Source organism: Bacteroides oleiciplenus YIT 12058, from assembly GCF_000315485.1.
Lineage (GTDB): Bacteria > Bacteroidota > Bacteroidia > Bacteroidales > Bacteroidaceae > Bacteroides > Bacteroides oleiciplenus.
Map to the genome: position 1 here is coordinate 682485 of NZ_JH992944.1, position 57671 is coordinate 740155.

The 57671-nt window shown below is 46.2% G+C and carries 40 protein-coding genes (1 of these 40 only partly in view); 15 read left to right on the plus strand and 25 right to left on the minus strand.

Translation table 11 applies throughout. The features are described 5' to 3' along the window. Positions 1-1799 (plus strand): family 43 glycosylhydrolase (locus HMPREF9447_RS22170; protein WP_009132029.1); only part of this gene is annotated, 1799 nt, incomplete at its 5' end. 164 nt (positions 1800-1963) lie between these two features. Continuing rightward, complete coding sequence (locus HMPREF9447_RS22175) at positions 1964-3577, plus strand: alpha-galactosidase D (RefSeq protein WP_009132030.1); 1614 nt, start codon at positions 1964-1966, stop codon at positions 3575-3577. A gap of 63 nt (positions 3578-3640) precedes the next feature. Here HMPREF9447_RS22175 and HMPREF9447_RS22180 read toward each other — a convergent pair whose 3' ends face one another. The 5 genes from HMPREF9447_RS22180 to lpdA form a co-directional block, all read right to left on the minus strand. Beyond that, the gene (locus HMPREF9447_RS22180; RefSeq protein WP_009132031.1) at positions 3641-4144 is read right to left on the minus strand and encodes a flavodoxin; all 504 of its coding nucleotides are present in this window, start codon (positions 4142-4144) and stop codon (positions 3641-3643) included. Positions 4145-4161: 17 nt separating this feature from the next. Beyond that, a complete protein-coding gene (locus HMPREF9447_RS22185; RefSeq protein WP_009132032.1) occupies positions 4162-6198 on the minus strand; it encodes an alpha-ketoacid dehydrogenase subunit alpha/beta in 2037 nt (678 codons plus the stop codon). Positions 6199-6216: 18 nt separating this feature from the next. Next, positions 6217-7593: a dihydrolipoamide acetyltransferase family protein gene (locus HMPREF9447_RS22190; protein WP_009132033.1), complete on the minus strand. Its 1377-nt coding sequence runs from the start codon at positions 7591-7593 to the stop codon at positions 6217-6219. A 69-nt stretch (positions 7594-7662) separates the two neighbouring features. Next, entirely contained in the window at positions 7663-8412 is a 750-nt protein-coding gene (locus tag HMPREF9447_RS22195) for a lipoate--protein ligase family protein (protein ID WP_009132034.1), read from the minus strand. Continuing rightward, positions 8412-9761: a dihydrolipoyl dehydrogenase gene (gene lpdA / locus HMPREF9447_RS22200; RefSeq protein ID WP_009132035.1), complete on the minus strand. Its 1350-nt coding sequence runs from the start codon at positions 9759-9761 to the stop codon at positions 8412-8414. Before lpdA ends, HMPREF9447_RS22195 begins: the two co-directional genes overlap by 1 nt. A 151-nt stretch (positions 9762-9912) precedes the next feature. Here lpdA and HMPREF9447_RS22205 point away from each other — a divergent pair, with 151 nt between their 5' ends. Continuing rightward, positions 9913-10536, plus strand: coding sequence for a helix-turn-helix transcriptional regulator (locus HMPREF9447_RS22205; RefSeq protein ID WP_009132036.1), 624 nt, complete (start codon positions 9913-9915; stop codon positions 10534-10536). Between the two features lie 125 nt (positions 10537-10661). Here the strand turns inward: HMPREF9447_RS22205 and HMPREF9447_RS29295 are convergent, their stop codons facing one another. Next, positions 10662-10790, minus strand: coding sequence for a hypothetical protein (locus HMPREF9447_RS29295; RefSeq protein WP_262482459.1), 129 nt, complete (start codon positions 10788-10790; stop codon positions 10662-10664). Between the two features lie 141 nt (positions 10791-10931). Here HMPREF9447_RS29295 and HMPREF9447_RS22210 point away from each other — a divergent pair, with 141 nt between their 5' ends. Then, complete coding sequence (locus HMPREF9447_RS22210; protein WP_009132037.1) at positions 10932-13316, plus strand: TonB-dependent receptor; 2385 nt, start codon at positions 10932-10934, stop codon at positions 13314-13316. A 102-nt stretch (positions 13317-13418) separates the two neighbouring features. Here the strand turns inward: HMPREF9447_RS22210 and HMPREF9447_RS22215 are convergent, their stop codons facing one another. Genes HMPREF9447_RS22215 through metA form a run of 3 tightly spaced genes read right to left on the minus strand, consistent with a single transcriptional unit; the run spans position 13419 to position 17273 of the window. Continuing rightward, positions 13419-14432, minus strand: a complete 1014-nt coding sequence (locus HMPREF9447_RS22215; RefSeq protein ID WP_085938362.1) for a hypothetical protein — start codon at positions 14430-14432, stop codon at positions 13419-13421. Between the two features lie 22 nt (positions 14433-14454). Beyond that, a complete protein-coding gene (locus HMPREF9447_RS22220) occupies positions 14455-16359 on the minus strand; it encodes a peptidase U32 family protein (protein WP_009132039.1) in 1905 nt (634 codons plus the stop codon). Next, complete coding sequence (metA, locus tag HMPREF9447_RS22225) at positions 16356-17273, minus strand: homoserine O-acetyltransferase MetA (protein WP_009132040.1); 918 nt, start codon at positions 17271-17273, stop codon at positions 16356-16358. Before metA ends, HMPREF9447_RS22220 begins: the two co-directional genes overlap by 4 nt. 399 nt (positions 17274-17672) lie before the next feature. Between metA and HMPREF9447_RS22230 the strand changes: the two genes are divergently transcribed. The 5 genes from HMPREF9447_RS22230 to HMPREF9447_RS22250 all read left to right on the plus strand — a co-directional run bounded on the left by HMPREF9447_RS22230 (position 17673) and on the right by HMPREF9447_RS22250 (position 23750). Beyond that, a complete protein-coding gene (locus tag HMPREF9447_RS22230; RefSeq protein WP_009132041.1) occupies positions 17673-19571 on the plus strand; it encodes a fimbrillin family protein in 1899 nt (632 codons plus the stop codon). A 93-nt stretch (positions 19572-19664) separates the two neighbouring features. Continuing rightward, positions 19665-20618: a methylenetetrahydrofolate reductase [NAD(P)H] gene (gene metF / locus HMPREF9447_RS22235; protein WP_009132042.1), complete on the plus strand. Its 954-nt coding sequence runs from the start codon at positions 19665-19667 to the stop codon at positions 20616-20618. A 75-nt stretch (positions 20619-20693) separates the two neighbouring features. Continuing rightward, a complete protein-coding gene (locus HMPREF9447_RS22240; RefSeq protein WP_009132043.1) occupies positions 20694-21812 on the plus strand; it encodes a DNA polymerase III subunit in 1119 nt (372 codons plus the stop codon). A 44-nt stretch (positions 21813-21856) separates the two neighbouring features. Continuing rightward, a complete protein-coding gene (ricT, locus tag HMPREF9447_RS22245; protein ID WP_009132044.1) occupies positions 21857-23287 on the plus strand; it encodes a regulatory iron-sulfur-containing complex subunit RicT in 1431 nt (476 codons plus the stop codon). Continuing rightward, on the plus strand, positions 23265-23750 hold the full coding sequence (locus HMPREF9447_RS22250) for a gliding motility lipoprotein GldH (RefSeq protein ID WP_009132045.1): 486 nt from the start codon (positions 23265-23267) through the stop codon (positions 23748-23750). The genes ricT and HMPREF9447_RS22250 overlap by 23 nt, the downstream gene beginning before the upstream one ends. Here HMPREF9447_RS22250 and rodA read toward each other — a convergent pair. The 8 genes from rodA to abc-f all read right to left on the minus strand — a co-directional run bounded on the left by rodA (position 23739) and on the right by abc-f (position 35455). Beyond that, the gene (gene rodA / locus HMPREF9447_RS22255; protein ID WP_009132046.1) at positions 23739-25205 is read right to left on the minus strand and encodes a rod shape-determining protein RodA; all 1467 of its coding nucleotides are present in this window, start codon (positions 25203-25205) and stop codon (positions 23739-23741) included. The two genes, HMPREF9447_RS22250 and rodA, sit on opposite strands and share 12 nt — an antisense overlap. Next, on the minus strand, positions 25186-27051 hold the full coding sequence (mrdA, locus tag HMPREF9447_RS22260; RefSeq protein WP_009132047.1) for a penicillin-binding protein 2: 1866 nt from the start codon (positions 27049-27051) through the stop codon (positions 25186-25188). The genes rodA and mrdA overlap by 20 nt, the downstream gene beginning before the upstream one ends. 1 nt (position 27052) lies before the next feature. Beyond that, positions 27053-27553 (minus strand): rod shape-determining protein MreD, encoded by a 501-nt coding sequence (gene mreD, locus HMPREF9447_RS22265; protein WP_009132048.1) that lies wholly within the window; start codon positions 27551-27553, stop codon positions 27053-27055. A 102-nt stretch (positions 27554-27655) separates the two neighbouring features. Next, on the minus strand, positions 27656-28498 hold the full coding sequence (gene mreC / locus HMPREF9447_RS22270) for a rod shape-determining protein MreC (protein WP_009132049.1): 843 nt from the start codon (positions 28496-28498) through the stop codon (positions 27656-27658). Between the two features lie 9 nt (positions 28499-28507). Continuing rightward, on the minus strand, positions 28508-29530 hold the full coding sequence (locus HMPREF9447_RS22275) for a rod shape-determining protein (RefSeq protein ID WP_009132050.1): 1023 nt from the start codon (positions 29528-29530) through the stop codon (positions 28508-28510). Between the two features lie 105 nt (positions 29531-29635). After that, positions 29636-31159: a bifunctional phosphoribosylaminoimidazolecarboxamide formyltransferase/IMP cyclohydrolase gene (gene purH / locus HMPREF9447_RS22280; protein WP_009132051.1), complete on the minus strand. Its 1524-nt coding sequence runs from the start codon at positions 31157-31159 to the stop codon at positions 29636-29638. A gap of 268 nt (positions 31160-31427) precedes the next feature. Continuing rightward, entirely contained in the window at positions 31428-33464 is a 2037-nt protein-coding gene (locus HMPREF9447_RS22285) for a M13 family metallopeptidase (protein ID WP_009132052.1), read from the minus strand. A 29-nt stretch (positions 33465-33493) separates the two neighbouring features. Continuing rightward, a complete protein-coding gene (gene abc-f / locus HMPREF9447_RS22290) occupies positions 33494-35455 on the minus strand; it encodes a ribosomal protection-like ABC-F family protein (RefSeq protein ID WP_009132053.1) in 1962 nt (653 codons plus the stop codon). A gap of 191 nt (positions 35456-35646) precedes the next feature. Between abc-f and HMPREF9447_RS22295 the strand changes: the two genes are divergently transcribed. The 5 genes from HMPREF9447_RS22295 (at position 35647) to HMPREF9447_RS22315 (ending at position 40703) form a co-directional block, all read left to right on the plus strand. After that, positions 35647-37125: a DUF3943 domain-containing protein gene (locus tag HMPREF9447_RS22295; protein ID WP_009132054.1), complete on the plus strand. Its 1479-nt coding sequence runs from the start codon at positions 35647-35649 to the stop codon at positions 37123-37125. A gap of 175 nt (positions 37126-37300) precedes the next feature. Continuing rightward, complete coding sequence (locus HMPREF9447_RS22300) at positions 37301-38221, plus strand: hypothetical protein (RefSeq protein ID WP_009132055.1); 921 nt, start codon at positions 37301-37303, stop codon at positions 38219-38221. A 4-nt stretch (positions 38222-38225) separates the two neighbouring features. After that, a complete protein-coding gene (locus HMPREF9447_RS22305; protein WP_009132056.1) occupies positions 38226-38681 on the plus strand; it encodes a S24/S26 family peptidase in 456 nt (151 codons plus the stop codon). 20 nt (positions 38682-38701) lie between these two features. Further along, positions 38702-38968 carry a PqqD family protein gene (locus tag HMPREF9447_RS22310; RefSeq protein WP_009132057.1) on the plus strand — a complete coding sequence of 89 codons (267 nt, stop codon included), beginning with the start codon at positions 38702-38704 and terminating at the stop codon, positions 38966-38968. Positions 38969-39020: 52 nt separating this feature from the next. Continuing rightward, positions 39021-40703 carry an ABC transporter ATP-binding protein gene (locus HMPREF9447_RS22315; RefSeq protein WP_009132058.1) on the plus strand — a complete coding sequence of 561 codons (1683 nt, stop codon included), beginning with the start codon at positions 39021-39023 and terminating at the stop codon, positions 40701-40703. 70 nt (positions 40704-40773) lie between these two features. On the opposite strand, the gene HMPREF9447_RS22320 is transcribed toward HMPREF9447_RS22315, so the two are convergent. The 8 genes from HMPREF9447_RS22320 to HMPREF9447_RS22355 form a co-directional block, all read right to left on the minus strand. Next, on the minus strand, positions 40774-41685 hold the full coding sequence (locus tag HMPREF9447_RS22320) for a glycosyltransferase family protein (RefSeq protein WP_009132059.1): 912 nt from the start codon (positions 41683-41685) through the stop codon (positions 40774-40776). A 124-nt stretch (positions 41686-41809) separates the two neighbouring features. After that, positions 41810-44158: a translocation and assembly module lipoprotein TamL gene (tamL, locus tag HMPREF9447_RS22325; RefSeq protein ID WP_009132060.1), complete on the minus strand. Its 2349-nt coding sequence runs from the start codon at positions 44156-44158 to the stop codon at positions 41810-41812. A 57-nt stretch (positions 44159-44215) separates the two neighbouring features. Further along, a complete protein-coding gene (locus tag HMPREF9447_RS22330; RefSeq protein ID WP_044138530.1) occupies positions 44216-48853 on the minus strand; it encodes a translocation/assembly module TamB domain-containing protein in 4638 nt (1545 codons plus the stop codon). A 90-nt stretch (positions 48854-48943) separates the two neighbouring features. Further along, positions 48944-50494: an ATP-binding protein gene (locus HMPREF9447_RS22335; protein WP_009132062.1), complete on the minus strand. Its 1551-nt coding sequence runs from the start codon at positions 50492-50494 to the stop codon at positions 48944-48946. A 114-nt stretch (positions 50495-50608) separates the two neighbouring features. Continuing rightward, positions 50609-52972 (minus strand): hybrid sensor histidine kinase/response regulator, encoded by a 2364-nt coding sequence (locus HMPREF9447_RS22340; RefSeq protein ID WP_009132063.1) that lies wholly within the window; start codon positions 52970-52972, stop codon positions 50609-50611. A 6-nt stretch (positions 52973-52978) separates the two neighbouring features. Beyond that, the gene (locus HMPREF9447_RS22345) at positions 52979-54313 is read right to left on the minus strand and encodes an MATE family efflux transporter (RefSeq protein WP_009132064.1); all 1335 of its coding nucleotides are present in this window, start codon (positions 54311-54313) and stop codon (positions 52979-52981) included. A gap of 41 nt (positions 54314-54354) precedes the next feature. Further along, positions 54355-55587, minus strand: coding sequence for a M16 family metallopeptidase (locus tag HMPREF9447_RS22350; RefSeq protein ID WP_009132065.1), 1233 nt, complete (start codon positions 55585-55587; stop codon positions 54355-54357). Positions 55588-55688: 101 nt separating this feature from the next. Beyond that, positions 55689-56528, minus strand: a complete 840-nt coding sequence (locus HMPREF9447_RS22355; protein ID WP_009132066.1) for a peptidylprolyl isomerase — start codon at positions 56526-56528, stop codon at positions 55689-55691. Positions 56529-56619: 91 nt separating this feature from the next. Here HMPREF9447_RS22355 and HMPREF9447_RS22360 point away from each other — a divergent pair, with 91 nt between their 5' ends. Next, positions 56620-57671, plus strand: the 5' portion of a protein-coding gene (locus HMPREF9447_RS22360; RefSeq protein ID WP_009132067.1) for a sigma-54-dependent transcriptional regulator. The gene runs 307 nt beyond the window's last position; the window shows 1052 of its 1359 coding nt (coding positions 1-1052); the start codon lies at positions 56620-56622; its stop codon lies beyond the right edge, outside the window.

The window sequence follows — 57671 nt, forward strand, 5'->3', positions numbered from 1 at the left end:
TGGGCAATGCACTTCATTTGGGCTATAGCGAAGATGGACGGCATTACGTGGCGTTGAATAACGATGCCTGCGTAATGGCCCTCCGCAAGGTCGATAATGAGCCAGGACTTACGGAGGAACAAAAGATACCAGGAGTGATGAAAACCCTTACAGCCCCCTATTTATTCCGGATGAAAGAGGGCGGATTCGGTGTGGTGGCACTTCGTACTGATCAAAACGGTATATCAGATGTTTCAGCTACCGGCTCTTTCCTTTTCATCAAGAGCCGCGACTTGGTGCATTATGAACCGGAGCAGTTGTGCCGCTTGCCGGTCAGCGAAATGTTGGAGGCGGTCTCTTGCGAATATGATGAGGCAGTGGGAAAATATCGCGTGCGGTGGATGATAAAAGGGAAAGTCTTTCAGAGCCATACGGCAGACTTTCTCCGGTTCTCTCCGGTAAAAGCAGTTCCTAAGCTGGACGGAGTACAGGAAAAGATTACCGGGAATCAGCGCAATTTCCTCAATGCCTGTTTCGGCAATTCGCTCGCACTGACCGTAGAAGAAGGCAAGTATCTGAAAAACAAACTGGGACGGATTGTCAATGTGGGTGTCTTACCGTTGGAGATGTCCGTTCCGGTCTCACCGTCCGTCATTTCTGATATCCGGAAGAAGCGGGCAACCTTGCTCTATAGTGACGGAAGCCGGGCGGAGAAACGGGTGATATGGAATGAAGAGGATCTGAAAAGTCTTACTTCGGCCACTTCCGGCACCTATGCTGTCCGTGGAAAGATATTCCAATATTCATTCAACTATCCGGTATCAATGTCGAATTGCGCTGACCCCAATATCTTGTACTATCAAGGTAAATACTACATGGTATCTACTTACGAGGTAGAGTGGAACCGCATCCCCATCCGCTGCTCGGACACTCTGGATGGTCTGACTGATGCTAACCATCGTTGGAAAGAGGCTGTTCTGATTCAAGGAGAAGGGCCTCATTGGGCACCGGAACTGCACGTCATCGGCTCGCGTCTCTATATGTTGCTTGCCATCATTAAGGGAGACAAAGGTGTTCAGGCCTATATGATGCAGCTAAAGGAGAATGGTGACCCTATGAAACCGGAGGACTGGAGTACCCCCATCCGTGTGGTGAAATCCGACGGAAGTCCTATCTATACGGATGGAAAGACAGAAGGATTATCACTGGACATGACCTACATTGAAGATGGCGGAAAGTCTTATGTCTGCTGGTCGGACCGGAAGAAGTGCTTCGTGAACGGAAAGGACGTAGACCCGGGCCCTGTGCTACGCATCGCCACGGTTGACCCGAAAGAGCCCTGGAAGTTGACAAGCACTCCGTCTGTCATCGGTTCTGAAGCCTATAGCTGGTCGTTCTGCATCAGACCCTTGCAACTAGCTGAAGGTCCTTTTGTGCTGGAAAGTAAAGACGACAATATCTACATGGTATATTCCGGTGGAGGCGTTACCGGAGGCAATTACGAGGTAGGCATGCTCACAGCCCGCAAAGGCAGCAACCTGCTGGATCCAGCATCCTGGAGCAACTCGCCACGTCCCTGGATGAACAACGGTTCACCGGTTTCCCAAGTTGGTCCCGGACATAATTCATTTGTCAGGGATGAGTATGGAGATTTGTACAATGTCTATCACAGTGGGCATCGACCACGTCATACCAGTGTATGTCCCGTTCACTTCCGTTTCGATGGTTCACCTGTCATCGACATGGCACCCTACGAAGAAGTGAATCCTAATCTCCAGCAAGTGGAGATGCGCGTTCGTTTGATTTCACCTTCAAAATGAAATAATAATAGTTTGTTAAGAGCCTGTTTCAAATTGAGTGCCGAAAAAGTGGAAACATTGTTAAGTTAATCACAAAAAGTAATCGTCAACCATTGACTTTAAAAGAGAAAGATAGCTATAAATTCAAAATAACTAATTAACTTTCGGAAAAAATAAGACTATCCATGAAAAGACATCTAATGACAGGAGTGCTTTTGGCTCTTATACTTGTTGCAAGTTCTTGCACACCGACCAATGAAAAGACCGCACTGGAAGCCTTTCCGCCTCCTTTGATGGGATGGAGCTCCTGGAACACCTATCATGTGAATATCAATGAAGAGTTGATAAAGAAACAAGCGGATGCTTTAGTAACCCATGGACTGAAAGACGTTGGTTATCTATATATAAACGTAGATGACGGATTTTTCGGCTGGCGTGATGAAACAGGAAAGATGCATGCACATCCCGAACGCTTTCCTAAGGGAATGAGACCTATATCCGACTACATCCATTCATTAGGTCTGAAAGCCGGTATCTATTCGGATGCAGGCGACAATACCTGTGGTTCTATTTACGACGATGATGCCAATGGAGTTGGCTCCGGTCTCTACGGACACGAGCAACAGGACATGGATCTTTATCTGAAAGAATGGAACTATGACTTCATCAAGATAGACTATTGCGGTGGCAGAGAATTAGGGCTCGATGAAGAAAAGCGCTATACAACCATTTGCGAAGCAATCAAGAATACAGGACGTACTGATGTTTCCATAAATATCTGCCGTTGGGCGTTTCCCGGCACCTGGGCCAAAAGTATGGCACGCTCCTGGCGTATCAGCTCGGACATACGTCCACGCTGGGAATCTGTAAAGTATATCATCCGGAAGAACCTTTATTTATCAGCCTATGCCGGTGAAGGGCATTATAATGACATGGATATGCTGGAAGTCGGTCGCGGATTGCAACAGGAAGAGGAAGAAGTACACTTCGGAATGTGGTGTATTATGAGCTCGCCCCTGCTTATCGGCTGCGATATGACAACCATTCCCGAAACTTCATTGGCGTTACTGAAGAATAAGGAGTTGATAGCACTGAATCAGGATCCTTTAGGATTGCAGGCTTATGTGGTGCAGCATGAGGCTGAAGAATATGTATTGGTGAAGGACCTTGAACAAAAACGGGGACTTGTGCGTGCTGTTGCTTTATATAATCCATCGGATACGGTATGCAACTTCAATGTTCCTTTCGAAAAACTGGAAATGGGTGGAACGGTAAAAGTCCGCGATGTGATAGAATGCAAGGATTTGGGAGATATGACAGACACCATCCGGTTATCAGTTCCTCCACATAGCGTTGCAATATGGAGATTGGAAGCAGAAAAGCGCCTGGAACCGACTTTCTATGAGGCAGAATGGGCCTATTTACCTTGTTATGATGACTTGGGCAAGAACCCTAAACAAATATTCTATGCTGCATCTCCGACTTGTTCCGGCAAGATGAAAGTATCAAATATCGGAGGCAGTGAAGAGAATATTGCCGAATGGAAAGAAGTGTACAGTGAAAAAGGGGGCGAATATGATATGACTATCTATTATAGCTGCGACAAGAACAGAAAACTGGAAGTATCTGTAAACGGAATCAAGACAGAAATAAAAGACCTAAATAGCGGTGACAAAGAAAAAGTTGAATCCGTACCTATTCCTGTAACTTTAGTAGCCGGTAACAACGTAATCCGTATGGGAAACAACTTTGGATGGGCACCGGATATTGATTGCTTTAAGTTAAGTAAACGACAGTAATCGTATGATAAGGCGCACTATTTTCAGGATATTAAGGGGCTCATCAAAGAGCCCCTTATCTTATTAGAATTCTTCTTTCAACTGATTACACCAATCAGCAATCCGCTTATCCGTCAGCTTCGACTGATTCTCTATATCAATCACTAGCCCACACCATTTACCATTGCGCAAGGCTTTGGAATGAGCAAACGAATATCCCTCTGACGAGGTGAACCCTACAAGCGTAGCCCCTGCTTTCTCAAAAGCCTCAGCCAGAATACCCAGTCCGTCCACAAAGTTATCGGGATAACCTATCTGGTCGCCAAGTCCGAAGAGGGCCACTTTCTTACCTTTCAAGTCAAGGCTTTCTATTTCCGGCACCATTTCATCCCAATAAGTGGGCAGTTCACCGTCGAACCAGGTAGAGGCACCCACTATCAGGTTATCATAAGCCTGGAAATCATTTTGCCAAGCCTTTTCTATCAATATCATTTCTACTTCTTTATGTCCAAGTTTCTCACGTATCTTTTCAGCTATATGAGAAGTCTTAGCGGCATTCATTGCATAAAATAATCCTATCTCTTTCATAATTACTTCGTTTTTAATTAATATTCCAATAGTTTTCTGGCTACTTCATAAATCTTATTTGCATCCGGCAGAATAGCGCGCTCCAGTATCGGATTAAAGCCAACCGGGGTAAAAGTAGAACCTACCCGCTGCACCGGCGCATCCAGATAACGGAATAAATCAGTGCCGATGCTGGCAGCTATTTCACCACCGAAACCGGCAAATACTTTATCTTCGTGCACAATTAATGCTTTACTTGTTTTTTTCACCGATTCATAGATGGTTTCCTTATCCAACGGAATAAGAGAACGGATGTCAATGACTTCCACACTCCAACCACCTTCTTTTTCCAAACGTTCGGCCACATTCAGACAAAGGTGTGTGGTGTTGCCATAAGTAATGATACTCAAATCAGAGCCTTCACGGCGGATACGCGCTTTGCCAAACGGAACTTCAAAATCATCGGGAACGATGGTTGAAGCTTCCACCGAGTTATATAAAGCCTTGGGTTCAAGGAATAAAGTGAAACCTCTGGAACGCATACTTGTGCGGAGCAATCCGGCAGCATCATCGGCAAAAGAAGGACAGACAATCCGGGCACCGGGCAACGTTGCCAAAGCTCCTTCAATATTCTGCGAATGATACAGTCCGCCACCGATATATCCACCGGAAGCCAGGCGCAAAGTCACATTAGGCACAAACTTTCCGTTGCTGCGCCAATATTCATGTGTGCACTCCACGTATTGCTCCACGGCAGGCCAGAAGTAATCGGCAAACTCAGCACCTTCTATCACCACACGAATTTTAGGGTCAAAGCGGCTCATGCCGTTTGCCGTGCCCACAATGTAGTCTTCAGCAATGGGCGCATTGAACACACGGGGCTCGCCGAATTCCTGTTGCATACCTTTAGTCACATTGAAGACACCACCTTTATCCCTGTTCGCCACATCCTGCCCCCAGATAAAGGTATCGGGATTATAGCGGAACTCCGCTTTCAACGTTTCATTGATGGCAGTTACCATAAATTTCTTCTCTCCTTCCGTCTCACGATGTGTTCCATCCTTATATTTTTGCGGTTCATAAGGTTCCGGCAACACATAGTCGAAAATAGTTTTCGGATCAGGATCAGGAGCCGTGAGTGCTTTACGATTAGCTGAGACAAGCTCTTTCTTCGCCTGTTCTTCTATCTCCTTCAGTTCTTCTTCGGTGAGACGTTTGTAACGCAACAGCATCCGACGGAACTTCATCAGCGGGTCAGCCTCCTTCACATAAGCCAGTTCATTCTCATCCCTGTATAACGTTTGTTTGTCGGAATTGGAGTGTGAACCGATGCGGACACAATTGGCATGCACGATAACCGGAGTCCGGTTCAGTAAGGCATGTTCACGCGCTTCGGTCATGGCGTTCATAGAGTCGAACACATCTTTTCCGTTGCAATGGATAATCTTCAGGTTCTTGAAACCTGAAAAATTATCCGCCACTTTACGGGCTGCGGTCTGGTCTTTCTTCGGAACGGATATGCCATATCCATTATCCTGCCATACAAAAATAACAGGCAAACGTTCGAGACTGGCACCGTTGACAGCCTCGTACACAAATCCTTCGGAAGAAGCAGACTCACCATGCGAGGTGATGACCACCCCTTTATGATTGTAGTACACCATGGCACGGGCCACACCGGCGGCATGAAGGTCGTGCGTACCCGTTGCCGAAGAGATGTTCTCTATGTGCCACTCTGGTTTGGCAAAATGATTGGACATGTGGCGTCCGCCGCTACCGGGGTCGGTAGCTTTGGAAATGCCATTTAATATCAGTTCTTCCGCCGTCATCCCGGCAGAAAGGGCGGTAAGCATATCGCGGTAGTAAGGGAAAAGAAAATCTTCCCCTTTGGTGAACACCTGTCCGATGGCTAATTGTATTCCGTCATGTCCCGTATACGGTGCATGGAAGGACCAGCCAAGAGATTGCAACAGATAGGCTGGCGCTTTTTCATCGAGTGCACGCCCCAATGTCATCAGGTAATACCACTTCTTCAGAAGCTCCACATCTGTGGTTTTTATATCATACTTTTTCATATTCGTCAAGGTGTTAGTTTATTCTTTCCAGTTTTCCAGATACTCCTTTATATAATAGAGGAAATTGCCACCCAATGAACCGTCCACTACCCTATGGTCATAGGAAAGAGACAGGTACATCTTATGTCGTATGGCAATCACATCACCTTCCGGTGTTTCTATTACAGCAGGTTTCTTCTCGATATAGCCCACGCCCAGAATGGCTACCTGGGGTTGGTTAATGATAGGTGTACCGAACAGGGACTTAAATGTACCGAAGTTAGTAATCGTGAAAGTACCACCGGAAATATCATCGGGCATCAGTTTGTTGTCACGGGCTTTGAGGGCCAGAGAGTCTATGGCTACGGCAAGTCCGTTCAGGTTCAACCGGTCGGCATCGCGGACAACGGGAACAATCAGGTTGCCGTCATTCAGAGAAACGGCAATGCCGATATTGATATGCTTCTTGAACAGGATATTGTACCCTTCCACCGAAACATTCACTTGCGGATAGGCAACCAATGCTTTTGCCACAGCCTCGGTAATGGCAGGCATATAGGTGAGTTTCACGCCTTCTTTCCGGAAAAAAGCGTCTTTATTCTTATCACGCCACTTCACAAGCTTGGTTACATCCACTTCCACCACATTGGTTACGTGGGGAGAAGTACGCTTCGACATTATCATGTGGTCTGCTATCACCTTGCGCACGCGGTCCATTTCTTTCACTTCCACGCCCTCTGTTGACGGAACATTGGGGACAGGGGTATTGTGATGCACTTCGGAAGTAGCCACAGAAGCCGGTTTTGCGGTTGGTTGCACAGATGCAGTAACCATCGGCCTTGATATCGCCGCAGTTGATTGCCGAACCGGCTTCACTGCAGACTGTATAGTAGCAGCCGCATTGCCTCTTTGCTTCCTTACGATATAATTCCTGATATCCTTTTTGCTTACCCGCCCCTGGTATCCGGTACCCGGCACAGTATCCAATTCTTCCCGCTGAATACCGAACTCGCGAGCCAGCAGAAGAACGACAGGAGAATACCAACGCTCTTCTTCCGATTGAACAGCTTTCGCCTGGGGAAGTTGTTGTGACGAGGCAGTTTCCGGAGGAGCAACCTCAGTTTTTTCATTTATAGTTTCCGGGGTGCTTTGAAGCGGTTCTTCATCACCTTCATCGCCCATATTAACGATGGCAACCACCGTACCCACAGCTACGGTATCTCCTTCTTTAAATAAAATCTCGACAATTTTACCTGCCACCGGAGAGGGTATTTCCGCACTGACTTTAGCGGTATTCACTTCAAACAAGACATCATCTTCTTTAACGATGTCACCTACTTGTACCGACCACGAAACGATGGTACCTTCGGTTATACTTTCGCCTAATTTAGGCATCTTTATTTCAAATTTCGACATATAGTTAAGTTTTAGGTTTGGGGGTTATTATGTATATACAACAAGTAACTGAATAGTAAGTTTTTTAACTTAGGCAGAAGTTAATGCGGATTTATGATATATCCACTCCTGCGAAGCGTATTTTTCCTCCTTGAGTTGTTGGATAGCTTCCAAATCTCCGGCAGAGAAGCGATAGATACGGTTATCGTCATCGTCTATAAATGAATGGAAAAGCAGATGCATAAAGCGTTTGACATCCATAGGCTCGGACAAAAACTCTTTTACGTTAGCCACCTCGCTCCGCACAGAAGGTACGGCACGTAAGGTGCGAGAACCCGGTAAACAATTCTCTGCATCCGGCTGACCGTTCAATGCAGCATTCAGCACATCCAAATCGGTGGAGAACAACAGAGTACAGTGATACATCACTCGGTCTTTGTGTATGCACTGCGCACTGCCCGATATTTTCCGCTCGTCCACATAAATGCCCAGACGCTGGTCGGCATATGCCGCGATGCCCACCTTCTCGAGGAAGTCGACCACCAATTGCAGGTAATATTCAAAATCCGGTTGCTTCCTGGTTTCGATAAAGCTCAGATTGATGTTTCCCCGGTCGTGATATACAGCACCTCCACCGGAAAAACGTCGTGCCAAGGCTATTCCTTTTTCATGCAGGAATGCCTCATCCACTTCCGCCGCCACACTCTGATGTTTCCCTATCACAACGGAAGGTTCCGACTGCCAAAGCATAAAGAAGTTGCCTCGCTTTTGCTTCAACAAATATTCTTCTGCTGCCAGATTAAAATAAATATCCGTACAGCGATTATCAATGCAGAACATTATGCAAAGAGTGTTTCATGGAAGATTTCACCGACTGTCGGGTGTGGGAAGACGGTCTTCTGAAATTCTTCTACCGTATATCCGTGCTGCACGGCAATTCCGGCAAGTACAATCAACTCGGAAGCCGGATTGCCCAACATGTGGCAGCCTATTATCCGGTCATCATCATCCAGTATCAGCTTGCAAAGCCCGTTTCCCTGCTCGTTCTCAGCAACGAAACGGCCGGAATAGGCCATCGGCAATTTCTGTACATGGTAGCTGATGCCGACGGTTTTCAGTTCTTCTTCGGTCTTACCTACGCCGGCCACTTCGGGATTGGTATACACTACACCGGGTACGCAATCGTAATTCATCCGGTCTTCCACCTCCAGAATATGATTGATGGCAACCTCACTTTCGCGAATGGCAGTATGTGCCAGCATAGAATGTCCGGTGATGTCTCCACAAGCATACACACGCGGATGGGAAGTTTGCATATGTTCATCCACTTTCACGCCGTTGCGCAGCAGTTCTATGTTCAGTTTATCCAGCCCCACCTGCAGCAGGTTGGCTTTCCGACCGACACTGACTAATATCTTTTCAGTCTCAATGAGTGAAGTTTTACCATCCTTCTCGATGGTGACTCCTTCGGGGCTGACTTCAACCACTTTTGTATTCAGATGGAATTTAACTCCGCGTTTCTGATATTCCGCACGCAGCATGCCACTGGTTTCTTTATCCATAGCGCCCAGCACTTCGGGCATCATTTCGACCACATACACCTGCACGCCCATACTATTGAAAAAAGAAGCGAACTCCATCCCGATGACGCCGCCACCGATGATAACCAACGAAGAAGGCAGCATAGTGTTCTCCAATGCTTCTTTTGACGTCCAGTAATCAATCTCGGACAGACCTTTGACAGGTGGGATAACCGTATCGGAACCGGTACACACCAACAGATAGGTTACTTCGTACGTCTCTCCGGCAGCCGAAATCCGGAAGCGTCCGTCCGCTTCGCCCGTAATCGCAGCTTCGTAAGGCACAATGACGGCACCGTAGGAACTAACAGTCATCTGCACACCGCCGGTCAGCTTTTTCACAATCTTATCCTTGCGGGCAATCATCTTCTGCATATCGAACGCCGAACCGTCGGGCACGGAGATACCATACTTCGACGCACTTTTCATATTGTCCCACAACTTGGCGGAATAGAGCAAAGTCTTGGTAGGAATACACCCCTCGTTGAGGCAAACACCACCAATGGCTTTTTTCTCAAACAAGACTGTTTGCAGCCCGTTTGCAGCCGCTCTTTCAGCCGCCGTATAACCGGCAGGACCGCCACCGATGATAGCTATATCATATTTCATAAATCAGTAGTATTAAGTTATTTATCTACTAACAACAAACAAGAAGAGAGCAAAGTTCTATAAGTATCGACAAGGGAAGTTGCTGTTTTTCAGCCCCAATGGCCTGTTTCATAAAAATAATCTGTATTTTTGCAGAAATTTAAGGAATTATATGGTAGCCCCCGAAATAGCAATTGTTGACTCCAACACCCTGTCGTGTCTGGGATTGCAGAATCTGATGGAAGAAATCATCCCGATGGCCGTCATCCGCGTGTTCAGTTCGTTCGAGGAGCTGGTGGATGATACGCCCGACATGTATGCACATTATTTCGTCTCGGCACAGATATACTTTGAGCATACGGCTTTCTTTCTGCCCCGCAAACCTAAAACAATTGTATTGGCAAACGGCGATAACCAACCGCAACTGGCAGGAATACCGACCCTGAATATTTATCAGGATGAAAAGGTATTGATAAAAAGTATCTTGCAGTTACACCAGTTCGGGCATAAAGAGGGGCATCCGCATGGACATCCACATCCGGCAACGGGGCACCCCGGAGGGCACCCTTGCGGCAATTCGTATGCCGAACACGACCTCTCTCCTCGCGAAATAGAAGTGCTGGTGCTGATAACCAAAGGATTTATCAATAAAGAAATAGCCGACAAATTAAATATAAGTCTGACTACCGTCATCTCCCACCGGAAGAATATCACAGAGAAACTGGGCATTAAATCGGTGGCAGGACTGACTATCTATGCTGTGATGCACGGATATGTAGAGGCAGACCGCATCTAAATAGAGTTATAAGACAAACTCCATCTTCATCCTGATACTTATTTTATAAGCACTTTGCACGGAAAATGCGAAGTGCCGGAACTAAGTAGCCGCACCGCTACTTTTATCCTTTTTCCCTGCAACGGCTAAGAAAAATCATAGCGAACGGCTATTCTTTCCACCACGGGGTTCTTTTCTTTCCACCATGGAGAAAGTTTCTTTCCACCATGGTGGAAAGAAACTTTCTCCATGGTGGAAAGAATAAGCATCCACATACAAAAGACTTATCATCCGGCAGAAAAAACAATAAAAGTGCCTGGGAAAAGAGTTAAGCCATTCTCTAAATCCTCATTAATGAGGATTGCGGGAAAAAGAGAAATGCCCTTACTTTGCAAACGAAATAATATAAGCAAAAAATGGAGAAGAGTAAATTATTCGCCTTTGCCCTGGCACTCCTGTCGATAGGGAATGTATGTGCAGAGGAAGTGGATACCCTGAAAATTGTGGATGTTGAAGAAGTCCTTATCATTGCAGCCCCCAAAGAAAACCGTAAGTTGCGCGAACTGCCGAACGCCGTCACCTTACTTTCACAACAAGACATGCAGGCTGCACAAGTGAACTCAATCAAAAACCTGACCGCACTTGTACCCAATATATTTATCCCCGATTATGGTTCGCGCCTGACCTCCGCCGTGTATATCCGAGGCATCGGCTCGCGCATCAATACCCCGTCCGTAGGATTGTACGTCGACAATATACCTTATATAGATAAGTCGGCATTCGACTTTGACTATTCTGACATTGAACGTATCGACGTGCTGCGCGGTCCGCAGGGTACTCTGTACGGACGCAATGCGATGGGAGGAATTATAAAAGTGCATACCAAATCTCCTTTCTCCTATCAAGGCACCGACTTCCGCATAGGAGCTGGCACGCACAACCAATACAACACTTCCGTCACCCACTATCACCGGATAAACGAGCGGTTCGCTTTCTCCGCCGGAGGGTTTTATGACTATGAGGGAGGATTCTTCCGCAATGCGGCACGCAATAATGATAAGTTAGATAAAGGACAATCCGTCGGTGGACGCGCCCGTGCCATCTATCTGCCCAGCGAAAACTGGAAGCTCGACTTCAACCTAAGCTATGAGTATAGCGACCAGGGCGGCTATCCTTACGGACTTTATGATAAAGAAAACGGAACTGTTGCCAAACCCGCTTACGATGAAGAAAGCAGTTACTACCGCAATCTGCTGAATGCCGGACTGAATCTGGAATATCAGGCGCAAAACTTCATTCTGAGTGCCGTCACCGGCTATCAGTGGTTGCGCGACCGCATGTTCATGGACCAGGATTTCTCCGCAGCCAATAACTTCAATATAGAACAGAAGCAAAGAATAAATACTTTCTCAGAAGAAATCGTTCTGAAATCCAAACCCAACCGTCGTTGGCAATGGACCACAGGCGCTTTCGGTTTCTATCAATCCCTGCATACGGACGGCCCGGTGCTTTTCCACCGGGATGGCATTACTTCGGTAATTGAAGGAAATGCAAACAGTGTTTTCGACGGTCTTGCATCAATGGGAATACCGGGCATACCTGTCATGCACCTAAGCATCAATAATGGAAGTTTGCCTGTCAGCGGAAGTTTCGACACACCGACTCTGAGCGGTGCCATTTTCCACCAGTCCACCTTCAATGATTTATTTGTCAAAGGCTTGTCGGCAACCATCGGTTTGCGAATGGACTATGAGAAAGTAAAGATGGAATATAACTCTGCCGCCGCAACCACCAACTTCAACTTCTCTATGAAGATGGGAAATCCGGCCAATCCTCAAATTATCGAGAGTCAAGGCCTCGAAGGAAATGCAGCTTATCTGGGCAAAGAATCTACCGACTACGTTCAGCTATTGCCTAAGTTTGCTTTGCAATACGAATGGAACAAGGGAAATAACATTTATGCAACTGCCGCACGTGGCTATCGTTCGGGAGGATATAACATTCAGATGTTCTCCGACCTCGTGACGGGAGTGCTCAGCAACTCCATGATGGATGCCATCATGACCGACCCTAAATTCAGCAAGTTCGCTGCCATGATTGATCAAATGAAAAAAGAATTGCCGGAGGTAAGCGATGCCACCAAGTATAAACCGGAATATACCTGGAACTACGAAATAGGAAGCCATCTCACGCTTTGGGAAGGGCGCTTGCTTGCTGACCTCTCCGCTTTCTACATGGATACACGCAACCAGCAGATTGCAAAGTTCGCAGAGAATGGTCTGGGACGTATCACAGTGAATGCAGGAAAAAGCCATAGTTACGGTGCCGAAGCAAGCCTGCGTGCCGCTCTTACCACTGCATTTACGGTAAATGCATCTTATGGATACACTTATGCTACTTTCAAAGAATACGCAACCAACGTTAAAGTGGATGGAAAAACAGAGGAAATAAATTACAACGGCAATTATGTCCCCTTCGTACCCAAACACACATTAAGTCTGGGCGGACAATACGTCTTCCGCATCAACCCGGGCCATTGGTTGGACCGCATTCAGATAAATGCCAACTACACCGGTGCCGGACGCATCTACTGGACAGAGCAGAATGACGTCAGCCAGTCCTTTTACGGCACACTGAACGGACGCCTCAGTTTGCAGAAAGGCAACGGACAGATTGACTTCTGGGTTCGCAATGCATTGGATAAAGATTATGCCGCTTTCTACTTCGAAAGCATGGGTAATGGGTTCATGCAGAAAGGACGGCCGATACAGGCGGGGATTGAATTGCGTTGCAGATTCTAAGGCAACTTCATGCCTATAAAAAATCACGAGCGTTTCCACGAAAGGGAACGCTCGTTTTCATTAAGGAAAACTGTGTTATACTGATTGTAATCCTATTGAATCTTATTCATTAATCGCACCACAACTCGGACAGCGCCCTTTTTCTTTGAGCTTCTGTCCGCAACTACCACAACAATAACGGTAAACAACAAGTGTGGTATGCATCTTTTTCAGGAAAATCCAGATGAAAGCGGCAAGGAAGACGTAGCCGATATATATCTGTGTAGTCAATATAAAGAAGAAATAACAGAAGATGCAGCAAGATGCCAGACCTAACAAATAGAACATAGCAGCAGCAGGTGAAAGCTGGCGGAACAAATCATCGAGCACTGCCAACAACACTATAATAAACAACCAGATGCCCAACAAAAAAACCGAAAGAATAAACGGTACTTTAAAAGGAGAAAGCGTAGGGTTAAAGTAGAAGTGTTCCCACGTCTCGGGCACAAAAACCTGCATAGACTCATACACCGTGGCACTGAAAGCCATCAACAGGCAAAGCAACAACGGATACACACTATCTATATCATTAAAATAAACCATCTTCAACTGTTTGCGACGGAACAGGCGAAAAACCCAAGCTCCCACAAACAAAGCGAAAATAATTACGAAATACGAAGCATGTGTGTCACTGAACAGGTAAATGAATTGGGATATACTATCCGTCGGCACAAAAGCCTGCATCATTTCCCTCTCGCCAATCCAGCCCTGTATCTCCTGAGAATGGGCCAGCTTCACCCAAACACTATCCACACTATCCGCCGAATGAATAGCGAACTCAGCCACTACCACGCGGTCTCCTTTGTAAAGGGTATTATAGCAATCTTTCACTGGCAGACAGGCAAGCACTACGGAATCTTGCACTACTTCCAGATTGGTATTCAGCGTATAGTGGCGGTCATAAAGGCAAGTTAAGGAATCGCGGGTTTCGATGCTCATTCCTTCATCGTCCAGATTGGGACGGGAATAACGGCAAGAAAAAAAACAGAAGCACAAGAATAAAGAAATGCAGAACAGTGCAGACCTGCGCAAAGAAAAGAAACTATATACCTTGCGTAGCCCTATGCTGATTCGCATTCCTGAATCATATTTCACTCCCTTATTCTGCATAAACTTTCATCTGACAATTTTTGCAATCAAACTCCAGTCGGAAACGCTTGCCATCGGTTCCTGACAAGTAATAAGGTTCCCGGTAAGGTGAACGCCCTTTCTGGTAAGTAGGACACCAACCCATACTATAGCGCAGGCAATGCTTGCAGAACATCAGGACAGCACCCGGAACAGATTGCTTTTCATAAGCCGGAGCCACGGAGGCAATGCCGTGGTCAGTATAGAAAGAAGCGGCACGGGTGTTCATCACATTACCGAGATACGTCAATGAAGTTCCGGAAGCAGCCGGTTTATGCGAAGTATCCGAAAGCGGGAAAGGATGGGCAGTAGGTTTCCAGACAGCCAGTTCCTGACGGTAGTTGATACGGCGGACAGTAATGAGTTTTTCTATAATCTGGCGACGCCATTCGGCTACGATGGAAGCTGGTAGAAACCAATTGTCGGAAAAATGTATTTCAATATCAAAACCGGTTTCGGACGAATGATGATTCGTTCCTACAGGAAGGCAGGTTTCAAAGGGAGTGTTTCCCAATTTGCCGAGTTGCGTGCGCAGATTATCCGCCTGCGGGGTACGGGCAAGTTCTTTCTGATAAGGGAAAGAAAGGGTCACGCTATTATCATCCTCATCCGTAGCAGTCAAGGCAAAGCCAAAAGCTGTATCTGCCAAAAGCAAGGATACGGCAATCTTCCGCTCGGAAGACTTGCGGGAAAGCAGCTTTTCAAATTCCTGATCAAAGTTGCGATAGAGCACAGTTCGCGGACGGATACGGGGCATTTCACCTGCCGGATAAAGTTTATTTCCATCCACGCGGTTGATGCGGAAACCTTGCAGACGGCCCTGTTCATCCAGATAGCATACGCCATCGCCATTATTGAAAGATTTCAGTCCGGCCACCGTGAGGTAGTTTCCACGCTGCTCCTTCATGGTTCCCATCTCTTCGCCGAGAGATTTCGGGGTATCGAAAGAGAAAATCTCTTCACTACGTCCATGCAGGAAGTAGTGGGTAAATCCGCGGCTGAAACTCTTGTCCAGTTGCGGCCGGAAAGTATAACGGCAGGTACCGGAAGAAGCACGCACATATTCTTTGCGACGTGCAAAGATGGCATCCAACTTTTGACGATAAGCCGCCGTGACATTCTTTACGTAAGAGACATCTTTCAGACGCCCTTCTATTTTAAGGGAAGTAGCACCCGCATCGAGCAATTCTTCCAGAATATCGCTCTGATTCAAATCTTTAAGAGAAAGCAAATGCTTATCGCGCACTATCACTTTTCCGTCCGCATCCGTCAGAGTGAAAGGCAGGCGGCAAAACTGTGCGCACTCACCCCGGTTAGCACTACGCCCGAAACATGCCTGACTGACATAGCATTGTCCGCTATAGCTGACACAAAGCGCACCATGTACGAAAATCTCCAACGGAACCTCAGGACAAACTTTATGAATATGATTGATATCCTGCAAAGAAAGTTCACGTGCCAGCACTACTTGCCGGAAACCGGCTTCTGCCAGGAAACGTACTTTCTCCGGCGTACGATTATCCATTTGCGTACTGGCATGCAGAGGGATAGGCGGCAGGTTCAGACGGGTTATTCCCATATCCTGCACAATGAGTGCATCGACACCCGCACGATACAAATCCCAAATCATAGCCTCCGTTTCCACCAGTTCCTCTTCTTTCAGAATCGTATTGACAGTAACATATATCCGAGCATTATACAAATGGGCATGCGCCACCAAAGTCGCTATATCTTCCAACGAATTACCGGCAGCCACACGTGCACCAAAGCGGGGTGCACCGATATATACCGCATCCGCACCATGATTGATAGCCTCGATACCACATTCCAGATTCTTGGCAGGTGCCAGTAGTTCTATCTTCCGTTGTTTAATCATTTTATATCGTTGATATTATACGGAGTTTCCTGATATACAAAGTAGTTCAGCCAATTGGAAAACAGCAAATTGGCATGAGCACGCCAGCGTACCATCACACCTTTGTCCAAATCATTATCCACATAATAATTACGAGGCACTTCAATAGGCAGTCCTTTACCTAAATCTCTGCGATATTCTGTATCCAGTGTCAACGGAGAGTACTCCGAATGTCCGGTCACAAAGAATTCACGCCCGCCACGTGCCACAACAAGATGCACGCCTGCCTCTTCCGATTCGGAGAGCAAAGTCAGTTCCGGCACTTTCAGGATATCTTCTTTCCGCACTTCCGTATGGCGGCTATGTGGAACATAAAACACATCATCGAAGCCACGGAAAATGGCATGCAGCGGCTGCAACGGACGATGTTCGAAAATGCCGAACATCTTCTTATCCAATGCATGCTTGGGCACTCCATAATGATGATAAAGTCCGGCCTGTGCCGCCCAGCATATATAAAGGGTAGATGTGACGTGCGTACGCGCCCAGTCGAAGATTTCCATTATTTCGTCCCAGTAAGTCACTTCTTCAAAATCCAGTTGCTCTACCGGGGCACCGGTGATAATCATACCATCGTACTTCTCGCCACGCATCTGTTCAAAGTCTGTATAGAACGTCTGCATGTGTTCAACAGGCGTATTCTTAGATGTATGACTCTTGATTTTCATGAACGAGATTTCTACTTGAAGCGGGGTATTAGAGAGTAAACGCACAAGGTCTGTCTCCGTGGTAATCTTCAAAGGCATCAAGTTCAGGATAACGATGCGCAACGGACGGATGTCCTGTTGCGTGGCGCGCGAGTTGTCAATGACAAATATATTCTCTTCTTTCAGCAACTCTATCGCCGGCAGCTTATCAGGTAAATTTAATGGCATAAGTCCTCAGATTATCTTTAATTTGACTACAAAGGTACGGATAATTTTGAAATCTCCCGCGAAAGAATGAAAATGTAGAGTAAAACCTGTTTATTTATCCTCTTCATACAAAGCATGATAAGTAAAACTTTTAACATAAAAAGCACTTTCTATTTTACATTCAAAAATATTATTTTACCTTTGGCGTCCGTTAACGTTAATCAACGTTGAAGAACATAAAAGAAAGAATAGAACCTGAATTCAAGCGTGACTTCAAGTAATTAGCATCCTAAAGCCGACAGACTTTTCCATACCAGTTATGGTCCTACTCAATCCCCCCAATATTCTGATGCATTGATTGCTTAGTAAAATTAAGTATTAATCCGGAATGCATACATACATTCCAATAACAAAACGACAATGAATAGAAAAAGCAGCAAAAACAAGAGTTTGATGGCCCTATTGCTATGTACAATTCCGCTGTTTACAGCTTGTGTCAACGAAATTGAATCAGAGGATTCTTCCGGAACCGTCCCAATCAAGTTCTCCACAAAAGTCAGTAATACCAATACCCGTGTTACAGATACAGCATTTGAGAAAGGAGATAAGGTAGGATTGTATGCAATGCTACCTTCCACTTCAATCACAGAAAAACGCTATATAGACAATATATGGCTGGAATGTGGAGAAAATGAGATCTTTACTCCCGAAAAGACAGTGTTCTACCCCGCAGGAGATGCAACACTTGACTTTATCAGCTATTATCCTTATCTGAAAACGGGAATTCCAATAGGTAAATCTACTATTCCCGTATCCACCCAAACCGATCAGAGCAAGGACGGTAATCGTGTCTTGTCTGACTTTTTAATAGCATCAGAAGAAGATATAGCAAGTAGTGAAGATGCAGTAGAGCTACAGTACAAGCATAAATTTACCAAGATAAAAATCATAATCACTCCCGGTGCTGGAGAAGATGTTACAAAAATGTATAATGCCAAACCCAGAATTATAGCAACAGGCTTCAATACCAAAGCAGAATATGACACAAAGACAGATACTTTTATAAATCTTACTGAAGAAGCAGATATCATTCCTCATGGTGAGTGGAATATAACGAGTGGTAACTTAACAGGAAAAGAATTTATTATCATACCACAAAAGATATCCCCTGATATACAATCGTTCACAATGGAATGGAATGGAAAAGTATACACCTGTCCGATGCCGGAAATAACCATGCAAGGAAGTACGCAATGCCAAATAAAGATCACGGCTATGCAGGCCACAAGCCACACCCTTACCGGAATAGCCAGTAAAGTTGACGACTGGGTGAATGGGGAAAATAAAGACACTGATAATAAAGGAGGTATCACAACCATCCGCCTCGCGGCATTATCTTTTTCCCAATCGAATGTATATAGGGTTTATCATGGAGGAAAGCCTATAGCAGAAGTCTGCAAAGAGTACTTGAAATCTGACCAAATCACTTCTAAAGCCATCGTTGTATATCCGGTCAAAGAAAACGAGCAAAGTGACCTGAGTCACGGCACCGTTCTACAACTACAGGACGAGAAAGAAGCAATAAATGGTGGAATAATAAGCTGGGATATCAATAAAAACACTTTCAATTATACAGAAGGTAGTTCCCAAATCATTAATAAGGTCTATCTCAATGCGGAAGGTGCTATTCTATTAGAAAAACCGGAGAATCCTATCAGCATAGATATTGTCAGCCATACCATCAGAGACATACGTAATGGAAACACCTGTGAGTATCCAATCGTAAAAGTTGGTACACAGTACTGGATGGGAGAAGATTTACATGCAACAGCATATAGGGATGGTACTACCTTAAGCAAACAAACAAATTTGGGGAAAGGGGAGAGTTACTTCAAGCCCAAAGATTATGAAGCTTATTTCTATAATGGCGAAGCCGTACTTAAAAACAATTTAGCACCAACAGGATGGAAAATTCCCAATACGAATGATTGGCAGTCTTTAAAAGCTTATATAGGAAATGATGCCTCTTTAATAAAAGCCGGAGATTGGGAAGCATCAACAGAAGGCAAACCCGCTTGCCCGGCTTCCAATCTGACAGACTTTGCTGTATATCCGGTAGGTATGTGGGGTGATGGACAGCATTTGCTTAAAAACAAATTAGTCGGTTACTGGACATTGAACAATGAAGATGGTAGTAGTAGTATACCAGAACAAACTGTTTTCTTCACCGGAAGTAGTAACTTATGTGACTCAGGCAATACCCTCGTTTCGAAAGCAAGTTATTATAAAGCCCTTTCGATACGCTGTATAAAAGAATAGCCGGATAAAAAAAGCATATCTCATTTCTTTTTCGTATTTTTGTTCCCAATGTACAAATAGTTTTGTTCACCGAACAGAGACAACGAAAAAGAAATGAGAATTATCGACCTGATACACAGCAATGAGAAGACAGCTTTCTCCTTTGAAATACTGCCACCGCTGAAAGGCACAGGCATCGAAAAGCTGTACGAAACCATAGATACTTTACGGGAATTTGACCCTAAATACATCAATATTACCACGCATCGCAGCGAATATGTATACAAAGACCTGGGCAATGGTTTGTTTCAGCGCAATCGCTTACGCCGTCGTCCGGGAACTGTTGCCGTAGCCGGTGCTATCCAGAATAAATACAATATCACCGTAGTACCGCATCTTCTTTGCAGTGGTTTCACTCGTGAAGAAACGGAATATGTACTGCTTGACTTACAATTCCTTGGCATCACAGACCTACTTGTATTGCGTGGAGATAAGGCAAAACACGAATCAGTATTTACTCCCGAAGGCGACGGCTATCACCACGCCATCGAATTACAGGAACAAATCAACAATTTCAATAAAGGCATCTTCGTAGATGGCTCGGAAATGAAAGTAACGAATACACCATTTTCTTATGGTGTGGCGTGTTATCCTGAGAAACATGAAGAAGCACCCAATATTGATACTGATATTCATTGGTTAAAACAAAAAATGGAAGCAGGGGCAGAGTATGCTGTCACACAGCTTTTCTATGATAATCGAAAATATTTTGACTTCGTGGAACGTGCACAGAAAGCAGGCGTTACTATCCCCATTATTCCTGGCATCAAACCATTCAAGAAGATGTCACAAATCAGTATGATCCCCAAGACTTTTAAGGTAGATCTACCCGAGGAATTGGCGCGTGAAGCAATGAAATGCAAGACGGATGAAGAGGCCAAACAAGTGGGTATTGAATGGTGTGTACAGCAATGCAAAGAATTAGTGGGACATGGGGTGCCCAGCATCCACTTCTACTCCATTGGGGCTGTAGACAGTATAAAAGAAGTTGCAAAGCAGGTCTACTAGGAAAAGTTGAAAATGGATAAGTTGAGAGTTGAAGTAATTCAATCGTTAATCAATAACTAAATCGTAAATAATATCGTGTTTTTCAAAGATGTAATAGGACAGGAAGCCGCAAAAGAGCGATTAAGGCAAGAAGTGCGAGAAGGACGTATTCCTCATGCACAACTATTTTGCGGCCCATCGGGAGTAGGAAAACTTCCATTGGCAATGGCCTATGCACGTTACATCTGCTGCCCGAATCGCACTGAAACAGATGCTTGCGGCACCTGCCCTTCTTGTGTCAAATGGAACAAACTGGTACATCCTGATGTACATTTTGTCTTCCCCATCGTAAAAAAAGGAAAGAAGGAAGTTTGTAATGACTATATAGCCGACTGGCGGCATTTGGTATTGAGTAGTCCTTATTTCAGTCTCAACCACTGGCTCAATGAGATGGACGCCGAAAACGGGCAAGCCATCATCTACGCAAAGGAAAGCGATGAAATTGTACGAAAACTCAGTTTGAAGTCAAGCGAAGGCGGATACAAAGTCACTATCGTATGGCTGCCGGAAAAAATGCATGCAGTCTGCGCCAACAAATTATTGAAACTTCTGGAAGAGCCACCTGAAAAGACAGTATTCCTATTGATATCCGAGACTCCTGAGATGATTTTACCAACTATCCTAAGCCGTACACAACGTTTCAATATCCGCAAGATAGAAGAAACAGACATAGCCAATGCTTTGCAACAGAAATATGGTGTACGACCCAACGATAGTTTCACCTTGGCACATCTGGCCAATGGTGACTTTATCAAAGCATTGGAAACTATTCATCTGAATGAGGAAAATGAACTATTCTTCGAACTATTTGTCAGCCTCATGCGTCTATCCTATCAACGAAAAATACGGGAAATGAAGCAATGGAGCGAACAACTCGCAAGCATAGGGCGCGAACGGCAAAAGAATTTTCTGGCATATGCCCAACGCATGATACGCGAAAATTTCATCTACAATCTGCACAGCAAGGAGATGAACTACATGACTTTGCCCGAGCAGAATTTTGCCACCCGCTTTGCTCCCTTTATCAATGAACGGAATGTGATAGGAATGATGGAAGAATTGAGTGAAGCACAAATACACATTGAGCAGAACGTAAATGCCCGGATGGTATTCTTTGATTTTTCATTGAAAATGATTGTTCTACTTAAACAGTAGAAACCAGATATATAATTGTAAATAGCTAAATCATAAATAAAAAAATGGATTTTAAACTACATAACGGAAGTGGAGGTCTCTGTTGCAAAAGTTGTTGCAGACAGGACAAGCAATTGAACACCTACGACTGGTTAGCTGATATCCCCGGAAACGGAGAAGAAAGCGACATGGTGGAGGTGCAATTCAAGAATACCCGTAAAGGTTATTTCCGCAACAGCAACCATATCCCCCTTGAAAAAGGAGACATCGTAGCTGTAGAAGCCACCCCGGGACATGACATTGGCGTGGTAACCTTGACCGGACGACTCGTTCCGCTACAAATGAGGAAAGCAAATATCAAATCCGAAGCTGACATCAAACGTATCTACCGCAAGGCAAAACAAGTAGATATGGACAAGTACAACGAGGCCAAAGACCGCGAGCACAGTACGATGATACGTGCCCGCCAGATTGCCCTCAATCTGAACCTCAATATGAAAATCGGTGATGTGGAATATCAGGGAGACGGTAATAAAGCAATCTTCTATTATATTGCTGACGAACGCGTGGACTTCCGCCAGCTTATCAAAGTACTGGCTGACGCTTTCCATGTACGCATTGAGATGAAACAAATAGGTGCGCGCCAGGAAGCCGGACGTATCGGAGGTATTGGTCCCTGTGGACGTGAACTTTGTTGTGCAACCTGGATGACTTCCTTCGTATCGGTATCTACAAGTGCGGCACGTTATCAAGATATTTCCCTCAATCCTCAAAAGCTGGCAGGACAATGTGCCAAACTGAAATGTTGTCTCAACTATGAAGTAGATTGCTACGTAGAAGCTCAGAAACGCCTTCCTTCCAGAGAAATTGAACTGGAAACCAAAGATGGTACATTCTATTTCTTCAAAGCAGACATTCTCAGCAACCAGATAACCTACTCTACTGACAAAAACATTCCTGCCAATCTGGTTACCATCAGCGGCAAGCGCGCGTTCGAAATCATCGGCATGAATAAGCGGGGTACTAAACCTGACAGCCTTATAGAAGAGACACGCCGTGTAGAACCTAAAAAACCAGTAGACTTACTGGAACAAGAAAGTCTGACCCGGTTCGACCGTAGCCGCAAGGCAAAAAACGGTGGAGAGAATAACGGTGGTGGAAACGGTAATAATAACCGCAAGAAAAAGAAAAAAGGAAATCCTAACCAACCAGCGGAACAACAACCCAGGCAACGTCCGCAAAATGACTTCAAACCCCAAAATGGTACCAAACCTCAGAGCGACCAGCCCAGGCAGCAAGGTGATCAACCTAAACCGCAAAGAGACCGGCAGCAAGGAGATCAGCCCAGACGTAATAAGCCACCAAGGAACAATCGTGAACGGGGCGACGGACAACGCGAGAACGGTCAGCGCAATGATAAAGGTACCAGACCAAATAATCCACCTAGACAACAAGGAGAGAAACCAGCCGGAAATGAAAAACCTGCTCAAGCATAAGACGGTTCTCCGAAAGAGTTTGATACTGCTGTTTGCCGCAAGCTTCTGTATGGCTTGCGACGAACAGACAGTCTATCATACCTTTCAATCCCTGCCCGCGAAAGGGTGGCAGAGGAAAGATACACTATTCTTCAATGCCATGGTTCCAGACTCCGCTACGCTCTACAACGTATCCGTAGAAGTCAGAAACCGGAACAATTATCCTTATCAGAACCTACCTCTTCTTATTTATTACGACAGCCCGGAAGCCCAGAACATCAAAAGGGACACATTAGAACTGAAACTTGCTGACAGTGCAGGAATCTGGCTAGGTGACGGTTGGGGTGGATTATATCAGTCAACCCTCTCCGCAGGACGCATTCGTATAGGAAAAGCCGGAGAATACCGCTTTAAAATCACACACCTCCTGCCGGACGAAGTTCTCCCCGGCATCAATGACATAGGAATTAAATTAAAACGCTGAAAGTCTCTTTTTACGTCCTGCATCAATCCGCAAGAAGATGAACAGCAGAATAGTGAAGCCCCAAAGCGAGGAACCGCCATAACTAAAGAATGGCAATGGAATACCAATCACAGGCGTTAACCCCAGCACCATACCTACATTTATAAATAGGTGGAACAAGAAGATACTGACCACCGAATAGCCATACACCCTGCCAAAAGCGGATGGTTGCCGTTCTGCCACAGCTATCAGGCGAAGTATCAATATAAGGAATAGAAGCAGTACGGCAGCAGAACCGATAAACCCTTCTTCCTCACCCACCGTGCAGAAAATGAAGTCCGTATCCTGTTCGGGGACATATTTCAATTTAGTCTGCGTACCATTCAGAAACCCCTTTCCAGTCAATCCTCCCGAACCGATAGCAATCTTGGACTGGTTCACATTGTATCCTGCACCAGCCAAGTCTTCTTCCATACCCAATACCACTTTGATACGTATCTGCTGATGCGGTTCTAATACCTTATTGAAGAAATAATCACTTGAATACAGAAAGCCAATAGAGCCAATGGCAAACAAACCTATCAGAAAATAGCTGAGGTGTCGCTCACTCAAAGAAAGAAAAATAAGATACCCAACTACCAAAACGCATAATCCCCACTGTACCCAAACCAAGTTGAATGGAACCACGTATTCTGAGATAATATAAGCTATCAACAATCCCCCTACTGTAACCAATAATATATTGCGTACAGGTTCCCACTTTTTCTTATATACCCACACCATACCCGCAGCAGACAACAGTACCATAGACAGTACTGCGAACTCACCTATCGGTGTCGGTGTATCGGCAATGAATACTTGATCGAAGCGAATACCCACCACAAAATAGACTACCGCACACAAACCGGAAAATAACACTACACCTGGCATTCCTTCCCGGTACAGTACCAGGAAGAATGCAGTATACACCAATGCAGAACCCGTTTCCCGTTGCAGGATAATCAGCACCATTGGAAGTAGAATAAGAAAGACCATCATCAATATATTCTTCCAGTTCTTCATGGTGAACGAATAGGAATTCATATACTTGGCAAGCGCTAATGCCGTGGCAAACTTGGCAAACTCTGCAGGCTGTAGACTGACCGGCCCCATCACTAGCCACGACCGGGACCCCTTGGTATCGGGAGCTATAAATATGGTAACCACAAGCAATATGGCAAGTGCTATATAAATCAAGTAGGCAAACATATCATAGATATCATCTTCCAACATCAGCAACACAAATCCCAAACCGAAAGAACAGACAATCCATACCAACTGCTTGCCAGCACGGGTAGAGAAATCCCAAAAGTCACGGTCGCCATAGTCATAACTCGCCCCGCAGACACTAAACCATCCGAATACGATAAGAATCAGATAAACGCAAATCGTCACCCAATCCAATGATTTCCATATACTATCTCTCCTCGTTACCATACATTATAACACGGTTACTCATCTCCTCCGCCCGTTCCTCACTGGCAGGCGAAAGCTTTCCGTTCAAATATTGTTCCATCATTAAAGCACCATAAGGTACTCCATAAGTAGCTCCCCAACCGCCATTTTCCACATAAACAGCAATGGCAATCTTCGGCTTGTCCATAGGGGCAAATCCTATAAATGCGGAGTGGTCATGTCCACGATTTTGCGCCGTACCAGTCTTTCCGCAAACCTCTACACCAGGCAGAATAGTTCCTGCAATACGGCAAGTAGCACTTCCGGTAACTCCCGTTACGGCCGCCCGCATCCCTTCTACTATTTCTTCATAGTACTGGCGATCAATGGAAGTATACCGACGTTCCCGATAGATGCTGTCCAACTCTGCCTCCTGAATTTCCTTTACAATATGGGGTGTTATAAAGTAACCACGATTGGCAATGGTAGCCGCCAGATTCGCCATTTGCAAAGGAGTACTCAATACTTCCCCCTGACCGATAGAAATACTGATTACCGTCAGTCCGTTCCACGAACCGCGATAGGCTTTATCATACACACCTGCATTTGGAATAAATCCACGCTTTTCTCCGGGAAGATCCGTACCTAATCGATAGCCGAATCCTTGGGAAACCATATGATCTTTCCAAACTGTAATTGCATTTTGTGGCGAACCATACTTCCGATCACCAAACATGCGATAAAGCCCCCAACAGAAGTAAGCGTTACAAGAGGTAGCGATTGCCGGAATCAGTGGCAACGGCGACCCATGCCCGTGACAACCTACCCGCAAACCACCATAGATAAATCCGTGGGAACAAGGGAAAGATGTGGAAGGCTGAATAATTCCTTCTTGCAGAAAAGTCAAAGCTTGTGCCGTCTTAAAAGTAGAACCCGGCGGATAAGATCCCATAATGGCGCGATTCAATAACGGCTTCTGTTTATCCATTTGCAACATCTGATGATTTTTTCCACGTTGACGACCAATCATCAGATGCGGGTCAAAGTTCGGAGCCGATACAAGACAAAGAATCTCGCCCGTCTCCGGTTCAATAGCTACAATCGCACCAATTTTGTTCTTCATCAGGCGTTCACCCAATCTCTGTAACTCAATATCCAATCCTAATGTCAAGTTCTTACCCGGTACGGACGAACGATCCAGTTTTCCATCCATATAATGTCCCTGTATTCGTCCATGCGCGTCACGAAGCAGAATCTCAACCCCCTTCTCTCCACGCAGATATTTCTCATAAGACTTTTCAATTCCCTGCTTGCCTATGTAATCACCACGAATATAATAGTCATCCAACTCAATATCTTTCATTGACACTTCACCAATATCCCCTAAAGCATGACCGGCAGCATCATACGTATATTGCCGGATCGTACGCCTCTGAATATAGAAACCGGGGAATTTGAAAAGTTTCTCCTGAAACACACCGCACTCTTCTGCCGAGAGTTGCGTCATAAAAACCTGATGCGTATATCTTGAGTAGCCAGGGTTCATCCAGCGGTTCTTCACATCCGCCATTCGCTTAAGAAGCTGTTCTTTGGTAATATTCAGTGTACGGCAAAAATCTAGCGTATCGAGTTGTGTCACCTCCCGTGGCACAAATGTAATATCATATGCCGGCTGATTAAACACCAACAACTTCCCATTGCGGTCATAAATCGCACCACGTGAAGGATACTGGATTTTATTAAGGAAAGCATTACTATCTGCATTCTTTTTGTAGCTATCAGTCATGACTTGCAGCACAAAAAGGCGCATAATATAGATGATGACAATCACAATCGCCACCCCACCTATCACCAATTTCCGCTTTTCGAGTACGTAATCTTTAGCCATTTTACTTTTTCCTCACTCCTTCTATAGCCATTACACAGGTTATAGTCAGCAACGCACTTGCCACAATTCTCAGTAGCAACGTTCCGATGTGGGCGAACGAAAAGAATTCTATGGTAAGTAATATTGCATGATGAACAAAAACACTGACAACCAAATATTTCAGAAAAGGAGCAATTCCCATCGACTTTATCGAAGGAACTATATTCTCCAATGTATCCCGTGGTACAAACAATCGCAGGAAAGTAGGCCGCAAGAAAGCCAACGCTACCGTAGCCGCCGCATTCATGCCCGGCGTATCCGAGAAAATGTCCACTGTCAGTCCCAGAAAAAACGCCCATAGCATCAAGGCATTTCTCGGCGTTTCCGACTCGAACTTCAGTATGAGATAGATATATAGAAAAGGAGTGGCATATCCGGCAATATGCACATTGTTCAATATCAGCACCTGCAATAGCACCAAACCAATAAACCAACCTAATTTATGCAGATAATTGATGACCACCTCTTATAAAATTAAAAATTGAGAATTAAAAATTAAAAAATGAAGGGGAGTTTATTCCCTTATCACTTTTTCATTCTATCATTTTATCACCTCATCACTCTATCACTTTTCCTCTTCCTTCTCCAGTGCTTTCTGCTCTTCCTGTCCCGTACGGGCAATTACCCGCACATTACTCACCTTTCCGAAGTCCGTAGCCAGTTTTATCTTCAATAGATAAGAAAGACCGTCGTGTGAGTCGGACATATCATCCACGGTACCTACTAAGATTCCAGCGGGGAACACTGTAGAGTAACCGCTTGTCACAACCGTATCGCCTAGGTTGAACTCGGCATGACGAGGCAAATCTTTCAGATAAGCAAAACGAGAATCTCCATATTCCCACTTCAAATAGCCGAAATAGTCACTGCCCACAATCTTACAACTAATGCTCGATTTACTGTTCAGCAACGGAATCACGGTAGAATAATGCTGAGAAGTCTTATAGACGATACCTACCACCCCATTGGCATCTACCACACCCATTTCCGGACGGATACCTGCACTGGTTCCCTCATCAAGAGTGATATAGTTATCCAGCCGATTCAAACTATTCTTAATCACATTCGCCTTGAATATCTGATATTCTTCCGGTTCGAGCCGCTCCAGACTATACAATCTGGCAGAGTCCATACCGTTATTTTTCAGCGTTTTTTCAAGAAATGCCACCCGCTGCTCCAGCCACATGTTGCGATCCAACAGGTCTTCATTGGTTGTTTTCAGATGGAAGTAAGAAGTAATAGCTCCCGAAATATCATAAACTTTCCCCGCCACGCTATTCGCAGAAGTGAAAAACACGCTCTGCTGATAGTAATTGAAGCGGAATAATAAAACAAAACTGGCTGCCTCTAACAACAGAAAGAGGAACCAGTAGTTGTATTTAACAAGAAAGTTCAGTAAATTTCGCATATCCCTTTATTACCGCATAAGGAATGAGAAACGATCCACATTCTTCAATGCAACACCCGTACCTTTAGCAACAGCATGCAAAGGGTCTTCGGCAATGTGGAACGGAATGTTTATCTTATCTGTCAAACGCTTGTCGAGTCCGCGGAGCAATGCACCACCACCTGCCAGATAAATACCATTATGCACGATATCGGCATACAATTCGGGAGGTGTATTTTCTAACGCATTCAAGATAGCAGTTTCAATTTTGGAGATTGATTTCTCCAGACAGTGTGCCACTTCCTGATAGCATACGGGCACTTCCATAGGCAGGGCCGTGATACGGTTCGGACCGTGAACGATATAATCTTCCGGAGCATCCTCACCAAGTTCGGTCAGGGCAGCACCCACATTAATCTTAATACGTTCGGCCATACGCTCGCTGACCTTCACGTTATGCTGGCGGCTCATGTACTCCTGGATGTCAGCAGTCAAGTCGTCACCGGCAATGCGGATAGAATTGTTGGCTACGATACCACCCAAAGAGATAACGGCAATTTCAGTAGAACCACCACCTATATCTACAATCATGTTACCTTCCGGAGCTTCCACGTCGATACCGATACCGATAGCGGCAGCCATAGGTTCGAAAATCAGATAAACGTCGCGTCCGCCGGCATGTTCGGCAGAGTCACGTACGGCACGCAATTCTACTTCAGTACTACCCGAGGGGACACCAATTACCATACGAAGCGAAGGAGAGAACAGACGGCTACGGTTATTCACCATCTTTATCAGACCACGTATCATTTGCTCGCAAGCATAGAAATCGGCAATTACACCGTCGCGGAGCGGACGGATGGTACGTATGTTTTCGTGGGTCTTTTCGTGCATCATCTTTGCCTTATCACCCACGGCAATCATCTTATCGGTACGACGATCGAGAGCTACCACCGAAGGCTCATCCACCACAATCTTGCCATTGGTTGTGATAATGGTATTGGCGGTACCAAGGTCCATCGCTATTTCTTGCGTAAAAGAGAATAATCCCATTGTTTTTAAGTATTAAATATTAAATATTAAATATTAATTGACGGCGCTATCACTCTTCGACCACACTGAATTAATATTTAATACTTAATAATTGATATTTGAATATTAGTGTTTAAAATGACGGATTCCCGTAGTCACCATTGCGATGCCATGTTCATTGCAATAGTCGAACGAGAGTTGGTCTTTAATCGAGCCACCCGGCTGGATAACGGCAGTCACACCTTCACCTCCAGCAATTTCCACACAATCGGGGAAAGGGAAGAAAGCGTCGGATGCCATTACGGCACCTTTCAGGTCGAAACCGAAATTCTTAGCTTTTTCAATAGCTTGCTTCAAAGCATCCACACGTGAAGTCTGTCCTATGCCGCTTGCCAGCAATTGTCTGCCTTTTACCAGTACGATGGCGTTGGATTTACTGTTCTTCACAATCTTATTTGCAAAGAGCATATCTTCTATTTCCTGTGCAGTAGGAGCTTTGGTGGTTACTGTCTTCAAATCTTCCGGCTGTTCGATGTTCAAGTCACGATCCTGAACCAATACCCCATTCAGCAATGAGCGGAACTGTTTCTTCGGCAATGTGGTCGGTTTACGAACCAAAATGATACGGTTCTTTTTCTGTCCCAATATTTCCAGTGCATCCACATCGTAGTCGGGAGCGATAATTACTTCAAAGAAAATCTTGTTAATTTCCTCAGCAGCTTCCTTATCAATCACACCGTTCGTGATGAGCACACCACCGAAAGCAGATACCGGGTCGCCTGCCAATGCATCGTTCCATGCTTCGAGCACCGTGGGGCGTGAAGCCAGACCGCAAGCATTGTTATGTTTCAATACGGCAAACGTTATATCTTCAAATTCGTCTATCAGGTCAACGGCAGCGTTGATATCAAGCAAGTTATTGTAAGAAATCTCTTTTCCATGAATCTGGTCGAACATTCCTTCCAGATTTCCGTAGAAGTAACCCTTCTGGTGCGGGTTTTCTCCATAACGCAAAGTCTTCTGATTGTTGGCAGAGCAACGGAATGCCGAACCTTCTTCACCATCGAAGTAGTTGAAAATGGCCGAATCATAGTGGGAAGAAACAGCAAACGCCTCTTTGGCGAACCAACGGCGTTCTTCGATAGAGGTAGCAGCTCCGTGTTCCATCAGCATGTCGCGGAACGGCTGGTATTGAGCCTGAGAAGCTATAATCACTACATCATTAAAATTTTTGGCAGCGGCACGTATCAGAGAGATACCACCTATATCAATTTTCTCGATGATAGATGCTTCATCGGCACCGGAAGCCACAGTAGCTTCAAACGGATACAGGTCGACGATAACGAGGTCTATTTCGGGAATTTCATATTTTTCTATTTGTTGCATATCCTGTTCCAGTCCGCGGCGGCAAAGAATACCACCGAACACCTTCGGGTGCAAGGTTTTCACACGTCCTCCCAGGATAGAGGGGTATGTTGTCAGGTCTTCCACTGCCTTACAGGGATAACCCAGGGATTCTATAAACTGACGAGTTCCGCCGGTTGACAGAAACTCTACTCCTTCTTCATGCAGTTTGGTAATGATTTCATCCAAACCTTCCTTATGATAAACCGATACCAGAGCGGTTTTAATTTTTTTTGTTTCAGACATGGATTTGCGTATTAACGATTTGATGTGCAAAGGTACTAAAAATGTTTATTTGCCCATATACTCAAACACAATAAATTAGGTATAATTAAAAAAGGTAGCAATCCTGTTTAGGATTTACTACCTTTTGCTTTATCTTTCGTAAAGTAGGAACTCTGAATATCATTGCGTTATCAGAGCATTTTTGCCAACGTAGTGGCAAAGTCTTGCCATCGCATTGGCAAAGTCTTGCCATCACGGTGGCAAAGTTTTGCCAACGCGGTGGCAGTAATTACCAGATAGAGACGCGTTCTGCTACCGGTACGAACATCGGGTCTTTTTCAGTAATACCGAATGCCTCGTTCCATGCTGCAATGTGTGGCAACGCAGCATCTACACGCCATTTACCCAAAGAGTGCACATCCATCTTCGTTAATTGCAGAATGGCTTCGGGACGGGTATTGTTAGCCCAAACATTGGCATAGGCAAGGAAGAAACGTTGTTCGGGAGTGAAACCGTCTTTTACTTCCAGCGGAGCAGCAGCCGTAGCTTTCTTGAATGCCTGGAAAGAAACCTGCAAACCGCCGTGGTCGGCAATGTTCTCACCCAATGTCATACGTCCGTTGGCATGTACACCCGGAGCCACTTCGATGCTGTCGAAGAAAGCAACCATCACATCGGCACGTTTTTCAAAGTTCTTGGCATCCTCTTCTGTCCACCAATCTTTCAGATTACCGTCTTTGTCGTACTGGCGTCCCTGATCGTCGAATCCGTGTGTCATTTCATGACCGATTACTACACCGATGGCACCGTAGTTGAAGGCATCGTCAGCTTCCATATCGAAGAAGGGGTATTGCAGGATACCGGCAGGGAAACAGATTTCGTTCGTTGTTGGATTGTAATAAGCGTTTACGGTTTGCGGGGTCATCAGCCATTCGTCCTTGTCCACCGGTTTGCCGGCTTTCGCAACCATTTCGGCAAAGCCCCACAAGTTGGCACGCTTGATGTTATTCCAGTATGAATCATCTTTGATTTCAAGTGTGGAATAATCTTTCCACTTATCAGGATAACCAATCTTTACGTGGAAAGTAGCCAATTTTTCCTGTGCTTTCAGTTTGGTTTCATCGCTCATCCAAGGCAGGTTATTGATGCGTTCGCCCAGACTTGCCTGGAGATTCTTTACTAACGTTACCATACGTTCTTTGGCAGCAGCAGGGAAATACTTCTCTACATACATCTGTCCCACAGCTTCACCCAGCGCAGAGCTGACAACAGAAACAGCCGTCTTCCAGCGGGGCTGCATCTCTTGTGTTCCAGACATGGTGCGATCGTAGAAGTCGAAGTTTTGTTGAGCCATTTCGTCATTCAGGAAGTTGGCGGCGGCATCAATCAGTTTCCATTGCAGGTAGAGAGACTGCTGGTCAACAGGCAATGTATCCAGAATGTTGGCAGCCTCGGCCAAGGAAGCGGGCTGGCCTACGATAATTTCTTTTACATCCTTCAAGCCAAGCTCTGACAGATAAGCGTCCCAATCGAAAGTGGGATAATTCTTCTTTATCTCTTCCATGCTCATTTTATTGTAGTTGGCATGCGGGTCGCGCAGTTCGGTGCGAGAGCGGAAAGCTTTGGCAAGACGGGTTTCCACATCCATCACTACTTCCATGCCTTTCTTGGCAGTAGCCTCGTCAAAACCTGCCAATTGGTACATCTTCTGCACATGAGTGCGGAAAGCATCGCGGATAGCAGTCGTAGCGGGATCAGCAGCCAGATAATAGTCACGTTCACCCATACTCAAACCGCTTTGGTAAGTTTGTACGGCATTCTCGTTACTATTCATTTCATCGGCAGCAACATACATTCCGAGGTAAGCACCAATACCCTGCTTGCGCAGGTTAGCCAGCAGAGCATAGACATCTTTTTTATCTTTCAGAGCGGCAATCTGTTCCAGATCGGCTTTGATGGGAGCAACACCTTCCTTATTCAGCTTCACGCTGTCCATAACAATTTTGTAAAGGTCGCCTACTTTCTGAGCCACACTGCCAGCTTCATGCTGGGTAACGGCAAGCTCTTCAATCAGACCTTGTATCTGCTTGCGATTGTTCTCGGCAAGTTCGGTGAAAGAGCCATACTGGGAATATTCGGCCGAAAGTGGATGGTTTTCAATCCAACCGCCACAGGCGTACTGATAAAAACTGCTTCCCGGAAGGGCAGTCGTGTCAAGATTGGCAAGTTTGATGCCGGCTGTCAATTCAGCCTTCTGCTTGCCCGTACCGCATCCTGCCATCATAAGGCAAATTGCAGCGAAAGGTAAATACTTGGTAAATCTCATTCTCGTATTATTAAATTGGTTGATACATGTCATTGGTTACTACGCGCTTCTTCCAGTTCAGTAGAGGCGGCATCCCACTCTTCCATCACGGAGTCGAGTTGTTGTTTCAACTTCTGATGCTGGTCGTAGAGTGCCATGTCCGAAGCGCCTTCGGGAGTTGCCATTTTTGCTTCGAGGATGGCAATGGCAGATTCAGTCTGCCCTATCTCCTCTTCACAATCAGCAACACGGCGTTCCAGTTTCTTGAGCTTCTTATTCAGTTCCTTTTGCTCTTCATAAGAGAGTTTGGCGCCGGAAGACTGCATAACAGCATCGGCACTATCCTTCCCATTGGAGGGAGAAGCCGAAAGTGTCGGCGCTTTCTGCAACTCATTCAAGCTTTCTATCTGCTTTTTCTGCAAGAAGTCGTAGATGCCGCCGAGGTGTTCTTTCACAACACCACCACCAAACTCATATACTTTAGTCGCAAGTCCGTCAAGGAAATCACGGTCGTGGCTGACTAATATCACCGTACCGTCAAATTCGCGGATAGCATCTTTCAGTACATCCTTCGAGCGCATATCCAAGTGGTTGGTCGGCTCGTCCAGTATCAGGAAGTTCACCGGTTCCAGCAGAAGCTTAATCATTGCCAGACGGGTACGTTCACCACCTGAAAGTACTTTTACCTTCTTATCGGAAGCCTCGCCACCGAACATGAAAGCACCGAGAATATCACGTATCTTCGTGCGAATATCCCCCACCGCCACGCGGTCGATGGTGTCAAATACCGTAAGACTTTCATCAAGTAATTGTGCTTGGTTCTGGGCAAAATAACCTATTTGAACATTATGCCCTAAAGTCAGTTTCCCGCTATAATCCGTGATTTCTTCCATAATGCACTTTACGAGGGTAGATTTACCTTCACCATTCTTGCCTACAAATGCCACTTTCTCACCGCGGTTAATGGTTAGATTCACATCATGGAAGATGACATGGTCACCATAAGCCTTGGCAACATCCTCACAGATGACAGGATAACTCCCACTTCGACTGCTACATACGAACTTCAGGCGCAGTGCCGAGTTGTCTTCTTCATCCACTTCGATGCGGTCTATCTTTTCCAACTGCTTGATGCGGCTTTGTACCTGCACGGCTTTCGTAGCCTTATAGCGAAAGCGTTCGATGAAGGCTTCAGTATCTTCTATCTGCTTCTGTTGGTTTTCGTAGGCACGGAGTTGCTGTTCGCGGCGCTCTTTTCGCAGCACGATGAACTCATCGTATTTCACTTTGTAGTCATAAATCTGTCCACAGGTGATTTCGATGGTGCGTGTAGTGACATTGTTGAGAAAAGCACGGTCGTGACTTACCAGCACTACCGCATTGGCACGGGTAGAGAGGAAGTTTTCCAGCCATTGGATACTCTCAATGTCAAGGTGATTAGTAGGCTCATCGAGCAACAGTACATCAGGACGGCGAAGCAAGAGCTTTGCCAATTCGATACGCATACGCCAACCACCGGAAAATTCACTGGTGGAACGATCGAAGTCCTCACGGCTGAAACCCAAGCCTTGCAGTGTCCGTTCTATTTCGGCACGGAAATTAGTCCCACCCATCATCAGGAAACGTTCGTTCTCGTGAGTGAAACGATCAATAAGTTTATGGTAATCCTCGCTATCGTAATCGGTGCGTTCGGCAAGCTGCTGATTCATACGTTCGATATTTGCCTGCATCTCGAAGATGTGTTCGAAAGCAAGTTCAGCTTCCTGCATTACGGTATGATTATCGCTGAGAATCATTACCTGAGGCAGATAACCGATAGTACATTCACGGGGAACGGCGACAACGCCGGAAGTGGGCTGTTGCAAGCCAGCCAATATTTTAAGCATGGTAGATTTACCCGCACCATTCTTACCCACCAGGGCGATACGGTCTTTTTTGTTGATAACGTAAGAGACGTCTTCGAACAAAGGCGTGGCGTTGAATTCCACCTTCAGTCCTTCTACTGATATCATAGTGTCAATGAAATTTAGCGTTCAAGACTGCAAAGGTAGTGATTTTCGGCAGTTTGTCTTCAAATTATAGTCAGAAAGAAGACATCCAATACAACATTTCTGACAGTTGGTTGGTTAAAAGAAGAAGATTCAGAGATATTTTCCGAAAAAAACGATATCTGCAACTTAACAAATTTCCTTATGTTTGCATCATGAAAAAAACACTATTAATTCTGTTCACGCTGCTGATAGCCATAGACTTTGCTTACTCTCAGCTTGCCATCCGCCGTCGGATAGCCACCCCGAAACCTGCCGACTCACTCGACATCGCTTTCTACGCCCCAAAACATGGACTGCGTGCAGGAACCATGGTGTTCGGAATCAATATGGGTGTCTGGGCCTTCGACCGTTATATCCGCAAAGCCGATTTCGCTTACATCAATCTAAATACCATCAAGAACAACATCAAGCATGGTTTTGTGTGGGATAATGATGCTATGGGCACCAATATGTTCATGCACCCCTATCACGGCAATCTGTACTACAACTCGGCCCGGTCCAACGGATACAATTACTGGCAGTCCGGGCTGTTTGCCTTCGGTGGAAGCTTCATGTGGGAGATGTTTATGGAAAACGAATATCCTTCCACCAATGACATCATAGCCACTCCCATCGGAGGTATGGCATTAGGAGAAGTCACTTACCGCATGTCCGACCTTATCCTTGACGATCGGAAAACAGGATGGTCACGTTTTGGACTGGAAGTTGCCGCATTTGTGGTATCTCCGATGCGCGGACTGACCCGTATTATCAACGGGGACGCATGGAGACGCCGTTCCACTTCGGGCAAACAGTTCGGAGTGCCCGATGTAAGCATAGAAGTCTCTGCAGGTATACGTACGCTTGAACTGAAAGATGAGATTCTGGACAAGGGTATGGGATTGGCAACCGAAATCAATATCGAGTACGGCGACCGCTTCGATGTAAAGGATACGAAACCTTACGATTACTTCTCCATAGAAGCAAATCTGAACTGGCAGGCAGAACAACCCATATTGGGACAGGTAAATATTATCGGACGCTTGATGGCCAAAGAATTAGTAAACAACCGGAAGCATTATTTGAGCCTGGGACTGTACCAACATTTTGACTACTATGATTCGGATACAATATCAGCTGTTTCAGCAAAGGTACCTTATAAATTCTGTACTCCTGCCTCGGTAGGTGGCGGACTTATCTACAAAAGGAATCTGAAAAGAAACTGGGCAATAGACGGTTATGCTTATTTGAATGCCATATTACTGGGTGGTGCGCTCAGCGACTATTACAAAGTAGACGAGCGCATCTATAACCTGGCAAGCGGCTACAGCAGTAAACTCAACTTTAATTTCACTTATAAAGACCGTTTCTCAATAACTACCATCTACGAACTCTATCACCTGTTCACTTGGAAGGGATATTCCAAAGATATAGACTGGAATCATGCAGACCCGAAAACACTAAATGCCCAGGGCGATAAATCACGGGCTATCCTCCATGCTGTGGGGATTCGTCTGGATGCGAGGTTGCGGAAACAACTCTATCTGACAGGTACATTTATGAACTACACACGTGATACGAAATACAAGTATTACGACAATGTATTTTCTAACACCTCAGAAGGACGCATCATGCTGACTTATAAATACTGAGTAATGGAGTATTTTATCTGTTCAAACTGAGAATCGAGGCATAGTAATAGACAACAGATGTAGAGATATAACTTTCTGATGAATTATCCTTCCGGCAGCTTTGGTAAATTAGAAGAATACATCTACCTTTACGTCGTACATAACAAACAGCAACCCAATTACTATACAAAAAAGAATGAAAGAGGAACGCAATGTGCAACTATTCCGGGTAGGTCCCTGCCTGTTCGGCACTTCATCTTCTATTCCGGACTGGAAGTCAGAGAAACTTATTCCTTCTCTGAGTCACTTCCTGCTATCGGAGAAAGAATCTCTGGAAAGCAAGAATAAGATAATATTCTCGCTCAACATTAAACCGGAAAAAGACATCAACGAGGAAGATTATTCGCAATACCACCAGCTCGTAGAATTCGAGTGGGAAGGCGCTACATGCAGAATCAGCGCAATGTCCGGCACCGATTCATATCTCATCACCATCCTTGCACCAAACGACACAAAAGAGTATTCAGCTTATTTCCACTCCGGCTTTGCCACAGGCACATTGTCTCTTCACGCAACGAAAGCAGATGCATTCGTACTCAACAATATACTGATGATGGTATATGCCTTCAAGACTGCCTGCATCGATACCGTACTGATGCATGCTTCCGTCATCAAGAAAGATGGAAAAGGTTACCTCTTCTTGGGAAAAAGCGGAACAGGAAAGAGTACGCACACCCGGCTGTGGCTGGAAAATATTCCCGGTTGCGAGCTGCTGAATGATGATAACCCTATCGTGCACTTTAATAAGGAAACCGGAGAAGCCATCGTATACGGCTCGCCCTGGAGTGGAAAGACGCCTTGCTACAAGAACGATTCTGTTCTGGTAGGCGCATTCGTCCGCTTGGAACAGGCACCGGAGAATATCATAAAGAAAGAAGGAGCAGCACGTGCATTTGCCTCCCTGTTACCCTCTTGTTCCTGCCTAAAAGCAGCGGAAGAACTGAACAATGGCGTTATAGAGACCGTGAAACTTCTTGCCGCCAACCTGCCGGTCTACCATCTGAAATGCCTGCCCGACAAGGCAGCAGCCGAACTAAGTTTCAACACCATCAAGTAAACAAATGATAAACAACGAACAAAAAAGAATCATCCCCAACGAGGTATTACTCCCTGAAGTGGCACGCCTCATCAGCGAAGGACACACGGTGACGTTAATCATACGTGGCAACAGTATGAATCCCTTTCTTGTGGACCGCCGCGACCGCATCGTCGTAGGTCCCTTCACTGAAACAGACTTGCAACGGGGTGCTGTTGTCCTGGCAAGGGAAAGTCTGGGGCGCATCGTCTTCCACCGTATCATCCGCCGCAACGGACAGGAATTGACACTCCTGGGCGACGGCAACCTGAAAGTAACCGAACAGGCCAACGTAGCAGACGTCATGGGAATCATGATTACCGCCATCCGCAAAGACAAAGAATATCCTTGCAGCGGACGAACCTGGCAGCGATACTCCTTCTGGTGGATGAAGTTGATGCCCATAAGACGCTGGTTGCTGGCTATATTCAGAAGAATCTAACATTAATAAATATACCATCCATGAAAATCAAGAAAGGCTTTACCCTCCACCAAGTCGGCGACGAATACATCATCATGCAGAGCGGCACCGGCAATGTAGATTTCAGTAACATCATCAGTCTGAATCCCACAGCCGCCCGACTATGGAAAAGCGTAGAAGGAAAAGAGTTCGATGTCAAAATGCTCACCATCTACCTCACGGAACACTACGAAGTGGAAGCCGACACCGCCGCATGCGATGCCCGCCAAGTAATAAAGGACTGGTTGAAAGCCGGAATCATAGAATAAGGAGATGCTACACACTTTTTCCGTGCAGCAAATCATACTAAAAAGATAAAGCATGAAGACAGCGCAGCTAAAATACATCTGGGAAGTCTCCCACGGACAACGGGGATGTATCCTCCTCTCCTGTTTCACCGGAATTATCGGTGTAGCTGTCTCTCTTGCATTTATCTACGCCTCCAAAATTGTCATTGACATTGCTACAGATGCCGCAACCGGAAGCCTGACTCATGCCGCCATCCTCACCATCGCCCTACTGATAGCACAGCTCCTTTGCAGTGCCGCTGACACCTGGCTCAGTGCTCGTATGCAGGTAGAAGCCGGAAATGCCTTGCGCCACCGTCTTTTCTCCCGACTGCTGCAAAGCCGCTGGAACGAACTGGAACGTTTCCACACCGGAGACATCGTAAACCGGGTGGAGCAGGACACTGCCGCCATCGTAGGATTACTGACCGGAACTATTCCCGCTTTCATTGTCACCGTTGTCCAGTTGCTGGCAGCATTCATCTTCTTCTGTCTGCTCGACCCATCCCTGCCGTGGGTAGTTGTAGGAATCCTACCTATCTTCCTTTTGGGCAGCCGTTTCTACATGAAACGCATGCACCGCTATACCCGGGAAATCCGGCAAAGTGACAGCCGTATTCAGTCCGTCATCCAAGAGAGCCTGCAACACCGCACCGTTATCAAAACACTGGAACAGGGTGAACGGCATATCGATAAACTGGATGACTTGCAAGATGCACTCCGCAGCCAAGTATTCGGACGCACGCGCTTTTCATTGTCAGCACGCACACTGGTCGCTTTCGCATTCTCCGGCGGCTATCTCACCGCTTTTCTTTGGGGAGCCGCCCGCCTTAGCACAGGCAGCATCACCTTCGGAACGATGACCGCTTTCCTGCAATTAGTAGGCAAAGTGCAACGCCCTGCCCTCGACCTTTCACGCCTGCTACCCTCGTTTATCAACGCGCTTACTGCCGTGGAGCGATTAATGGAGTTGGAAGAACTGCCTGTCGAAACGACTGGAGAATCGGAGTTCTTTGTAAAAACTCCGGATTTGCAACTAAAGGATATTACTTTCAGTTATTCACCCGGAGACCGCCCGATATTGAATCATTTCTCCTGCAACTTCCCCGCCGGAAGTTGTACCGCTGTTTTAGGTGAGACGGGCGCCGGTAAGACCACTCTTATCCGTCTGTTACTCGCCCTCACCACCCCGCAAGAAGGAAGCATCACACTCATGGGCGAAAGACTTTTAGTCCCTACAGGCAACCATAACTCTTCATCCGCCAACACAGCTCTACCCGAACTCTCAACTATCGAAATCTCCCCACAAACACGTGCCAACTTCGTCTATGTCCCCCAAGGAAATACCCTTTTCAGTGGTACTATCCGTGACAATCTCCTCATGGGTAATCCTCACGCCACGGCAACCGAGATGCTCCAGTCGCTCCGTACCGCCTGTGCCGACTTTGTCTTTTCCCTTCCGCAAAGCATTGATACCAGCCTCAACGAACAAGGTGGCGGCCTCAGCGAAGGACAAGCACAGCGCATTGCCATTGCCCGCGCACTCCTCCGCCCGGGACATATCTTGTTATTAGACGAAGCCACCTCCGCCCTCGACCCCGAAACCGAGCGGCAATTAATAAAAAACCTGCGCAAAGACTGTACAGGTAAAACCTTTATCTTCATCACACACCATCCTGCCGTAGCCGAGGCCTGCGAAGCAAGCATACGACTTTAAAAAAGGGAACCATCTCACGATGACTCCCTTTCATTCCTAATTTTAAATTGCTTTCGCAAAGTCTCCACGCTTAGAATAGCTTGGCAGGATATTCTCCTGCGTCCACTAAAGCCTGGATTTTATCTACAACACTCTGGCGGTCTTCAGGATAAGTCACGCCGAACCATTTACTTGTAGTGTCAAGAACTTCACATGTAGCAGTGCCGTCCTGAATCAATTTATCCACCATCAACGGGATGAAGAATTCACTCTTTAGGTTCTCCATATTCTTCGGATCACTCAGGAAGCCCTTGAAGAACTCACAGCTGTAACCGAAGTAATCGGGAGTGAAGCCCCAGAAGTTCATACTTACCGGAGTCGTTTCGGGAGTAGCTACCCACTCGCCATTGTCATCCATATATTTCACTTCACCATCCATAGGCTGAATCTTGGTGCGTTCCACAACAGAAGTCAACAAACCGTTGGCATCCGTGCCGCAAAGGCCACGAGATACGGTGCCGCTTTCACTCAAAGTATTGCCAATACGGAAACCTACCATAGAATACACATTCTTTGAACCTTCCGGCAGTGCAGAAAGGAATTTACCCATTACCTGGAAAGAGTCACGACCATAAAAGTCATCACAGTTGATTACTGCAAACGGTTCTTTAATTACATTGGCACCCATCATTACAGCATGATTCGTTCCCCAGGGTTTGGTACGACCTTCGGGACAAGTGAAGCCTTCGGGTAGGTCGTCAATAGACTGGAATACCAGTTCGCACGGAATGTGACCTTCGTATTTGGAGATGATTTTATCACGGAAGTCATTCTCAAAATCCTTACGGATAACGAAAACAAGCTTACCGAATCCAGCGTTAATGGCATCATAAATAGAATAATCCATAATAGTCTCGCCATTCGGCCCCAGTCCGTCCAATTGCTTCAAGCCACCATAACGGCTGCCCATACCGGCCGCCAATAAGAATAAAGTTGGTTTCATATTAGTTATTATTAAAAATAGGTTAGTGTATCACTGTTGATTACGCTGGCAAAATTACAAAAAATATAGTCAACAAAGGTAGACAATTAGTTCATAATTTAGCTCTATTGTACAAAACTTACCATTAGAACGGATAACCAATAGCAAAATGCCATGCCATACCATCTTTAAACTTCGGAATATTATAGTACCCCTTCTTTCCTGTTTCATACGGATCATGCAGTGCCACACCCCAGTCCAAACGGAACACAAGGAAATCCAGGTCGTACCGAAGACCAGCACCTGTGCCCAAAGCAATTTGTTTCGGGAAATTCTTCAAAGTGAGCTCTCCATTGGGCCTGGCATCATCCTTACGCATCAGCCAGACATTACCGGCATCAAGAAAGACAGCACCGTGTAAGTCACCAAGAATACGGAAACGATATTCCACGTTTGCCTCCATACGGATGTCACCCACGTGATTGATGTAAGAATACTTCTTCTCCTTATCAGGCGGATAACCACCGGGCCCGATGCTACGAGCGGAATAGGCACGGATACTGTTGGCACCACCGATATAGAACTGCTCGGTATAAGGTGCAGTCGTAGCATTTCCATACGACCAGATTACTCCGCCCGCGATGCGGGAAGCAATCATCTGATTCTTGTCTATCCGATAATGGTAGCGGAATTCCGAGTTCAACTTCAGGAACTGAGCAAAAGGTACCCCCAGCAGTTTCTTATCTTTTTTACTGAACGATTCTCCAAATGCCCGGTAAATCAAAGAAGTCAGGTTACCGGCAGAAGCAACCGTAGTCTGCCACCAGATAGGATTACGCACGCCACGGAGAGAGGCATTATCATAGGTATAAGTATACTCCATCTTGGGAATAAACTGATTACGGAGGCTGATGTAAAGTGCAGGATTCTGAGCCTGTATGGTATCAAAAGCTGCAGTCGGATTACGAAGCACATTGAATGTCAACTGGAAGGGCGTGATGCTATGCTTACGAGTAGGCACAGGCTGAAAGTCATACGTAACATTTCCACCAAAGGCGAGCAACTTGTAGTACTTAGCACGGTTCATCTGGTCTATGTAGACACGGAAAGTGGTGGAAGCCGGAAAGTCATACTCCTTATCGCCCATACGGGGAAAGACGATGCGTGGGAAAGTAAGTGCAGAGGATACCCCCAACTCATAGCTATTCATCAACGAACTACTGTTTTTACCCGTCTGCCATTCATAAGAACCATTTACTTTCACATTCCAGGTTTCGCCTCCACCGAAGACATTGTTTTTTGTTACGGTGAAGGCGGCACCGGGACCTGTCTGATTATTACTTTTCATGGTGACGTTGAAGTCAAACTCAGCATCGTACGGTTTATCCAGCATGGCGCGGATATTCACGTCAAGAGTATCGGAAACGAGTGCCGTATCGCGAGGCGTGTACTGCATCTCCAGATAGCGAAAAATACCCACACTAGCCAAACGCTCCTGGATACGGGTCTGCCGATACTGGCTGTACAATTTGTCCGGGCGATGGCGCATGCCTCCTTTATCCAGTTCCTGACGTTTTCTCTGGTACCCCTGATAGTGCAACCAGCGATAAAGCATATTGGGGCGTACTTTTAGTTTATCGTAGTAGTGTATCCAGAAAGTCTTATAATAAAGGCTATCATTGGGCATCTGCCCCTGCGGACCATGAAGATAGAAATTGGTATTTCCAACAAAGAAAGGCCGTTCGGCGTCTTTCGGTAAACCGGGAACAGGTATCATGCGCAGACTGACGTGCCCGCCGGGGACAAGTGTTGTGTCTGCCTGATAAGTCAGATAGTCGGGACGGAAATAGTAATAGCCCATATTGCGCAGCAGACCACTGATACGGGTGCGCTCGCCATCGAGGTCGGTGACGTTGAATTGTTCGCCTGGGCTGATGAGGGAGCGGCGACGCCCCAGATTGATAATGCGCATAGTGGTATCGTTGAAACCGCGATAATAAACGGTATCAATGAAGTACGGGTTGCGCATGTCGACGGTGTATTGCAACTTAGCTTTCAGACTGTCCTTGGGATTGACAAAGGTTTGATAGCTGACTGTACCGTTGAAGTAACCGTAATCGTGCAGGATATTGGTTGCTACTTTCTGACGAATATCCGGATTGACAGTGGACAAGAACACAGGAGTAGCGGCAAAGCGGTTGAATATCCACTTGCCGAAACCTTTCTTATACTTACTGAAACCATTGTACACCCACAATCCGAAAGGAAAAGGTATACGGTATTCGGAGCTACCAAGCAGAGAGTTGTTGGGAGCTTTAGCAAGGGCTGCTTCCACTTCTTCCATTGCCGTCACACCGACCGAAGTCACAGACCGGTTCTCCACTATCATCGGCTTTTGTCCGGTGTAGAGCACTTCGCCTTCGGGCAGGTGCTTAGTGGTGGAGCAGGCTGCCAGAAGCAGAGTTGCAATGAGTATATATACAAGTTTCTTCATCTTCTTTGCTTTATGTTTGCAGGCGTAATTATTCGCCCCTACAAGTTATCATTCATGTTATTCACTGACCGGCTCTATTTTCTTCTTCCTTTTGAAAATGAATAACTCACTCAGCTTGTCCATCTTACGGCGGAGCACAAGCCCAACACCCGTCTCAGTGATTTCACCATCAAGCACACTTTCATAGTTCTTGTTGTGGAAGACGCGAACGTAACGCGTTCCACTATTATCCAGTCGATATTCCAGTGAGATATTATCGATAAACGACTCAACGTCATTCGTGGCATTAGCACCGCTGGACACTTTTCCACCGATAATAACCTGCACACGGTCATTAAAGAAACGTTGCGAATAACGGAAACTATAATCCGTTTGCTTATCACCTGTTTCGGCAGCGGTACGGTCCTCAATGCCAACGCTGAGGGAGGCATTCTTAAGGTTTCCTGTTAATGAATTAATCTGGCTTTGCAGTACACTGTTCAATGCAGAGCCCATAGTCAGACCACCGCCTTTTCCACTATTGTACAAATACATACCTGTGGCAAGCATGGTGATGGCCTGTTTACTTCGTTCGTCTGCACTCATTGCCACCAGTTCATTCTGCACGCTGGCATCCTCGGGTGCGCTGAGGTTGAAACTCAGGTCGGGGTTTTCCAGACTGTTCTTAATACTGATGGACACATCGAAGTTTACCATGCGCGAGCCACTATTGTCATCGCCATCGGAGACGGAAGCGCGGACACGTTCCGTGGCAGTCAGGTTCAGTTTGGGGTTCATCGGATTCCCCGTCCAGTCCACATAACTACCATTGGTGAACTGGAACTCTTTCAAAGGAATAACAGGCAAAGCGTACTTCATCATACCACCAATTAAGGTGTAACGACCGGACAATGTGAGATCTCCTTGCGGAGTATATTGCAGATTCAAGTCTCCTCCACCCTCAAGTTCCACACGGCTGCTGCGGTCGGGACTGAGGTCGGCACGCAAGCGCACAGCATCGTCAATATGCACGGACATCAACATATCCATACCACCGAGGGACATTGTAGGCACTTCAGCCTGCTGCACCGAAGTGGTGTCCGTGAAAGAAGTGAACTTCACAAGTTCACCCAAACGGTCTTCCACCGTCAACGGAGAATCGGTCAGCACATAAGTCACATCCGTATTGCCCAGCAGATTCATGTTCCCACGCATAGTCAACGCATCAAGCGGACCACGCACAGTGGCATTCAAGTCGACAAAGATTTTACCGTAGAGCATGCTTTCCTTGGTACGGGGCGCATCAAGCAAAGTATAATTTTGGGCGCGCAGATTCAGCTTTGCGGTCGGCTTCTCCATATTGCGGAAGTCTACATTACCGTCTATCGTAAAGGGATTACGACTGGTGGTGTATATGGCAAACTTATTAAATACAAGCTGATTGTCTTCTATCCTCAGCGGACGGTTATCGAACCAGTAGCGTGCACCTGCCTGGCGGGCATAGACCGATACGCTATCCAGCGAAAGTTCTCCGCTCAACTTCGGCTTTTCCATAGCACCACTGATGTAGAGACCTCCGTCAATGTCACCTGTGAGGGCGACCATGCGGTCAGGAATGAAAGCATTAGCGAGAGAGAGCGGGAAATGTTCGAAGGTGGTGTTGACATCGATGGAATCGCGCCCGCTCTTCTGCGTCAGCACGGCGTCGGCAGTCAATACTTCCTGATCTCCCGAACGGAAATAAGCATTTAGGTAATGAGTACCCGCATCACCCGGCAACCATGTGGCACCCAGTCCGATATTACCTACCGGTTGGCGTTCGTAAGTCAGGTTTTCCACACCGGCTTCTGCCGATACTTGCAGTGAAGTAGCCGTCTGTATATAGTTTGCTTCTGCTGAGAAAAGTCCTGTTATCCGTGGCATATAAGGCAGGATACCACTCAGTTTATCCAAGCGGAAACGGACTAATTCCAGATTGATGTTCTGCAAAGAAACGGTGTCCGATCTGTCGGACTGCATACGAAAACAGAGACCGTCATTACTGTCCATATCCACATTGGCATAGACGCGCATATTCTTATGCAAGTAAATCCAGTCGTTGCCATCCACAAAGTGAAACTTCTGGAAAGCGATGATAGGTTCGGCAGGCGTCAGACGGAAGGCAATGCCATTGCCTCTGCCTCTCCCTTCGATGAGTGGACGGGCATTAATACCAAGATCAAGCCCTGTGTCACCCTTATCATCTACATAGTTCAAAGTCAGTTCCGCATCGTCATTACGAATTTCACCGGTCAACGTGCTACGGAATACGACCTGAGGATTCTTCGGACCATTGATAACGCCACCCTGCAACTTCATGCGGGCAGTATCCTGACTAATAGCAAAGAAGATGGTGTCCAACTGCAAAGAGTCCATGCGCAAACCGTGTATAGCAGTGCGACCGTTAATACCTCGCCGGGGTGTAGTGCCAAATCGCAAAGTTAAATCATTGAAAGAAATATCCTTCGTTGCCAGAAAGTAACTGACGGGGTTTTGCTGACCCGCTTTCAGCTGCATGCCTGCCGAGGGCAATGCACGCCGCAGTTCGGCATGATCGAGTTGTTTCTGCTCTATTTGTTTAGTGAGAAGTGTGGCAAAGGCGGTACCTTGATCCAGCAGTTTCTTCAAGGTACTGCGAGCACGGAACTGGAAATCAAGGTCACCAGCATCCAGTTTCATCTTAATAGAGTCGTGGCGTGCTTCTGCACCAAGACTGAAAGCAATAGGATGACTCAACGGTTTAGGAGAAATGCCCAACTCATATAAGCCAACTTCTTCCACATTCATATCAATTCTACCATCCAGATACTTACGATCCAGATGCATATCAGCATCCGCCCGCATCTTCAACAGAGGATTATCACTTGCCAGATGTACGGTAGCGAGAGCAGATTTCAGTCCTGCTGTCAGGTCTATGCCAGAGACATTCCAATGACCATATTGTAACTCGCTGAGAGATGCTTTCAAGATAGCCGTAGTGTGATGATTGGCGGGATCGAAACCCTGGCCTTTTGCAGCAACCTTTGCCGAAAGAGTATAAATAGAGTCTTTGGGTAGGAAATGATGTAGTTGCAGGGCATCTATACTGAAATCGGCTTGATAGGCTTCTGTGGCGGTATTATAGTGAGCCAGCAGATTCAGTATACCTTCGCTTTCTTGCAATTTCAATGTGGCGTCATACTTGGGACCATCCATACCAAGACGCGCTTTCAGGTGCATACTGTCCGGCACTACAATGGAACCATCCGGGGTGAGACCTGTCAACCCTGTGAGGAAATTCAGGTTCTGTGTACGAATGTCGAAGTCAATACTTCCGTTTCGCGTCAGACTATCAGTGAGATTCCATATTTCGCCGCCACCGTCCAGGGTAAAAGCGCCCGGCAGGTCGATGTTAAAGCGAGAAATCTGCATTTGCTTGAAGTTACCCTCTGTGCCGGCACGGATGACGAGTGGGCGGAAGGGATAGGCTTCTTTAAAAGTTTCGGGCAGCCCACCGGCAAAAAGCAGAACATCTTGCTTGCCGATGCGGGCATTGAAACGAGCGGTCAATCGCCCGGTAGTGGGGATATCCACCAGTTCCCAATAAGTTTGTGCGGTGAAGTCCATCTCGCTGTGCGGAGTAAGTAGGCGCAAGTAGGGCACCTGTATCACAGTGGAGTCAGCAAACACACGTCCCGTCAGTGAAGTGACGCTCAGACCGGAACGCTCGCTCATGGAAAATTCGCGAATAACGGCGTTAATATTATGTCCGGCATAAAGCACGGAATCTACACCAATTTGTATATCCCGCAAAGCGATGTGTGAAGCATCGAAACCCGGAGTAGGCTTCACGATGGTGCTATCGGCGTTTGCAAGACTACCTGTATCAATAAGGCTATTCAGTGCATTGACAAGCCGGTTGCCTGTATCATAATTCACAGATGTACCGCTGAGTTGGAATTGCCTGAAGCCATAAATCTGACGCCCGAGGTCGGCGGTGGCATCATCTATCTCCGCTTCGCCTAAGCGAGCTGCAAGGTTCATAGAATCAAGCGGCATCTGCAGGTCTACGGAGACGTTTTTCAATGCCAGTTTGTGCAACGCCACTTTCCAGTTGAGGGCAGTGGTAGTGGTATCCGGCTCGGTAGTAGTGGTGTCATTCATCACTACCAGCATGTGAGTATCGCTCAATTCTATACGGTTGAGGACGGCATCTTCCGTCTTCAGATTAATTCCGTGGCTTTCAAGGAAGAAGCGTCCCAACACACCTTTCAGTTGCATACCCTCTATCAGATTGGCAGAGTTCAAAGAAACGCCTTTCAGCGTTACTTCGTCCACCTCTACCTGTCCTCGTATCAAGGGCCATGCCTGAACACGCACGTTCAGACTTTCGAGCAACAGCAACGTGTCGGAAACCTGTTCCAAAGCAAGGGAGTCACCAGGAACGGAAGGTACCTGTTTGCCTGTCTGCACAGGCTGAATAACCTGCACGCCACGCACCAATAAGTTCAGCGGGAAGCGGAGATCAATTCGCTGGACGGATATATCCATACCCGTAGCGTCGGATACGATGGCAGTCGCCTGTTTACGTATCAGGTTTTGTACGGGAGGCACATAAAGCAATACCATCAGTATTACAAATAATATAATCGGAGTGAGCAGTATCCACACTACCCATTTTATCCATTTTCTTCTCATGAGAGTATCATTCGATAGTCAGTGTTTAAATCGTTACAAAGTAAACAAATTCTCTCGACATTTGGTTGTTACATAAGAGAAAAAGGCTATTTATTCCACTATCCAGCGTTCTATATTCCGGATTTTATTATTAAAGTTTACTCCTATTTTGAAGACACGGCGCTGATTGGTGGCAAAAGAAAGCGCATGTTTCTCTTCATTCATCTGTGCCACCACCTCTTCAGCCGTACCTTCCGGCATGAACTTCATAATGTAAATGTAGCTGTCTGTTTGCAGTATGAGATCAATACACTCCTTACTACTATGATATTCAACCTCGATAGAAAAACTCATAAGGCGAAAAACAACGAAGAGCATGTTCCGGCAGTGCAGTTCCGAAGCGCATGCAAGTCCATGAGGCGTGCCTGCAAAAAAGCTTTGCAAACGGTGGAAGAAAGCATTAGGCTGCCCCATGCGCACTTCATGCACACACTTCTGTATCTCGAACGCCGCTTCCGTTTTATTGAAGCGTGTGTGGAATGATAACAGAAAGTTCATAAACCCCTGTTCTACTTCACAGTCCGGGAAGCCCAAGGTGCAGAGTTTCAGGCTGGGATCGTAATCTCTGATGGTAAGATACCCGGTCTGGTAAAATACAGATACTGGATTATCGGATGAAGCATGTATCCCCATCAACACACTTTCGGGAACTCCTATATTCAGAATCTCATCCAAATCATAAGAGGACTTTTTCAACAATTCAGTAAGGTAGGCCGATGCATCGGTTATCAACCGGTAATTCCCAAATGCCTTACTCTTTAAAGCATTAAACAGACTAAACGGATTATATACCTCCAAAGCATCGTGTCCGAAGTGGTATCCACCATAATGTTTCCGCAATTCGGCATACGCTTCGGCCGGTGTAATCTCTCTTGCAGTCGCCAGTTTATTGATTTCAGAGGTGAAATTATCGCGCAACTCTTGCTCGCTAATGCCGCAGATGTCCGCATACTCAGTCTGCATGGAGATATCAATCATATTGTCCAGACCACTAAAAGCACCAGAATCGCCCATCCGGGAGGTTCCGACCAGCAGGGTAAATTCAATATGCTCATCAGCATTCTTCGTCACACAATAAAAGGCTTCCAGCATATTACGAAAACTTTCACACAGCGTTTCGTTGCCCATAGCGTCAAGTACGGGCTTGTCATATCCATCTACTAAAATGACTACCCGCTGTCCTTCTTTGAGGCAGGCTTGCTCTATAATCCCCGCAAAGCGTATGGGTAATGACTTTTCTACAGTCTCCGTCCCATAACGTTTTTCCCACTCTGCCAACGTTCCATTCAGCTGATTCTCCAAACTATCCTGTGTATCATACTTCTGTACACTCAAATCCAGATGCAGCACAGGGCGCACCGTCCACTCCTTTTCCAAAGTTTCTATGGCAAGGCCTTCGAATAGCTCTTTTTTGCCGAGAAAGAAAGCTTCCAGCATGCTCACAAGCAGACTCTTCCCGAAACGACGCGGACGGTGAAGGAAGTAGTGACTGCCCGCATTTATCATTTTATAAATCTGTGCAGTCTTATCTACATAGAAGTAGCCTTCGCTCCGCAATTTCCCGAAGCCCCGAATGCCAACCGGATATTTATTTTCGCTCATAATACTCTGAATTTATTCATTTTAGACAAAGATACGCCTTTATAATGGAATAGTAACCTTTTTCCGGCAGATAGATTTCAGCCAGATAAAGCAGAAGCCAACAATGAATCTATTTTACTTACAAAGAAGTTTCACTGCCTGTGCTATTATTTCATCTATAAGTTTAAGTGCCAAGAGGGATTTACCCTCTATCTGTTCATTGAAAAGTACCCCGCGAGAAGCTTCAAGTTCTTTCAGCAAGCCCACAAGCTCGCTGGCACCCAGTAGTGTAAAGAGAGGAAGCATTTTATGCCCCATAGCAGCAACCCCGTCCGCATCTTCGGTTTCCAGCGCCTGCTGCAAGCGACCGGCATTCAGGCGTGTTTCAGTAACGAAACTTTCCAGAATAGATTTTGCTGCGTCAGGGTCATCACCGGAAAAGACAGTGAGAGATTCAAAATCTAAGACTTTATTAAGTGGAGTGTGGAGTGTGGAGAGTAAAGAGTCAGCTGCGCTATCAAATGCACCATTCACTTCTCCCGCCTCTTCTACTTTCAATTCTTGAAGCAGTTCAGTTACAGTGAATGGCTTGTGCAGGCATCCTACGAAGCCGTGTTTCAGAAACTCTGCGCGCTGCATATCACTACGGGCAGTAACAGCAACCACCGGAATAGTTTTAGCCTGGGGAATATTTGAAGCCCGCAACAGGTTTAATAAGTCGAACCCATTAAGTGCAGGCATCTGCACATCTGTAAGTAGCACATCGAAAGTATCGGTGCGCAAGGCATCCAACACCTCGTCCAGTTGCAAACAAGTAACGGAAGTTATGCCGCTTTGGGATAGCATGGCAGATGTAAGGGTAAGCTGGATGCGATCATCGTCAATAAGAAGAATGTGGAGGGATGAAGAATTAGGAATAAAGAATGAAGAATTACCTAGCGGTGTAACTGCGCAGCCCGATTCTTCATTCTTCATTCCTAATTCTTCATTTTTATCCAGAGTTACCGGATATAAGGGTACCCGAAGCGTAAACGTACTTCCTTTTCCAAACACGCTATCCACATCTATGCTCCCCTCCAGCAACTGCACCAACATGCGGACAATAGATAATCCCAATCCGAAACCTTCTTCTCCTTGTGCTCCCGGCAGGCGGATAAATTCCTGGAAAATACGTTCGCGATCGCCCGGCTCCATACCTTTCCCCGTATCTATAACAGAGAGTTTCAGGTGATTGCCGGAGAAAGACGGGTCACCCTTCGGCACAAAACAGGCTGCCAACGTAATGCTACCCTCCGAAGTGAACTTCACGGCATTGGAAAGCAAGTTATTTACAATCTGGCGCAAGCGCAACGGGTCACTGATAAACGTACCTTTCAACTCAGGGTCTATGTCGCATTTCAAGGATAGCCCCTTGGCAGAAGTCAGCGGTTCGAAGCTGACATAGATTTCTTCCAGCAGGCGTGCGGGATGGAAAGTAACACGGTTAATCTCGGCTTTATTCAAGTCAAGGCGATGAAAGTCGAGTAAGTCGGTAACCAGTTTCAGAAGATGTTCTGAAGAGGTTTTCATATTATCGAGATAGAAGCGTTGCCGCCCATCTACAGTGAGACGTGAAAGCAGGTCGGCATACCCCATGATGGAACCTAAGGGGGCTTTGAAGTCGTGGGTGATGGCAAGCATCAGCTTTTCGCGAGAGGCGAGCAGTTCCTCAGCAAAGCGATTGGCTTCTTCCAGTTGGCGGCGGTAACGGTTGCTACGGGTAATATCACGCCAAATCATGACAAGGAAGATGACGGACAACAATACAGCTCCCGCAGCAATACCCGAAATGATGGTTGCGGAACGGTGACGCACCGCCTTCTGATACTCGGCTTCTTCACGGGCACGAAGCAAGGTTTCCTGTTCGTATCCTTTCAACAAACTATCGATGCGAGCAGTCAGTGCATGGTCAAGGCGTTGCAGATTCCGCTTGCGGCGCTGTACAATACTATTGGTTTCTTTCTTCTGGCGGGCAGCAAGGAGCAACTTCTCATGCAGGGAGTCAGCAGGGTTATAGGCATCGAGAATGGTATCGGTTGCTACTTCAAGGGTAGTCTGCACCTGAAGTGCACTATCTTTCTTAGGTGGTACGAAAACTTCACCCAAACGGCGAAAGAAACCTTTCTTTTTGGGCTGTGTCAAGACAGTGTCGCGGCGAGCAATGACTCGGCGTTGCACACGTTGCTGAGTAATCACAGTATCCTGTTCGGCAATGATTTGCTCCACCTCACGGGCGGAAATCATGCTGTCGTTCGCTTCGCTCAGTGTGCGCAACAGGCGGACGGTGTTTGCATCTTTCTCTCGCAGAAGACCTATCAAGCTATCTGTTCGCAGGATGTCGCTGTTGTCGGAACTCATAAGATTCTCCATCTCCCTATGCACAAAGAACAGGGAATAAAGCAAAACTGCAAGCAGAACAGCGTAGCCGGCAGCTATCTTCTTCTTGGAGACATTATTCATAATTATTTATTTCGTCTTATACCGAAACCGTAGCCAAAGCATGATGCCCGCTGTGGTAAGCCCGAACGGAAACGCCATCCAGACACCGACCGTTCCCCAACCCAACACGAAACCGCAGAAATATCCTACAGGCAAAGATATAACAAAATAGGAAATAAATGCAATGAACATCATAGGTTTTACGTCTGCAATGCCACGCAGGGCATTGGCAAAACTGATCTGCAAGCCGTCGCCGAACTGGTAAACAAGGAATGGCAGAAACAGGGAAGATACCATAGCGGAAACCTCCAGGCTATCTGTGAACCAACCTCCCACTCTGCTGCGGAACAAGAATACAATACTCAAAAGCACCACTGCCATTGCCATAATCAAATGAAAGCCGGCATATGCCGAACGGCGGACATTCACCTTATCATTCTGTCCCTTGAAGTTGCTTACACGAACGGCAACTGCCGCCCCCATACCGTAGAACATCATAAAGGTGAACTGGGAGATGGTAAGCATAATCTGATGGGAAGCCAAAGCAATGGTACCCAGCCAGCCTACCATGATAGTGCTGAGACTAAATGAAGCCGTCTCCATCCCCATCTGCAAACCGACAGGCCAGCCCAGTGCATTGAGTCTCCTGAACATCTGTTTCGACCAACCCAGACGGAAAAAGCCCGCTTTATACTTCAGAAACCTGCGGCTACGAAAGACGATGAGTGCAAACACAATGACCATGACTATACGCGAGAACAGAGTACTGATACCTGCACCCAACAATCCCCACTCCGGAAAACCGAACTTACCGTAAATCAATGCATAGTTGCCAATAATATTCAATGCATTTCCGCCAAGAAGTACCCACATGGCAGTCTGAGTATTGGTGATGCCATCAGTGAATTGCTTGAAGCCATTGAAGAGCATAACGAATACCAGTGATGCCAACAGTATAAGAAAGTAGGGTTTTATCAAAGGAATCAGTTCCTCCGGCTGCCCCATACGCTCCACATTGAAGTAAACGATAGTCATGATAAGCGTCAGCAATAAAGCAACCAATACATTGGCAAGCAGGCTGGAGCGTAAGGCTTGTCCAGCTTCCATGAAGCGACGGTTACCATAGAGTTCGCCGACCACAGGCGTCAGTCCATAAGAGAAACCGGTGCTGAAAATGATACAAAGGGTAAAGAGATTGTTGGTGAAAGAAGCAGCAGCTAACTCCGCTGTGCTATGATGTCCCACCATCAAAGTATCGGCAAAACCAAGGATTATGACACCCAGCTGGCCAATGACAATAGGGAGACCTAAATAAAACAAGGCACGATAATGGCCTTTGTATGTATCAATTAGTTTCTTCATAAATGTTTAGTTATTGAGAATAATAATACAGAAGACTATCACTATTCTTTCTTATAATATAGCACCACGGAGTTTTCCTCCCGGAAAGCCTCCTGCGCCACCCGTTTCAACTGTTCTGCCGTCACAGCGCGATATTGCTCCACTTCACGATCTATGTCTTCTGCCTGTCCGGTCAGTTCAAACCATGCTAGGTTCGTAGCAACATTCAGATAATTGATATTTCCGAAAATCTGCGTGGACTCAAATTTATTCTTTACTTTCTCCAGTTCCTGTTCCTCTATTACCGTCTGCTGCAACTCTTCCAATTCCTTACGCACAGCAGCCTCAGCCGCTTCCAGCGACACACCTGCCGCCGGCTTTCCACTGATATGCAATAGTCCCGCATCGCGTGTGCCTGAAATATAGGCATCGATGCTGGAGAACAATTTCTGTTCCTGCACCAGGCGGCGGTTCAGGCGACTGGAGCGTCCGTTGCTGAGAATGTCCGACAGGATGTCGAACGCATAATAATCGGGATGTTGGCGACTACACATATGATAGGCCATAAAGAGCGCATCCAAAGGAACAGGGCGCTCTACTACCTGTCTGCGGGCTTCCGTTTGTACGGCTTCCTGTGGCAATTGCCTCACAGGCACATCCCTGTGGGGTATCGACCCAAACCATTTCTCCGTCAGCCTGACAGTTTCTTCCCATGAAATGTTTCCGGTGACGGCCAGCACAGCATTGTTAGGGGCATAAAAGCGGTAGAAGAATGCTTTTACCTCTTCAAGCGTGGCTTGCTCAATATGCGATAAATCCTTGCCAATAGTGGGCCAGCGATACGGATGCACCTGATAAGCCAACGGACGGATGAGATGTCCCACATCCCCGTAAGGCTGGTTCAGACAACGCTGTTTGAACTCCTCCATTACCACACCACGCTGCACTTCGAGGCTTTGCTTGCTGAATGCCAATTCTAACATACGATCGGCTTCGAGCCAGAAACCAATCTCCACATTCGATTTAGGAACAGTGAGGTAATAGTTCGTAACGTCATTGTTCGTCCAGGCGTTGTTCTCGCCTCCTGCCGATTGCAGGGGAGCATCATAATCAGGAATATTCACGGAACCACCGAACATCAGATGTTCGAACAAATGGGCAAAACCGGTATGTTCGGGATGCTCATCGCGGGCACCCACATCGTAGACGATATTCAGTGCTACCATTTGCGTGCTGAGATCCTCATAATGCACCAGACGCAAGCCGTTATTAAGAGTTCGTTTATTTATCTTCATGCTCTAAGAGAAAAAACACAAATTACGCAAATTGCACAAATAACACGCCACGCTATACTCGCAGGGAAAGATTTGTGCAATTTGCGTAATTTGTGTTCCGATTATTTTATCACAGTCACCTTTTTAATCTTCACATCCTCTTCCGGACGGTCACTACGGTCAGTCTTCACCTTCTGAATCTTATCTACCACATCCATGCCCTCAATAACCTCGCCGAACACAGTATATTCACCATCCAGATGCGGAGTACCACCTACTGTAGTATAAGCCTTCACTTGTTCCGGCGTAAAGTGGAATTCCGGTTGCTTGGCAACTTCTGCCTCAGCCTGTGCAAACAGTGTATCCTGTAAGTTCATCAATCCATCCTGATCATTCTCCTTACGCATCTTATAAATTTCCTTCATATGCTTCTGTGCCAAAGTATTGAACACATTTGTCAGGCGATTCTGATTCATTTGATTCTCCATGCCCAACAGCGTAGTATCACTGTATGCCTTGCCTGTCACAATATAGAACTGACAACCGGAAGACTCCTTATTTGGATTCACATTATCACCTTGGCGTGCAGCAGACAATGCACCTTTCTTATGGAAATACTTCGGATAAACAAACTCGGCCGGGATCGTATAACCTACATCGCCCGCTCCCAACATCTTGCCTTTCGGAGCATCCTTTGAGTCTGGGTCGCCAGCCTGTATCATAAAGTCCTTGATGACACGGTGAAACAACGTCCCTTCATATGTTCCCTGTTCCGCCAGTTTGATGAAGTTATCACGATGCTGCGGCGTCTCGTTATACAGTTTCACGATGATGTCACCGGCAGATGTTTCAATCTTTAATTTAGTTTCTTCACTCATATCTCTATCTTTCTTTTGTCCCGACTGGCAGGCTGTTACGCTGCAAATCAGTATGGTTAATATTACGATAAAATTCTTCTTCATAACGCTTTTTATTAAAATTAAGTTTGCAAATATACGATTTTCAGGCAAAACGGTTTACCTTTGTGTCTTAAAAGAGACAAAAGTTAAGGCAATGAAATCTATACTCATCGTTGAAGACGACATTACTTACGGCATGATGCTGAAAACCTGGTTAAGCAAAAAAGGCTTTCAGGTAACTTCCGCCAGCAGTATCGCCCGCGCCCAGAAACATCTGGAAACGGAGGGTGCCGACTTGATTTTGTCCGACCTGCGTCTGCCCGACAAGGACGGCATCGATCTATTGAAGTGGTTAGGAATCCAGGGGATGTCCATCCCACTCATCATGATGACGAGCTATGCCGACATCCAGTCGGCCGTGCAAGCCATGAAGTTGGGCGCCAGCGATTACGTTGCCAAACCGGTGAATCCAGACGAACTTCTGAAGAAAATAGGCGAAGCAATGAAGCGACCATCTGTTTCACCCAAACAGACCATCTATTCTGAAAAAGGAGATAATACCCGTTCACAACCCTCAGAAGGCACTCCCTCTTCCGATTATCTGGAAGGAGAAAGCGATGCTGCTAAACAACTATATAATTATGTAAGGCTGGTTGCTCCCACCACCATGTCGGTACTCATCAACGGTGCCAGCGGAACGGGAAAAGAATACGTAGCCCACCGCATCCACCAACTCAGCAAGCGTGCCGGACAACCTTTTGTTGCTATCGACTGCGGCTCTATCCCCAAGGAACTTGCCGCTTCGGAATTCTTCGGGCACGTGAAAGGCTCGTTTACCGGAGCACTGACGGACAAGACAGGTGCTTTTGTTGCTGCCAACGGCGGAACTATCTTTCTGGATGAGATAGGTAATCTCAGTTATGAGGTGCAGATACAACTGTTGCGTGCCTTACAGGAACGGAAAATCCGTCCGGTAGGCTCTAATAAGGAAATCACCGTAGATATACGTTTAGTTTCGGCTACCAATGAAGACTTGGAGCAGGGCATCGAGAAAGGAACCTTCCGCCAGGATCTGTTCCACCGAATCAATGAGTTCACCTTGCGCATGCCCGAACTGAAAGACCGCAAGGAAGATATTCTTCTCTTTGCAAACTTCTTCCTTGACCAAGCAAACCGGGAGCTGGATAAACAACTCATTGGTTTTGA

What these genes read in the sequence shown, in the direction of transcription:
- HMPREF9447_RS22340 (WP_009132063.1), bottom strand. Translation starts at nt 52,972, where the DNA reads ATGAATAATGTCTCCAAGAAGAAGATAGCTGCCGGCTACGCTGTTCTG.
- HMPREF9447_RS22285 (WP_009132052.1), bottom strand. Translation starts at nt 33,464, where the DNA reads ATGAGATTTACCAAGTATTTACCTTTCGCTGCAATTTGCCTTATGATG.
- HMPREF9447_RS22350 (WP_009132065.1), bottom strand. Translation starts at nt 55,587, where the DNA reads ATGAAGATAAATAAACGAACTCTTAATAACGGCTTGCGTCTGGTGCAT.
- rodA (WP_009132046.1), bottom strand. Translation starts at nt 25,205, where the DNA reads ATGGTAACGAGGAGAGATAGTATATGGAAATCATTGGATTGGGTGACG.
- HMPREF9447_RS22220 (WP_009132039.1), bottom strand. Translation starts at nt 16,359, where the DNA reads ATGATTAAACAACGGAAGATAGAACTACTGGCACCTGCCAAGAATCTG.
- purH (WP_009132051.1), bottom strand. Translation starts at nt 31,159, where the DNA reads ATGTCTGAAACAAAAAAAATTAAAACCGCTCTGGTATCGGTTTATCAT.
- HMPREF9447_RS22300 (WP_009132055.1), top strand. Translation starts at nt 37,301, where the DNA reads ATGAAAGAGGAACGCAATGTGCAACTATTCCGGGTAGGTCCCTGCCTG.
- HMPREF9447_RS22355 (WP_009132066.1), bottom strand. Translation starts at nt 56,528, where the DNA reads ATGAAGAAGAATTTTATCGTAATATTAACCATACTGATTTGCAGCGTA.
- HMPREF9447_RS22195 (WP_009132034.1), bottom strand. Translation starts at nt 8,412, where the DNA reads ATGTTCTGCATTGATAATCGCTGTACGGATATTTATTTTAATCTGGCA.
- abc-f (WP_009132053.1), bottom strand. Translation starts at nt 35,455, where the DNA reads ATGATATCAGTAGAAGGACTGAAGGTGGAATTCAACGCCACGCCTTTG.
- HMPREF9447_RS22175 (WP_009132030.1), top strand. Translation starts at nt 1,964, where the DNA reads ATGAAAAGACATCTAATGACAGGAGTGCTTTTGGCTCTTATACTTGTT.
- mrdA (WP_009132047.1), bottom strand. Translation starts at nt 27,051, where the DNA reads ATGGCTAAAGATTACGTACTCGAAAAGCGGAAATTGGTGATAGGTGGG.
- HMPREF9447_RS22205 (WP_009132036.1), top strand. Translation starts at nt 9,913, where the DNA reads ATGGTAGCCCCCGAAATAGCAATTGTTGACTCCAACACCCTGTCGTGT.
- HMPREF9447_RS29295 (WP_262482459.1), bottom strand. Translation starts at nt 10,790, where the DNA reads ATGTGGATGCTTATTCTTTCCACCATGGAGAAAGTTTCTTTCCACCAT.
- HMPREF9447_RS22275 (WP_009132050.1), bottom strand. Translation starts at nt 29,530, where the DNA reads ATGGGATTATTCTCTTTTACGCAAGAAATAGCGATGGACCTTGGTACC.
- metF (WP_009132042.1), top strand. Translation starts at nt 19,665, where the DNA reads ATGAGAATTATCGACCTGATACACAGCAATGAGAAGACAGCTTTCTCC.
- mreC (WP_009132049.1), bottom strand. Translation starts at nt 28,498, where the DNA reads ATGCGAAATTTACTGAACTTTCTTGTTAAATACAACTACTGGTTCCTC.
- HMPREF9447_RS22215 (WP_085938362.1), bottom strand. Translation starts at nt 14,432, where the DNA reads ATGCGAATCAGCATAGGGCTACGCAAGGTATATAGTTTCTTTTCTTTG.
- HMPREF9447_RS22305 (WP_009132056.1), top strand. Translation starts at nt 38,226, where the DNA reads ATGATAAACAACGAACAAAAAAGAATCATCCCCAACGAGGTATTACTC.
- HMPREF9447_RS22190 (WP_009132033.1), bottom strand. Translation starts at nt 7,593, where the DNA reads ATGTCGAAATTTGAAATAAAGATGCCTAAATTAGGCGAAAGTATAACC.
- HMPREF9447_RS22250 (WP_009132045.1), top strand. Translation starts at nt 23,265, where the DNA reads ATGAAAAACCTGCTCAAGCATAAGACGGTTCTCCGAAAGAGTTTGATA.
- HMPREF9447_RS22295 (WP_009132054.1), top strand. Translation starts at nt 35,647, where the DNA reads ATGAAAAAAACACTATTAATTCTGTTCACGCTGCTGATAGCCATAGAC.
- HMPREF9447_RS22310 (WP_009132057.1), top strand. Translation starts at nt 38,702, where the DNA reads ATGAAAATCAAGAAAGGCTTTACCCTCCACCAAGTCGGCGACGAATAC.
- HMPREF9447_RS22345 (WP_009132064.1), bottom strand. Translation starts at nt 54,313, where the DNA reads ATGAAGAAACTAATTGATACATACAAAGGCCATTATCGTGCCTTGTTT.
- HMPREF9447_RS22320 (WP_009132059.1), bottom strand. Translation starts at nt 41,685, where the DNA reads ATGAAACCAACTTTATTCTTATTGGCGGCCGGTATGGGCAGCCGTTAT.
- lpdA (WP_009132035.1), bottom strand. Translation starts at nt 9,761, where the DNA reads ATGAAATATGATATAGCTATCATCGGTGGCGGTCCTGCCGGTTATACG.
- tamL (WP_009132060.1), bottom strand. Translation starts at nt 44,158, where the DNA reads ATGAAGAAACTTGTATATATACTCATTGCAACTCTGCTTCTGGCAGCC.
- HMPREF9447_RS22230 (WP_009132041.1), top strand. Translation starts at nt 17,673, where the DNA reads ATGAATAGAAAAAGCAGCAAAAACAAGAGTTTGATGGCCCTATTGCTA.
- HMPREF9447_RS22180 (WP_009132031.1), bottom strand. Translation starts at nt 4,144, where the DNA reads ATGAAAGAGATAGGATTATTTTATGCAATGAATGCCGCTAAGACTTCT.
- metA (WP_009132040.1), bottom strand. Translation starts at nt 17,273, where the DNA reads ATGCCATTAAATTTACCTGATAAGCTGCCGGCGATAGAGTTGCTGAAA.
- HMPREF9447_RS22330 (WP_044138530.1), bottom strand. Translation starts at nt 48,853, where the DNA reads ATGAGAAGAAAATGGATAAAATGGGTAGTGTGGATACTGCTCACTCCG.
- HMPREF9447_RS22335 (WP_009132062.1), bottom strand. Translation starts at nt 50,494, where the DNA reads ATGAGCGAAAATAAATATCCGGTTGGCATTCGGGGCTTCGGGAAATTG.
- HMPREF9447_RS22185 (WP_009132032.1), bottom strand. Translation starts at nt 6,198, where the DNA reads ATGAAAAAGTATGATATAAAAACCACAGATGTGGAGCTTCTGAAGAAG.
- ricT (WP_009132044.1), top strand. Translation starts at nt 21,857, where the DNA reads ATGGATTTTAAACTACATAACGGAAGTGGAGGTCTCTGTTGCAAAAGT.
- HMPREF9447_RS22315 (WP_009132058.1), top strand. Translation starts at nt 39,021, where the DNA reads ATGAAGACAGCGCAGCTAAAATACATCTGGGAAGTCTCCCACGGACAA.
- HMPREF9447_RS22210 (WP_009132037.1), top strand. Translation starts at nt 10,932, where the DNA reads ATGGAGAAGAGTAAATTATTCGCCTTTGCCCTGGCACTCCTGTCGATA.